At 65.2% G+C, this 57671-nt stretch carries 52 protein-coding genes and 1 pseudogene (2 of these 53 cut by a window edge); 32 read left to right on the top strand and 21 right to left on the bottom strand.

The features are described from left to right. A protein-coding gene (secA, locus tag CH294_RS25220) for a preprotein translocase subunit SecA (protein ID WP_094739346.1) crosses the window boundary here: on the top strand, positions 1–876 show its final stretch. 2031 nt of this gene lie to the left of the window's left edge; the window shows 876 of its 2907 coding nt (coding positions 2032–2907); its start codon lies beyond the left edge, outside the window; it ends in the stop codon at positions 874–876. A gap of 32 nt (positions 877–908) precedes the next feature. Here the strand turns inward: secA and CH294_RS25215 are convergent, their stop codons facing one another. Continuing rightward, positions 909–1475 carry an Rv3235 family protein gene (locus CH294_RS25215; RefSeq protein ID WP_141216540.1) on the bottom strand — a complete coding sequence of 189 codons (567 nt, stop codon included), beginning with the start codon at positions 1473–1475 and terminating at the stop codon, positions 909–911. Between the two features lie 197 nt (positions 1476–1672). Between CH294_RS25215 and CH294_RS25210 the strand changes: the two genes are divergently transcribed. The 5 genes from CH294_RS25210 (at position 1673) to CH294_RS25190 (ending at position 7673) form a co-directional block, all read left to right on the top strand. Continuing rightward, positions 1673–3118 (top strand): wax ester/triacylglycerol synthase family O-acyltransferase, encoded by a 1446-nt coding sequence (locus tag CH294_RS25210; RefSeq protein ID WP_094739306.1) that lies wholly within the window; start codon positions 1673–1675, stop codon positions 3116–3118. Between the two features lie 11 nt (positions 3119–3129). Continuing rightward, positions 3130–3654, top strand: coding sequence for a hypothetical protein (locus CH294_RS25205; protein WP_032376904.1), 525 nt, complete (start codon positions 3130–3132; stop codon positions 3652–3654). Between the two features lie 120 nt (positions 3655–3774). Next, complete coding sequence (locus CH294_RS25200) at positions 3775–4890, top strand: ferredoxin reductase (RefSeq protein ID WP_094739345.1); 1116 nt, start codon at positions 3775–3777, stop codon at positions 4888–4890. Between the two features lie 108 nt (positions 4891–4998). Further along, complete coding sequence (locus CH294_RS25195; protein ID WP_032403549.1) at positions 4999–6300, top strand: fatty acid desaturase; 1302 nt, start codon at positions 4999–5001, stop codon at positions 6298–6300. Between the two features lie 122 nt (positions 6301–6422). Beyond that, positions 6423–7673, top strand: a complete 1251-nt coding sequence (locus CH294_RS25190; protein WP_037155774.1) for a fatty acid desaturase — start codon at positions 6423–6425, stop codon at positions 7671–7673. A gap of 45 nt (positions 7674–7718) precedes the next feature. Here CH294_RS25190 and rsgA read toward each other — a convergent pair whose 3' ends face one another. The 3 genes from rsgA to ybaK are packed head-to-tail and all read right to left on the bottom strand — an operon-like array spanning position 7719 to position 10519. Further along, positions 7719–8753: a ribosome small subunit-dependent GTPase A gene (rsgA, locus tag CH294_RS25185; protein ID WP_170944864.1), complete on the bottom strand. Its 1035-nt coding sequence runs from the start codon at positions 8751–8753 to the stop codon at positions 7719–7721. Further along, entirely contained in the window at positions 8705–10021 is a 1317-nt protein-coding gene (gene aroA, locus CH294_RS25180; RefSeq protein ID WP_094739304.1) for a 3-phosphoshikimate 1-carboxyvinyltransferase, read from the bottom strand. Before aroA ends, rsgA begins: the two co-directional genes overlap by 49 nt. A 6-nt stretch (positions 10022–10027) precedes the next feature. After that, positions 10028–10519: a Cys-tRNA(Pro) deacylase gene (gene ybaK / locus CH294_RS25175; protein ID WP_094739303.1), complete on the bottom strand. Its 492-nt coding sequence runs from the start codon at positions 10517–10519 to the stop codon at positions 10028–10030. Positions 10520–10609: 90 nt separating this feature from the next. On the opposite strand from ybaK, the gene CH294_RS25170 reads away from it, so the two are divergent. From CH294_RS25170 to CH294_RS25155, 4 genes are all read left to right on the top strand, one after another. Beyond that, positions 10610–11392: a sigma-70 family RNA polymerase sigma factor gene (locus CH294_RS25170; protein WP_094610605.1), complete on the top strand. Its 783-nt coding sequence runs from the start codon at positions 10610–10612 to the stop codon at positions 11390–11392. Continuing rightward, positions 11389–11682: a mycothiol system anti-sigma-R factor gene (rsrA, locus tag CH294_RS25165; RefSeq protein WP_094739302.1), complete on the top strand. Its 294-nt coding sequence runs from the start codon at positions 11389–11391 to the stop codon at positions 11680–11682. Before CH294_RS25170 ends, rsrA begins: the two co-directional genes overlap by 4 nt. A 284-nt stretch (positions 11683–11966) precedes the next feature. After that, complete coding sequence (locus CH294_RS25160) at positions 11967–12182, top strand: biotin/lipoyl-binding carrier protein (RefSeq protein WP_008717734.1); 216 nt, start codon at positions 11967–11969, stop codon at positions 12180–12182. A 21-nt stretch (positions 12183–12203) separates the two neighbouring features. After that, positions 12204–13682, top strand: a complete 1479-nt coding sequence (locus tag CH294_RS25155; RefSeq protein ID WP_032403081.1) for a PAS domain-containing sensor histidine kinase — start codon at positions 12204–12206, stop codon at positions 13680–13682. A 108-nt stretch (positions 13683–13790) separates the two neighbouring features. Here the strand turns inward: CH294_RS25155 and CH294_RS25150 are convergent, their stop codons facing one another. Then, entirely contained in the window at positions 13791–14045 is a 255-nt protein-coding gene (locus CH294_RS25150) for a WhiB family transcriptional regulator (RefSeq protein WP_032366305.1), read from the bottom strand. A 266-nt stretch (positions 14046–14311) separates the two neighbouring features. Continuing rightward, entirely contained in the window at positions 14312–15265 is a 954-nt protein-coding gene (locus CH294_RS25145) for a diacylglycerol kinase family protein (protein ID WP_032403551.1), read from the bottom strand. A 196-nt stretch (positions 15266–15461) separates the two neighbouring features. Between CH294_RS25145 and CH294_RS25140 the strand changes: the two genes are divergently transcribed. Beyond that, positions 15462–15893, top strand: a complete 432-nt coding sequence (locus CH294_RS25140; protein ID WP_094610604.1) for a hypothetical protein — start codon at positions 15462–15464, stop codon at positions 15891–15893. Positions 15894–15902: 9 nt separating this feature from the next. Here the strand turns inward: CH294_RS25140 and CH294_RS25135 are convergent, their stop codons facing one another. Together CH294_RS25135 and CH294_RS25130 are read right to left on the bottom strand one after the other, a co-directional pair. Then, a complete protein-coding gene (locus tag CH294_RS25135; RefSeq protein ID WP_094739301.1) occupies positions 15903–16379 on the bottom strand; it encodes a GNAT family N-acetyltransferase in 477 nt (158 codons plus the stop codon). After that, positions 16376–17017 (bottom strand): acid phosphatase, encoded by a 642-nt coding sequence (locus CH294_RS25130; protein WP_094610669.1) that lies wholly within the window; start codon positions 17015–17017, stop codon positions 16376–16378. Before CH294_RS25130 ends, CH294_RS25135 begins: the two co-directional genes overlap by 4 nt. A 192-nt stretch (positions 17018–17209) precedes the next feature. Between CH294_RS25130 and CH294_RS25125 the strand changes: the two are divergent. After that, positions 17210–18677, top strand: a pseudogene (locus CH294_RS25125) (DHA2 family efflux MFS transporter permease subunit). 59 nt (positions 18678–18736) lie between these two features. Next, a complete protein-coding gene (locus CH294_RS25120; RefSeq protein ID WP_032376913.1) occupies positions 18737–19531 on the top strand; it encodes an AAA family ATPase in 795 nt (264 codons plus the stop codon). Between the two features lie 22 nt (positions 19532–19553). Here CH294_RS25120 and CH294_RS25115 read toward each other — a convergent pair whose 3' ends face one another. Both CH294_RS25115 and CH294_RS25110 read right to left on the bottom strand, forming a co-directional pair. Next, complete coding sequence (locus CH294_RS25115; RefSeq protein ID WP_094739300.1) at positions 19554–20807, bottom strand: hypothetical protein; 1254 nt, start codon at positions 20805–20807, stop codon at positions 19554–19556. A gap of 9 nt (positions 20808–20816) precedes the next feature. Then, complete coding sequence (locus CH294_RS25110) at positions 20817–22478, bottom strand: DEAD/DEAH box helicase (protein WP_094739299.1); 1662 nt, start codon at positions 22476–22478, stop codon at positions 20817–20819. Between the two features lie 303 nt (positions 22479–22781). Between CH294_RS25110 and CH294_RS25105 the strand changes: the two genes are divergently transcribed. Then, positions 22782–23501, top strand: a complete 720-nt coding sequence (locus CH294_RS25105; RefSeq protein WP_032376916.1) for a ferritin-like fold-containing protein — start codon at positions 22782–22784, stop codon at positions 23499–23501. 131 nt (positions 23502–23632) lie between these two features. Next, positions 23633–23860: a DUF3107 domain-containing protein gene (locus CH294_RS25100; protein WP_170944847.1), complete on the top strand. Its 228-nt coding sequence runs from the start codon at positions 23633–23635 to the stop codon at positions 23858–23860. Positions 23861–23937: 77 nt separating this feature from the next. On the opposite strand, the gene CH294_RS25095 is transcribed toward CH294_RS25100, so the two are convergent. Further along, positions 23938–24591, bottom strand: coding sequence for a TetR/AcrR family transcriptional regulator (locus tag CH294_RS25095; RefSeq protein WP_032378141.1), 654 nt, complete (start codon positions 24589–24591; stop codon positions 23938–23940). Positions 24592–24986: 395 nt separating this feature from the next. Here CH294_RS25095 and CH294_RS25085 point away from each other — a divergent pair, with 395 nt between their 5' ends. The 3 genes from CH294_RS25085 (at position 24987) to CH294_RS25075 (ending at position 28145) form a co-directional block, all read left to right on the top strand. Further along, positions 24987–25970: a DUF3152 domain-containing protein gene (locus CH294_RS25085; RefSeq protein WP_094610600.1), complete on the top strand. Its 984-nt coding sequence runs from the start codon at positions 24987–24989 to the stop codon at positions 25968–25970. A 93-nt stretch (positions 25971–26063) separates the two neighbouring features. After that, positions 26064–27230 (top strand): adenylyltransferase/sulfurtransferase MoeZ, encoded by a 1167-nt coding sequence (gene moeZ, locus CH294_RS25080; protein WP_094739298.1) that lies wholly within the window; start codon positions 26064–26066, stop codon positions 27228–27230. A 60-nt stretch (positions 27231–27290) separates the two neighbouring features. Beyond that, positions 27291–28145: a TIGR02569 family protein gene (locus CH294_RS25075; RefSeq protein ID WP_032403554.1), complete on the top strand. Its 855-nt coding sequence runs from the start codon at positions 27291–27293 to the stop codon at positions 28143–28145. On the opposite strand, the gene CH294_RS25070 is transcribed toward CH294_RS25075, so the two are convergent. Then, a complete protein-coding gene (locus tag CH294_RS25070; protein WP_032376920.1) occupies positions 28135–28824 on the bottom strand; it encodes an FCD domain-containing protein in 690 nt (229 codons plus the stop codon). The genes CH294_RS25075 and CH294_RS25070 overlap by 11 nt on opposite strands. Before the next feature lie 81 nt (positions 28825–28905). On the opposite strand from CH294_RS25070, the gene CH294_RS25065 reads away from it, so the two are divergent. From CH294_RS25065 to CH294_RS25040, 6 genes are all read left to right on the top strand, one after another. Then, positions 28906–30147, top strand: coding sequence for an MFS transporter (locus CH294_RS25065; protein WP_094739344.1), 1242 nt, complete (start codon positions 28906–28908; stop codon positions 30145–30147). 214 nt (positions 30148–30361) lie between these two features. Next, complete coding sequence (locus CH294_RS25060) at positions 30362–31771, top strand: nitrate/nitrite transporter (RefSeq protein WP_032403556.1); 1410 nt, start codon at positions 30362–30364, stop codon at positions 31769–31771. A gap of 61 nt (positions 31772–31832) precedes the next feature. Continuing rightward, positions 31833–34328, top strand: a complete 2496-nt coding sequence (gene nirB, locus CH294_RS25055) for a nitrite reductase large subunit NirB (protein ID WP_094739297.1) — start codon at positions 31833–31835, stop codon at positions 34326–34328. A 121-nt stretch (positions 34329–34449) separates the two neighbouring features. Further along, complete coding sequence (gene nirD, locus CH294_RS25050) at positions 34450–34827, top strand: nitrite reductase small subunit NirD (RefSeq protein ID WP_032376922.1); 378 nt, start codon at positions 34450–34452, stop codon at positions 34825–34827. Next, complete coding sequence (locus tag CH294_RS25045) at positions 34824–36035, top strand: uroporphyrinogen-III synthase (protein WP_094739296.1); 1212 nt, start codon at positions 34824–34826, stop codon at positions 36033–36035. The genes nirD and CH294_RS25045 overlap by 4 nt, the downstream gene beginning before the upstream one ends. Further along, positions 36035–36766 carry a sirohydrochlorin chelatase gene (locus CH294_RS25040; protein WP_094739295.1) on the top strand — a complete coding sequence of 244 codons (732 nt, stop codon included), beginning with the start codon at positions 36035–36037 and terminating at the stop codon, positions 36764–36766. Before CH294_RS25045 ends, CH294_RS25040 begins: the two co-directional genes overlap by 1 nt. On the opposite strand, the gene CH294_RS25035 is transcribed toward CH294_RS25040, so the two are convergent. Genes CH294_RS25035 through CH294_RS25020 form a run of 4 tightly spaced genes read right to left on the bottom strand, consistent with a single transcriptional unit; the run spans position 36723 to position 40079 of the window. After that, positions 36723–38504, bottom strand: a complete 1782-nt coding sequence (locus CH294_RS25035; RefSeq protein WP_283164523.1) for an NTP transferase domain-containing protein — start codon at positions 38502–38504, stop codon at positions 36723–36725. The genes CH294_RS25040 and CH294_RS25035 overlap by 44 nt on opposite strands. A gap of 13 nt (positions 38505–38517) precedes the next feature. After that, positions 38518–38964, bottom strand: a complete 447-nt coding sequence (locus CH294_RS25030) for a PaaI family thioesterase (RefSeq protein ID WP_230592471.1) — start codon at positions 38962–38964, stop codon at positions 38518–38520. Beyond that, a complete protein-coding gene (locus CH294_RS25025; RefSeq protein ID WP_094739294.1) occupies positions 38961–39302 on the bottom strand; it encodes an MGMT family protein in 342 nt (113 codons plus the stop codon). Before CH294_RS25025 ends, CH294_RS25030 begins: the two co-directional genes overlap by 4 nt. Next, a complete protein-coding gene (locus tag CH294_RS25020; protein WP_094739342.1) occupies positions 39303–40079 on the bottom strand; it encodes an alpha/beta fold hydrolase in 777 nt (258 codons plus the stop codon). A 108-nt stretch (positions 40080–40187) separates the two neighbouring features. Between CH294_RS25020 and CH294_RS25015 the strand changes: the two genes are divergently transcribed. Both CH294_RS25015 and CH294_RS25010 read left to right on the top strand, forming a co-directional pair. Continuing rightward, the gene (locus tag CH294_RS25015) at positions 40188–43499 is read left to right on the top strand and encodes an ATP-dependent DNA helicase (protein ID WP_094739340.1); all 3312 of its coding nucleotides are present in this window, start codon (positions 40188–40190) and stop codon (positions 43497–43499) included. Continuing rightward, positions 43496–46915: a UvrD-helicase domain-containing protein gene (locus CH294_RS25010; RefSeq protein ID WP_094739341.1), complete on the top strand. Its 3420-nt coding sequence runs from the start codon at positions 43496–43498 to the stop codon at positions 46913–46915. The genes CH294_RS25015 and CH294_RS25010 overlap by 4 nt, the downstream gene beginning before the upstream one ends. On the opposite strand, the gene CH294_RS25005 is transcribed toward CH294_RS25010, so the two are convergent. Further along, positions 46878–47264, bottom strand: coding sequence for a membrane protein (locus CH294_RS25005; RefSeq protein ID WP_032378148.1), 387 nt, complete (start codon positions 47262–47264; stop codon positions 46878–46880). The genes CH294_RS25010 and CH294_RS25005 overlap by 38 nt on opposite strands. Before the next feature lie 105 nt (positions 47265–47369). Here CH294_RS25005 and CH294_RS25000 point away from each other — a divergent pair, with 105 nt between their 5' ends. Together CH294_RS25000 and nudC are read left to right on the top strand one after the other, a co-directional pair. Next, the gene (locus CH294_RS25000; protein WP_032378149.1) at positions 47370–48437 is read left to right on the top strand and encodes a potassium channel family protein; all 1068 of its coding nucleotides are present in this window, start codon (positions 47370–47372) and stop codon (positions 48435–48437) included. A 24-nt stretch (positions 48438–48461) separates the two neighbouring features. Beyond that, positions 48462–49364: an NAD(+) diphosphatase gene (gene nudC, locus CH294_RS24995; RefSeq protein ID WP_037155730.1), complete on the top strand. Its 903-nt coding sequence runs from the start codon at positions 48462–48464 to the stop codon at positions 49362–49364. A gap of 7 nt (positions 49365–49371) precedes the next feature. Here nudC and CH294_RS24990 read toward each other — a convergent pair whose 3' ends face one another. Further along, positions 49372–49641, bottom strand: a complete 270-nt coding sequence (locus tag CH294_RS24990) for a mycoredoxin (protein ID WP_032403560.1) — start codon at positions 49639–49641, stop codon at positions 49372–49374. Positions 49642–49721: 80 nt separating this feature from the next. On the opposite strand from CH294_RS24990, the gene CH294_RS24985 reads away from it, so the two are divergent. The 3 genes from CH294_RS24985 (at position 49722) to CH294_RS24975 (ending at position 52783) form a co-directional block, all read left to right on the top strand. Then, positions 49722–51845 (top strand): ATP-dependent DNA helicase UvrD2, encoded by a 2124-nt coding sequence (locus tag CH294_RS24985; RefSeq protein WP_032403561.1) that lies wholly within the window; start codon positions 49722–49724, stop codon positions 51843–51845. A 143-nt stretch (positions 51846–51988) separates the two neighbouring features. Then, entirely contained in the window at positions 51989–52294 is a 306-nt protein-coding gene (locus tag CH294_RS24980) for a hypothetical protein (protein ID WP_094739293.1), read from the top strand. A 153-nt stretch (positions 52295–52447) separates the two neighbouring features. Continuing rightward, entirely contained in the window at positions 52448–52783 is a 336-nt protein-coding gene (locus CH294_RS24975) for a WhiB family transcriptional regulator (RefSeq protein ID WP_032403562.1), read from the top strand. Positions 52784–52817: 34 nt separating this feature from the next. Here CH294_RS24975 and CH294_RS24970 read toward each other — a convergent pair whose 3' ends face one another. The 3 genes from CH294_RS24970 to CH294_RS24960 all read right to left on the bottom strand — a co-directional run bounded on the left by CH294_RS24970 (position 52818) and on the right by CH294_RS24960 (position 56622). Further along, positions 52818–54128, bottom strand: a complete 1311-nt coding sequence (locus CH294_RS24970; RefSeq protein ID WP_094739292.1) for an AarF/UbiB family protein — start codon at positions 54126–54128, stop codon at positions 52818–52820. 71 nt (positions 54129–54199) lie between these two features. After that, on the bottom strand, positions 54200–55084 hold the full coding sequence (locus CH294_RS24965) for a hypothetical protein (RefSeq protein ID WP_094739291.1): 885 nt from the start codon (positions 55082–55084) through the stop codon (positions 54200–54202). Positions 55085–55206: 122 nt separating this feature from the next. Then, on the bottom strand, positions 55207–56622 hold the full coding sequence (locus CH294_RS24960; protein WP_094739290.1) for a zinc-dependent metalloprotease: 1416 nt from the start codon (positions 56620–56622) through the stop codon (positions 55207–55209). Between the two features lie 167 nt (positions 56623–56789). On the opposite strand from CH294_RS24960, the gene CH294_RS24955 reads away from it, so the two are divergent. Further along, positions 56790–57671: the 5' portion of a PDZ domain-containing protein gene (locus CH294_RS24955; RefSeq protein ID WP_094739289.1), read on the top strand. Its footprint extends 144 nt past the window's final position; the window shows 882 of its 1026 coding nt (coding positions 1–882); its start codon is at positions 56790–56792; its stop codon lies beyond the right edge, outside the window.

The following is a 57671-nucleotide window of genomic DNA, read 5'->3' as shown; positions in this document are numbered from 1 at the left end:
ACCGACGTGATCACCGCTTACGTCGACGGTGCCACCGCTGAGGGGTACGTGGAGGACTGGGATCTCGAGCAGCTGTGGACCGCGCTCAAGACCCTCTACCCGGTAGGCGTGGACCACAAGGTTCTGGCCGGGGAGAACGAGGACGGCGAGAAGGGCGACCTCAGCCGCGACGAACTACGTGAGGCGCTGCTCGAGGACGCGCGCGCGGCTTACGCCAACCGTGAAGCCGAGATCGACGGTATCGCCGGCGAGAACGGGATGCGCGAGCTGGAGCGGCGAGTGCTGCTGTCCGTGCTCGACCGCAAGTGGCGTGAGCACCTCTACGAGATGGATTACCTGAAAGAGGGCATCGGCCTGCGTGCGATGGCGCAGCGCGACCCGCTGGTCGAGTACCAGCGCGAGGGCTACGACATGTTCCAGGGCATGCTCGACGGTCTGAAAGAGGAGTCGGTCGGCTTTTTGTTCAACCTGCAGGTCGAGGCGACGCCGGCTCCGACAGGACCTGCTGCCTCGGCAGGCCTTGCCGTGGCTCCGGGACTGGCCTCGCCGGTGGGCTCAGGCCGCCCGGCACCGACACCCGCCGCAGCACCCGCACCGACGGCTCCGGCACCCACTGCTCCTACACCCACTGCTCCTGCGCCTGCCACTCCTGCAGTGCCCTCGGCTCTGCGGGCGAAGGGTCTCGACGAGCAGGAAGAGCAGAGATTGACCTTCTCCGGTCCGGCCGAGGGTGGCGGCACCGATGTCCGCCGATCGGGTGCGTCGGCCGGCGGCAGTGACTCCACCGTCGATGGCACTCGCCGTGAGCGTCGCGAAGCGGCGAGGGCGCAGAGCAAGGCCCCCAAGAAGACTGCTCGCTCCAAGCGCAAGAGGTAGGGGATCACGGTCGCCTCACCGCGAGGCGACTCTCACCCCACTCGCAACGACGTGACCGTCCACCCGGGACGGCGTGGATCGACTGCCAGTTCGATCCGGCCCGCGAAGGCGAACATTCGCGGGCCGCGGGTGTACGAGCCGAATATCTCCGCGGAGACATCGGACTGATACACGACGTGGACTCGGTGCACGGCGGCGAATCCGAGCCGTCGCCCCGGCGGTGGGTTGCGCACGATGGTTCGTACCAGGTCGATCATCGGTGTGGTGAACAACACCGAGAGTTGATCGGCACTCCGTCGGCGGTCGATCACTTCGATCAGCATGCGCATCGCGCGGTCGGCCGACGACCGCGCGTCGGCGGGTACGACCGGCCGGCCGACCGGCTCGGTGCGTCGTCGAGAACGGTTGCTGCGCACCGACGTTCGATGTACCACCGGCCTCGGCTCGGTGGCCGCCACCGGATCCCACGTGTGCACGGTCGTGGACGAGAGCGGCGGCTCGAAGGGAGCGGCACGCGAGAGGAAGCAATGCGGCTCGGCGTGTGGTCGGGGGCTGGTCCCCTGAATACGCGGGGTGTCCGGCGGTTCGTTCGTTTCCATGACGCTCACACCGACATTGACGGTCCACGGCGGCGTTCGGTTCCCCGACGAAGCAGGTCGATTCCGCCGACACGAGTCCTCGACCGACCCCACGACCGGCGCTCGTCCGCCACGTACTCTAGGTTCGAGCCACACCGCGCGCCCGACCTACTCGAACGGGTGCGAACTCCACGCAAGGACGGAGACTGGAACACGCGATGGCGACCAGGCTGACAGCGCAGGATGCGTCGTTCTACTTTCTCGAGGCCAGTAGCAGTCATATGCACCTCGGCTCGCTCGCGATCTTTCGAACCCCTCGCAGCGGGTTCAGTTACGAGCGTCTGCTGTCGTTGGTCGAACAGCGATTGGCGCTGGTTCCCCGGTATCGCCAGAAAGTTCGCGAAGTCGCCTTCGGTCTGGCCAGACCGGTATGGGTCGACGACGCGGATTTCGACATCACCTACCACATCCGGCGCTCGGCGCTTCCGAAGCCGGGTTCGGATGATCAGTTGCACGATCTGATCGCACGGCTGACCTCGCGACCCCTCGACCGCACTCGGCCTTTGTGGGAGATGTACCTGGTCGAGGGACTGTCGAAGAACCGTTTTGCCATCTTCACCAAGTCCCACTCGGCGCTCGTCGACGGCGAGCACGCACTCGACATCGGTCAGGTGATCCTCGACGCGAGCAAGAATCCGCCGCCGGTTGCCGAGGAACTGTGGATGCCCGCTCGCGAGCCCAAGGATTCTGCTCTCGTCATCGACGCGCTGACCGAGTTGGTCGTGCGGCCGGGGGAGAGTATCGAGGCTCTGCGTGGCGCAGTGAACGGCATGGCCGGTGTCGCGGGTGACGCGGTGCGTGCTGCCGGCAAGGTTGCGGCCTTGCTGCGCACCGCGACCCAGAGCGCTCCGTCGAGTCCGCTCAATGCTCCGATTTCGCGAAACCGCAGATTCGCGGTGGCCAAGACCGAGCTGTCGGACTATCGCAAAATCCATAATCGCTTCGGTTGTTCGATCAACGACGTGGTGCTCGCGGTCGTCACCGGCGCGCTGCGAAACTGGTTGCTTTCGCGCGGCGAACCCGTGACCGCGTCGTCGACGGTCCGGGCCATGGTGCCGATGTCGGTGTACGTCTCCTCCGATCGCGTCGGTTTCGGCGATGTGGGCGACAGGCCTGCCGAGCCGGCCGAGGACGATCGCAGCGAGATCTCGTCCTTCCTCGTCGACCTGCCCGTCGGTGAGTCGAATGCGGTGGTTCGGCTCTCGCACATCGCACACGCCACCGAGGCACATGCAAATCAGAGCCGGGGCGTGACCGCGCAGACGCTGATGCGCATCACCGGATTTGCGCCTGCGAGTCTGCACGCCATGGGCGCGCGGGCAGGCAGCCGACTGTCTCAGCGGGTGTTCAATCTGATCGTGACCAACGCTCCCGGACCGCAGTTTCCGCTCTACGTCGGTGGCGCACGCATGCTCGAGATGTATCCGGTCTCGCCGTTGTTCGAGAACCAGGCGATGAGTATCGGCTTGACGTCGTACGACGGTTTCGTGTTCTTCGGGCTCAATGCCGATCGAGGTGCCATGCCCGACGTGGACGTGGTGACGGCGTTGCTGCACGAGGCGCTGGAAGAATTGGTCGACGCGAGTAACGAATCGAGAGTGTGAGGTCTTCTGCAATGCGTGTCTACGTTCCAGCGACGCTGGAGTTCTTGAAAGTGTTGTCGGCGGACGGTGAATTCAGCCCGGTCTCGCGGACGGCGTTCGCGGTGACGCCGACTCTGCGTGAGGCATATTCCTCCGGCGACGACGAGGAGCTGGCCGAGGTGGCGATGGGGGAGGCTGCCAGAGCCTCGCTGCGCTTGATCGCAGCGGCCGTCGACGACGAAGCCGACTCCGGCACGGTCGCCGAGGGTGTTGTGTATCGACGAGCGGTGATCGCAGCCGATGTGGACGACCCCACCCTGCGACCCGATCTCGACGATGCCGTCGTTCGGTTGAAAGAGCCCCTGCGGATGGATCAGGTCGCGTCGGTGCACGTCGATCTCGAGGGGGCCGAATCGGCAGTCGCAAAGGCTGCGGCGGCAGTCGATGCTGCCGACATGGGTGACGCCGACGCGGAGTTCGTGCTCGGAGACGCCGAGGATCACACGTTGGCGTGGTACGCCCCGCAGGAGTTGTCGTTTCTCCTCGAACTGCTGTGAGTACGCTGTGATCGTCCCCGCACCGTCGTGGCAAAGGTGACCCTGACCCCGAACCTACGGTAGCGTAACCTCGATGGCCGGATGCGGCTCGGAGTCTCGATCGAGGGGATGGAACACCCGATGGATCTGAAGAAATGGCTGGAAGCTCCTGCGGCCGGCGTCTCGGCACCCAGGCGTCCCAGACTGAACATGGTGCGCGGTGCATTCACCCGCATCACCACTCCCTTGTTGCCGGACGACTACCTGCATCTGGCGAACCCACTGTGGTCGGCGCGTGAGTTGCGAGGCCGCATCGTGCGAGTGGAGCAGGAGACCGCGACCGCGGTGACGCTGGTGATCAGGCCTGGTTGGGGCTTCAATTTCGATTACCAGCCGGGTCAGTACATCGGAATCGGTTTGCACCTCGGCGGACGGTGGCACTGGCGGTCGTACTCGCTGACCTCGCCGCCGAACTGGGAAGACAAACTGATCTCCATCACGGTCAAGGCGATGCCCGAGGGCTTCCTGTCCTCGCACCTCGTCGGCGGCGTGCCGCAGGGAACAATCGTTCGTCTGGCCGCGCCGAAGGGAAATTTCGCGCTGCCGGTTCCGCCGCCGAACAAGATCCTGTTCGTCACTGCGGGCAGTGGAATCACTCCGATCATCTCGATGCTGCGGGCACTGGATCGACACAGGGACATGCCCGACACGGTGCACATCCACTCGGCTCCCACCGAGGACGAGGTCATGTTCGCCGCCGAGCTCTCCGCGTTGGAGAAATCTCATCCCAACTTCACCTCCCATGTGCAGCTGACGCGATCCGACGGCAAGTTCGCGCTGGCCTCGCTGGACGAGCTGTACCCCGATTGGCGGACGCGCGACACCTGGGCCTGTGGCCCCGCGGCTCTCCTCGAAGAGATCGAGAAGACCTGGAAGCGCGAGGGCATCGAGGACAGGCTTCACCTCGAGAGGTTCGAGATCTCCCGAGCCGACACTTCCGGTGCCGGCGGCACCGTGACGTTCTCCAAATCCGACAGGAACATTGCTGTCGACGGGGCTACGAGCCTTCTCGAAGCCGGCGAGAGTCTGGGAGTTCAGATGCCGTTCGGCTGCCGGATGGGTATCTGCCAGACGTGTGTGGTCCCGTTGACCGCAGGGCACGTCATCGACCTTCGTTCCGGCAAGGAGCACAGCGAGGGCGATCGTGTGCAAACGTGCATTTCCGCTGCTGCGGGCGACTGCACATTGGAACTGTAGGTCTGTTTTTCGCACACTGCCTTCTCAGGCTGTTCGGTTACGCTTACGTAGGTTGCCCATGCCGAACCACGATATTTCGGGCACTGCACTCAACTGTTGGAGGACCCGGTGGCCATCACCGATATCAAAGAATTCGCGCACCTGAGCGAAGAAGACATGGAAGCGTTCGGTCGCGAACTGGATGCGATCCGTCGCGACGTCGAAGACAGCCGCGGCGAGCGCGATGCCGCCTACATTCGCCGAACGATCAGACTGCAGCGACTACTGGAACTCGGTGGGCGCGCGGTGTTGCTCGGTAGCAAGTATCGACCGGCATGGCTTGCCGGGACCGCGATGCTCAGCGTCGCCAAGATCATCGAGAACATGGAACTCGGTCACAACGTCATGCACGGCCAGTGGGACTGGATGAACGATCCGGAGATCCACTCCACCTCGTGGGAGTGGGATCAGACCGGACCGTCTGAGCAGTGGAAACGCGCCCACAACTACTCGCACCACACGTACACCAACATCGTCGGCATGGACGACGACATCGGCTTCGGCATCCTGCGCATGACCCGCGACGAGCCGTGGAAGCCGATCAATCTCATTCAGCCGCTCGCCAACATCGTGCTGGCCACCACCTTCGAGTGGGGCATCGCACTGCACGATTACGACGCTCAGAAGCAGTTGGACGGCGAGGGCGAGAAAGGTCTGTTGAAGTCTCCGGCGAGCCGCGCGTTCGCGCGCAAGATCGCCAAGCAGGTCGGTAAGGATTTCGTCCTGTTTCCCGCACTGTCCGGCCCGGCGTGGAAGTCCACGCTGACCGCCAACGCCACCGCCAATCTGGTCCGGAATCTGTGGGCGTACGCGGTTATCTTCTGTGGCCACTTCCCGGACGGTGCGGAGAAGTTCACGATCGGCCAGTTCGAGACCGAGACGCGCCCAGAGTGGTACCTGCGTCAGATGCTGGGAAGCGCCAACTTCGAGGCCGGTCCCGTCATGGCCTTCATGAGCGGCAACCTCTGCTACCAGATCGAGCACCACATGTTCCCGGACCTGCCGAGCAACCGGTACTCGGAGATCGCGGAGAAGGTGCACGCTCTGTGCGAGAAGTACGATTTGCCTTACACCACAGGGTCGCTCGGCAAGCAGTACCTGCTTGCGCTGCGGACCATCCACAAGCTGTCACTGCCCGACTCGTGGTTGCGAGCCACGTCCGACAACGCTCCCGAGACGTCGTCCGAGCGGCGTTGGCGGGTCGGCGATTCGCCCGCAGTTCATGCGCTCCGAATCGATCCGCTCACCGGGCAGCGTCGCGGCCTGCGTTCGGCCATGCAAGAGGCACGCGTGAGCTTGCGCAACGCCAAGAAGGAAGCCAAGCGTCAGGCCAAGGCTCTTCGCCGTTCGGGTGACCGCGTTTCATTGTGAATCGTCACACAGATTTCCGCCCGTAACCTACGGAACCGTAAGTTACGGTACGGTAGGGACGGAATTGCACATAGCGCATACATGCGTGCTGTGTGTTCACGACTGCCAGGAGGTTGTTTGCCATGGCGATTACGGACGTCAAAGAATACGCGCATCTGACCGATGCCGACATCGAAACGTTGGGCCACGAACTCGACGCGATTCGGCGGGACATCGAGGCGTCTCGCGGCGAACGCGACGCCCGGTACGTCAAGAACACGATCCGCTTGCAGCGCTCCCTCGATATCGGCGGTAGGGCTGTGCTGTTCGCCAGCCGCCGTCGTCCGGCGTGGCTGGTCGGAACTGCCATGCTCGGGGTCGCCAAGATCATCGAGAACATGGAACTCGGTCACAACGTCATGCACGGACAGTGGGACTGGATGAACGATCCGGAGATCCACTCCACCTCGTGGGAGTGGGACAACACGGGTCCGTCGGCGCACTGGAAGCAGACGCACAACTACATCCACCACAAGTACACCAACGTGTTGGGTATGGACGACGACGTGGGCTACGGCCTGCTCCGGGTCACCCGCGATCAGCGGTGGAAGCCCTTCAATATCGGCAACCCCGTCTACAATCTGCTGCTGCAGTTGTTCTTCGAGTACGGAGTGGCGCTTCAGCACCTCGAACTGGGCAAGGTGGCCAAGGGCCGAGTCCCGCGCGAGGAATTCGAGCAGAAGCGGCGCGAAGTACTGGAGAAGGTCGGCAAGCAGATCGGCAAGGACTACGTCCTCCATCCGTTGCTCACCGGTCCCGCCTGGAAGAGCACGTTGACGGCGAACATCGTCGCCAACATGATGCGCAACGTGTGGACCAACACCGTCATTTTCTGCGGCCACTTCCCGGACGGTGCGGAGAAGTTCACCAAGTCCGACATGGAAGGCGAGACTCAGGGGCAGTGGTACCTGCGTCAGATGCTCGGCAGCGCGAATTTCAATGCCGGTCCCGTCATGGAGTTCATGAGCGGCAACCTGTGCTACCAGATCGAGCACCACCTGTTCCCCGACCTCCCCAGCAACCGACTGCGGGAGATCAAGGTCCGGGTTCTCGAGCTCGCCGAGAAGTACGACCTGCCGTACACTACCGGTTCGATCGTGCACCAGTACTTCCTGTCGTGGCGCACCATCGCGAAGCTGTCGCTGCCCAACAAGTACTTGAAGGCAACGAGCGACGATGCTCCCGAGACCGCGTCGGAGCGCAAGTGGGCCGATGCTCCCGCCGGCCTGTTCACCGTCGACCCGGAGACCGGCAAGCGTCGCGGTCTGCGCACTGCAATCGCGGAAACCAAGAAGCGCAAGGGAATTCGCAAACTGGTCGGCAAGGCAGCCTGACCGCCGCCGATTGGGTAGCGAAGCCTGGTAGACACCTTCGGGTGTCTACCAGGCTTCGTTCGTTCGAACGGCTTCGAGAAGTAGACGAACGGCAGCGACGCGTCGTGCCGCGTCCCCGGTGAGGGAGTCGAGGGCACATTCGGGGTCGGCCGGAGGGCCGAGGTGGGTGCACCCACGCGGGCAGTCTTCGATCGTGTCGGCCAGATCGGAGAACGCAGCGACGACGTTCTCGGGGGAGATGTGCGCGAGTCCGAACGACCGGATACCCGGCGTATCGACCACCCAGCCGCCGCCCGGCAGCGGTAGCGCCACCGACTGCGTCGAGGTGTGACGGCCTTTTCCGACGCCCGAGACCACCCCGGTGGCCCGATAGGCATCGGGCACCAATCTGTTGACAAGAGTGGATTTTCCGACGCCCGAGTGGCCGATGAGGGCGGTCACGTCGTTAGTCAGCATCGCGGTCAGTTCAGTGAGGTCCTCGGACTGACCTGCCAACGCCACGGGAACGTCGAGATCGGCGAATGCCGCGGTGAATTCCTCGGGGGCGGCCAGGTCGCTCTTAGTCAGGCACAGCACGGGTTCGAGGCCACCGACGTACGCGGCGACCAGAGCTCGTTCGACGAAACCGGTGCGCGGCGGCGGGTCTGCGAGTGCCGCCACGATGAGCAACCTGTCTGCATTGGCCACCACGACGCGCTCGAACGGGTCGGTGTCGTCCGCGGTGCGCCGCAGGACCGTGCGGCGCTCGGCCACGCGCACGATACGAGCCAGGGTGTCGACCTTGCCCGACAGGTCTCCCACTATGTCGACTTCGTCGCCCACCACGATCGGGGTCCGGCCCAGCTCGCGGGCGCGCATCGTCACGACCGGTCGGGTCGGGTCGCCGCCGAGCACACAGCCCCATCGGCCTCGGTCGACCGAGACGACCATTCCTGCTTCGGCGTCGTTGTGTTCGGGTCGCGTCTTGGTTCGGGGGCGAGAACTCTTACCCGGTCGAATGCGGACGTCGGATTCGTCGTATCGACGGGCGGTCAGGAGCCGACCTCGCTCGATGTGGTGGTGGACAGCATTGCGTCCCAGAGCTTCTCGAAGCCCGGAAGGGTCTTGGCGGTGGTGCCGATGTCGTCGACCTCGACGCCGGGGACACGCAATCCGACGATGGCGCCGGCCGTGGCCATCCGGTGGTCGGCGTAGGCGCGCCAGCTGCCGCCGTGCAGCGGTACCGGATCGATCCTGATGCCGTCGTCGGTTTCCACTGCACGCCCACCGAGCCGGACGATTTCGGTGGTGAGCGCCGCGAGTCGGTCGGTCTCGTGACCGCGCAGGTGGGCGATGCCGCGGAGAATCGACGGTCCCTCGGCGAGGGCTGCGAGCGCCGCGACCGTCGGTGTCAGCTCGCCGACGTCATGGAGATCGAAGTCTATGCCGCGCAACGTATCCGGACCCTCCACCGTCAGGGTGCCCGCAGTCAGGTCGACCCGAGCGCCCATCAGCGCGAGGATCTCGCGGATCGCGTCACCGGGCTGGGTGGTCGACTGTGGCCAATTCGGAACGCGCACTCTGCCTCTCGTGACGGCTGCGGCGGCCAGGAACGGGGTGGCGTTGGACAGATCCGGCTCGATGATCCACTCGATCGGTGTGATCGGACCCGGGTACACACGCCAGGTGTTCGCGTCGCCACCGGTTTCGGGAGTGTCCACGCGCACTCCGGCTCGCCTCAGCATCTCCACGGTCATGTCGATGTGCGGCATGGACGGAACAGGCTTACCGATGTGGTGGATCTCGATTCCATCGTCGAACGACGCCGCCGACAGCATCAGACCGGAGACGAACTGCGAGGATCCCGAGGCGTCGATCTCGACGGTCCCGCCGCGCAGCGAGCCCGTACCGTGCATCGTGAACGGAAGCGCGCTGCCTTCGATCTCGGCACCCACGGCGCGCAGTGCATCGAGGATCGTGTCGAGAGGGCGGATGCGTGCTTGCTCGTCGCCGTCGAACGATACTTCGCCGTCGGCGAGTGCAGCGAGAGGCGGCACGAAGCGCATGACGGTACCTGCCAGCCCGCACTCCACCGATCCGCCGTGCAGCGGTGCCGGAGTGACTCGCAGTGTCGTCCTGTCGTCGTCTGCGGCGGTGATGTCGATCCCCAGAGTCGTCAGAGCGTCGATCATGAGGTCGGTGTCACGGCTGCGGAGGGCACCGACGATCGTCGACGGGCCGGATGCGAGGGCGGCGATGATCAGTGCGCGATTGGTGATGGATTTCGATCCGGGCAGTGTGACTGTCGCATCGACGGGTGCGGCCGCGGCGGGTGCTGTCCAATTGCTCACGCGTCCATCTTCGCTCATTCGCGATCAGCGCGCGGCGATGGGAGCGGTTGTGGCGCGGGTGAGCCGGACGAGGTCGGCCGGGGCGAGTTCGATTTCCAGGCCACGGCGGCCTGCACTGCACAGAATCGTCTCGAACTTCAGAGCGGAGTCGTCGATGGCTGTGGGGAGGGACTTGCGTTGGCCGAGAGGTGAAATTCCACCGAAGACGTAGCCGGAGGAACGTTCGGCGGCAGCCCTGTCGGCCATTGCGATCTTTCTGGTGGCCAGAGCGGTCGCCGCGGACTTGATCGAGAGCATCGTCGTGACGGGAACGATCGCTACGGCCAGCGACCGGTCCGCCCGTTCGACGATCAGGGTCTTGAAGACTTGTTCCGGTCGAACCCCGAGTCGGTCGACGAGCACCCGAGCCGCCTCCTCGCCGTAGGACTGCGCCTGCGGATCGTGCTCGTAGGAATGCACGGTGTGCGCCACCTTGTGTGCCGTGAGCAGCGCAAGAGCGGGGGTCGACGCAGCCATCCGCTGAACTCTAGTTCCAGCGCGGGAACATGGCGGTGCCAACCCGTGTTGTGTAACCACAGATACGGATGCAGGCGGAAGGAAAGACGAATGGCAGTGCTGACCGCGGGACGTCCCCTCGTGTTGAAGGGGGTGATCTCTTCGCAGAAGTCGACTTCGGGCGCGGTAGCCTGGGCGGTGGAAGCTATCGAAGGGATCAGCGTGACAGAAGCCAGCAATCCCGTCGCTCCAGTAGACGACGAGAAGGCGATCGCGGAGCAGAGGGCAGCCGAAACCGGTGTGCAGTTGACCGAGCGCTTCGAGCGCGACGCGCTGCCGATGCTCGATCAGCTCTACGGCGCGGCATTGCGGATGACGCGCAACCCCGCCGACGCCGAGGACCTGGTTCAGGAGACGTTCGTGAAGGCCTACTCGGCTTTCCGGTCGTTTCGTGAGGGTACAAATCTGAAGGCCTGGCTGTACCGGATTCTCACGAACACCTACATCAACTCCTACCGCAAGAAGCAGCGTCAGCCCGCTCAGTACCCCACCGACGAGATCAGCGACTGGCAGCTCGCTGCGACCGCCGAGCACACGTCGACAGGCCTGCGCTCCGCCGAGGTGGAGGCGCTGGACGCGTTGCCGGACGACGACATCAAAGCGGCGTTGCAGTCCCTTCCCGAAGAGTTTCGAATGGCCGTCTACTACGCCGATGTCGAGGGCTTTCCGTACAAGGAGATCGCCGAGATCATGGGAACGCCCATCGGAACGGTGATGTCGCGTCTGCATCGCGGACGCAAACAACTCCGAGGACTGCTGGCCGACGTGGCACGCGAGCGTGGATTCAACCGGGACGGCGCAGTCGACCGGCACGAGCAGGAGGTAGTCCAATGACGGGCACCGGTAACACCGACGGAGACGAGCAGTTCGAGCGACTCGACTGCTCGGCAGTCATCGCGGACGTGTGGATCATGCTCGACAACGAGTGCGACGAGGCCAGCCGAACGCGCCTGCAGAAGCACATAGACGAGTGTGGGTCGTGCTTCGAGGCCTACGGAATCGAAGAGAAGGTCAAGCGACTGATCTCGCGCAAGTGCGGAGGTGACCAGGCACCGGCCGGTCTCCGTGAACGGCTCAGTATCGAGATCCGCCGGACCGTGCTCACTCGGCAGGTCGACTCCTAGTAGCCGAAGACGGGTCGAACGACGACTCACCGAACGACGAGGGGCCGAGAAGCATCTGCTTCTCGGCCCCTCGCGGCTTGTGGCAAACCGTCAGCTGTTCGGACGTTTGCCGTGGTTGGCCTTGTTGCCCTTACGAGCACGCTTCTTACGTCCACGCTTTCCCATGATGGGCTCCTCTCGTTTGTTCAGTACAGTCTCCCACGTGTGATTGGCTTACTGTGACGGGCCTGGTCTCCGGTGGGTGTCCAGCGCGGTTCGTGGTGATGTGAGAGAGGGGTTCGCCGATGTCCGAGGACGTTCGCGCGGAGATGGTGTCCACAGTGTTTCAGGTGGTCGTGGCTCGAGGTGACGCGGTCGAGGTGGGTGACACCCTGGTCATCCTGGAGTCGATGAAGATGGAAATTCCGGTGCTGGCCGAGACGGCGGGCACGGTCACGTCCGTGGATGTGGCCGTCGGCGACGTCATTCAACAGGGCGACCTCATCGCCGTCGTGTCCTGAGCCACGGCCGACCGATATCTCGTGTCGACCCTCAGTGACCTCTTGGCCGAGCACACCGACCTCCCGGGCGTTGCGGTCGACCACCTGCAACGTGTCGTGGGGGAGTGGCAGCTGTTGGCCGACCTCTCGTTCGCGGACGTGTTGTTGTGGGTCGGTACCGACGACGTGTCCACCGGAACCGCCGACGTGCTGTGTGTTGCCCAGTGTCGGCCGACCACTGCGCCGACGGTGTTCACACACGACATCGTGGGCACCACGATTTCCGAGTCCGAGCATCCGGATGTGATGGTCGCTCTGCAGCAACGTGAGATCGTCCAGGGCGGCGTCCTGACGCGAAGCGAGAGCATTCCGGTGCGCTGCGGAGAGCACGTGATCGCGGTGCTCACGCGTGACACCAACCCGGCTCAGCTTCGACCGCCCAGTGCGCTCGAGGTGGCCTACCGTGAATGCGCCGACGATCTGTGTCTGATGATCAGCGAAGGAACGTTTCCCACACCGGAGGAGCGCACCGACGTGAACTCGTCTCCCCGAGCAGGCGACGGCTTCATTCGCGTGGACACCGAGGGCCGGGTGGACTACGCGAGCCCCAATGCGCTGTCGGCCTACCACCGGATGGGACTGACGACGGAACTGTCCGGCCGAGATCTCGCGTCGGTCACTCGATCGCTGGTCACCGATCCGTTCGACTCACAAGAGGTTGCCGACCACATTCGGTCGTCCCTCAGCGGCAACGTGGGCCATCGAATGGAGGTCGATGCCCGCGGGGCCACCGTCCTCGTGCGCACCCTCGCGCTTCAGCCCCGTGGGCGGTCGGCAGGTGCTGCGGTGCTCGTCCGTGATGTCACCGAGGTGAAACGACGCGATCGCGCCCTGCTCAGCAAGGACGCGACCATCCGGGAGATCCATCATCGGGTGAAGAACAACCTGCAGACCGTCGCGGCCCTGCTCCGGCTGCAGTCCCGTCGCCTGGAGAACGAGGAAGCACGTACAGCGCTGGCGGAATCGGTCCGTCGGGTGACGTCCATTGCCGTGGTGCACGAAATGTTGTCGATGTCGGTGGACGAGGAGGTCGACCTCGACGAGATCGTCGACCGCTTGGTGCCGATCATGCTCGACATCGCGACGGTGAATCCGCGGGTCCGGGTGGCACGAGAAGGCAAGCTCGGAGTCTTCTCGGCAGAGCGAGCAACACCGCTGGTGATGGTGCTGACCGAATTGGTACAGAACGCGATGGAGCACGGTTTCGACGCCGGATCTGCCGGAGTGGTGAGAATCAGCGCCGATCGCTCCGCGAAATGGTTGGACGTCGTCATCCATGACGATGGGCGCGGGTTACCGAGCGGGTTCTCCCTCGAACGCTCGGACGGTCTCGGACTGCAGATCGTGCGCACTCTGGTCTCGGTCGAGCTGAACGGTTCGCTCGGCCTGCATCCGGCATCGGGTGGCGGAACCGACGCGATGCTGCGAGTCCCTCTGGGGCGCCGCGCACCGCGTGCCTGACGCCTCGTCGGTGAACATTGCGTTACGCGGTCGGTGGCCCGTGGCATGGAAAAGGCCCGGTATCCGCTTGCGCGGGTACCGGGCCCTCCGAGTTGCTGCGTATACGTCCTAGACGGAGCTGCGTGCGCGCGTACGTGCGTTGCGTCGCTTGAGTGCACGGCGCTCGTCTTCACTCATTGCGCCCCATACTCCTGCGTCCTGGCCGGATTCGAGTGCCCAGGACAGGCATTCAGCGGTGACGGGGCACCGAGTACAGACGACTTTGGCATCGGCGATCTGCGCGAGCGCCGGGCCACTGTTTCCCACCGGGAAAAATAGTTCCGGATCTTCATCGCGACAAATTGCCTTGTGGCGCCAGTCCATCCTCTGCTCCTTACCGGGCGCCGAAGCGCCGTTTCGTTTCTCTTCTGTTCACGAGTGGGTAACCAATGTTTCCGCACTGTTGCTTGTGAATGCTTTCACGAACTCAGGTGAAGTCAAGGGATACGCGCGTGACCGTGGTCAAGCTCACTCTGTTAGGCTCGCTTTAGCCTTCTGCGCTCCTTTGTACCCCGAGCTGCCGGATTTCGCTCGTCTTTTCGCAGGAAACTGCCCTTCTGACATCCCTGTGCGCGAGGAACGGCCTCGTATCACCTGGTCGGAGCGACGACTTCCAACGCATCGGGAGTGGCGAAGAACTCGGCTTCGGTACGTTCGCCCAAGTAGTCCCCATCCATTTGCAACCCCACCGGCTCGGTGGAAGAAATGCGGACACTGGGGACGTCGTCGATTCGAATCAGCTTGCGCGACTTGGGTTCCGCGCCCTTGGCCAACAACTGTCGCGACACCCGAAGCGTAGGGAACAGGGCAGTCGAACGCATCCCGAACACACCGAGACCCGAATCGAAACCCGTGCCGGGATTGGTGTGCACAGGCCGCTCGTTCAGATAGGTCCACGGACTCGAATTCGACACGAACGCGTAGTGCACCCCTTCGAAGGGATCCTGACCGGGAACCTCCACCGTCAACCGGGCCGGCCGACGCTTGTGCTTGAAGAATTCCTGCACAGCCGACCGCAGATACCGCGTCGCGGACACCGGCTTGCCGTCCTTGCGACCGGCATCGATCGCCCGGCACACATCGGCATCCAAACCCATACCCGCATTGAACGTGAACCAGCGATTGTCACAGTGGCCCAAGCCGATCGTTCGCCGAGCTCGCGCATCGAGCAGGCCGATCAACTGATTGGTCGCCGCCACCGGATCTGCCGCGATACCGAGTGATCGCGCGAACACGTTTGCACTGCCGCCGGGAACGACGGCGATCGGCGGAATGGCGCCGATCGTCACCGCCTGCATCGACGTCGGTAACGGCACCCCGAGCAAACCGTTGATCACCTCGTTGACCGTCCCGTCACCACCATGAACGATCACCAGACCCATGCCGTCCTCACGGGCACTGCGCGCGAGTTCCGACGCATGGTCACGATGAGTCGTCTGCGCAACAGTGACTCGAACACGACTCGACAACGCATGGGCCAGCAGATCCCGAGCCGCAGCCGTCGTAGAAGTCGCATTGGGGTTGACGATCAACAGCGCACGCACGAGATCCAACACTATCGGGGCCGTTCCACAGGCTCCACTTGCCTGGTTCCTGGGTCGTTCCGCAGGCTCCACTTGCCTGGTTCCTGGGTCGTTCCGCAGGCTCCACTTGCCTGGTTCCTGGGTCGTTCCGCAGGCTCCACTCCCGCCTCGAGTGGGTCGTTCCGCAGGCTCCACTCCCGGGTCCTAGGCTGGTCGCGTGCCCACCCCAACACCCGAGAACATCGCTCCTCCGGCCACCTTCCGATCCGCCGGGGTCCTCGTCGCAGCACAGGGCGCGGCCTCGTTGATTGCCGCGTTCGTTCTACTCGTTCGGGCGGTCTCCGGCGAAGGAGACAACGCTGTCGCCAATGGCTACGGCACCGCCGGGTGGTTCGGAGTCCTCGGTGTCGGAGTCGGGGCTGCGGGCGTCGCACTCATCCTCGGCAAACGCTGGGGCAGGGCCATTGCCACCGTCGTGCAGCTGCTGCTGCTGCCCGTCGTCTGGTCGCTGTTGACCGGGTCGCACCAGACCGTCTACGGCGTCGTTCTCGGCATCGTGGTGATCGGTGTGCTCGTTCTGCTGTTCAGCCCGCCCTCGTCGCGGTGGATGGCAGCCGAATACAGCGACGTCGACGACGAGCTCGGCTGAACCGAACCGTCACCGCGCCGTCGCAGCCAACTCGGCCAACTCATCCTCGGTCAACCGGAACGTGGTCCACTCGTCCTGCGGCTGCGCACCCAACGATCGGTAGAAGCCGATCGACGGGGTGTTCCAGTCCAGAACCGACCACGTCAACCGCGTGTAGTCGTGGGCGACGCACTCGGCGGCCAACGCGGCGAGCAACCCTCGTCCGAAGCCTCCTCCGCGCGCGGCGGGCTGCACGTAGAGGTCCTCTAGATAGATACCGTTGACGCCGTCCCACGTGGAGAAGTTCAGGAACCAGAGTGCGCACCCCACCACGACCCCCTCCTGCTCGGCGACGTGTGCGAACACCGATGGCTGGGCACCGAACAGCGCACGACGAAGGTGCTCGTCTCGAACGGTGCACAGTGACGACGACTTCTCGTACGCAGCGAGCTCGTGGACCAAACCGGTGATGGCGGGAACATCGGCCTCGGTGGCGCGGCGGATCATCGACTGTCTTCCTTTCGAGCGGACGCTGCGGTCAGAATCGAGGGGTGCACGTTGTGCGCGACGAGCTGGCGGAACGAATGCTCGAACCCGAGTAGCGAATACGCGGCAGGCGAGAGCGCGAACCGCTTGCCCTCGGTGATCGGAGCCTCGGTCCAGCCGGCGATGAGTGCGCGGGAGAAGTGGCCGTGACCGACCAATACGACGTCACGGTCGGTGAGCAGCGGTAGGACGACCGAGAGGACCAGCTCCACCCGCACCGCGATGTCACCGATCGACTCACCACCGGGGCACGGATGCGTCCACACGGTCCAGTGCGGAACCGTCTCGTGGATCTGCGTCGACGTGATGCCCTCGTAGTCTCCATAGTCCCACTCCGACAACGCATCCCACGTTCGGTCGACATGTAGGCCTGCCAGGTCGGCGGTTCTACGGGCGCGCTCCCGCGGACTCGAGATCACCAGCGGATCGCGCAACTTCAGCAGCTGCAACAGTGAGCCGGCGTCGACAGCCTGTTGCTCGCCGACGCTCGTGAGAGGGACGTCGGTGCTTCCGGTGTGTTTGCCCGCCAGGGCCCATTCGGTCTCCCCGTGCCGTAGGAGGACAACTCTGCCGGCCTCGACGCCGCCGTGTGTGGTCATGAAGACGATCATGCCTGTAACCGCGATGTGGCCTTTGTCATAGTCGCTCGGGATATGTGTCCGAAAATTCCATTGAGCACAGACCTACCGGCCGGTTACTCTCACTTGAATCTTCGCCGTCGTGCGACTCGGCTCCGAGCCCTGCGTGGCCTCGGGACGCCTCGTAGCTTTCGATCACCGATCTGGAGAACCATGACCGACCTGAGCAAGCCCGAGGCGACCGACGCACCGCAGAAGCTCGACGGAGCGCTGTTGAAAATTGCCGGCGTCGTCGTACTCGGCGCGATCATGTCCATCCTCGACGTCACCGTCGTCAGCGTTGCTCTCCGGACATTCACCGACGTGTTCGATACGACGTACGCCAACGCCGCGTGGACGATGACCGGCTACACGCTCGCGTTGGCAACCGTCATACCCCTGACCGGGTGGGCCGCCGATCGTTTCGGAACCAAACGCCTCTACATCACCGGCGCTCGTGCTGTTCGTACTCGGTTCGGTGCTGTGCAGCTTCGCCTGGGACATCACCTCGCTCATCGTGTTCCGAGTGTTGCAAGGGCTCGGGGGCGGCATGCTGATGCCGCTGGGCATGACGATCATGACCCGCGCTGCCGGTCCCGAGCGCATCGGCCGAGTGATGGCCGTGCTGGGTGTTCCCATGCTCATCGGCCCCATCGCAGGCCCCATTCTCGGCGGCTGGCTGATCGAGGCAGCAAGCTGGCACTGGATCTTCCTGATCAACCTGCCGATCGGCATCGTTGCGCTTGTTGCCGCTGTGGCCATCTTCCCCAAGGACAACCCGACTCCGTCCGAATCCTTCGACTTCCGCGGCATGCTGATGCTCTCGCCCGGTCTGGCACTGTTTCTCTACGGCGCGTCCTCGGTCGTCGAAACCGAAACCGTCCTTGCCGTGAAGGTGCTGGCTCCGGTTCTCGTCGGCCTGGTGTTGATCGTCCTGTTCGTCTTCCACGCGCTCCGTGTGGAGCACCCGCTGATCGACTTGCGACTGTTCAAAAACCGATCGCTGTCCGTAGCGGTCATCACCACGACGCTGTTCATGGTGGCCTTCATGGGCGCGGGCCTGCTGTTCCCCAGTTACTTCCTGCTGCGCGGCGAATCGACTCTGTCCGCGGGGCTCCTGCTCGCCCCGCAGGGCATCGGCGCGATGATCGCGATGCCGATCGCGGGGGTGATCGCCGACAAGACCGGCCCCGGCAGAATCGTGCTCGTGGGCATGGTGCTCATCACCGCGGGTATGGCGGTGTTCACGCAGGTGGGCACCAGCACGTCCTACACGCTGCTGATCGGTGCCCTGTTCGTGATGGGCCTCGGCCTCGGATCGACGATGATGCCGATCATGACGGCGGCCCTGCAGACACTGACCGACGAAACCGTCGCTCGCGGCTCAACTTTGATGAACATCGTTCAGCAGGCCGCCGGCTCGATCGGTACCGCCTTGATGTCGGTGGTGCTGACCGCTCAGCAGAAGCCCGCGCTGACCGCCACCAATCAGGCCGATGCGTTCGACATCTCGGCCAGAGCCTTCGGTACCACCTTCATGGTTGCCTTGGTTCTCATCGTCGCCACGTTCGTTCCCGCGTTCTTCCTGCCTCGAACCAAGCACGCGAGCGAGGGGGCGGCGGCACCGATCGTCCTGCACTGACGCGGCCGAGAGGTGCCGAACTCTCGCTCATCCGCAGAATGTAGGCAAGGATCAAAGCCGTGACGACAATTCTTGCGGTAGCGAATCAGAAGGGCGGCGTGGCCAAGACCACCACGGTGGCCTCGCTCGCAGCAGCGCTGCACGCGCTCGACCGACGCGTCCTGGTGGTCGACCTCGACCCGCAGGGTTGCCTGACGTTCTCTCTGGGGCACAACCCCGACAAGCTCGATTCCTCCGTACACGAGGTGTTGACCGGGGACGCCAAGGTGGAGGACGTGCTGATCGAAACAGCGGAAGGAATCGTCCTGTTGCCGGCCACGATCGATCTCGCCGGTGCCGAAGCCCTCCTCCTGATGCGGGCGGGTCGCGAATTCGCACTCAAGCGCGCGCTCGCTCCCATACTCGACGACTTCGATGTCGTCGTCATCGATTGCCCGCCGTCACTGGGGGTACTGACCCTCAACGGGCTCACCGCTGCGCAGTCGGTGTTGGTACCTCTGCAGTGCGAAACCCTCGCCCATCGGGGAGTGGGGCAGCTGTTGCGAACGGTGTCCGAGGTGCAGCAGATCACCAACCCCGACCTGACACTGCTCGGTGCGCTCCCCACCTTGTTCGATGCTCGAACCACCCACAGCAGGGACGTGCTCGGCGATGTCTCCGACCGATATTCGCTCCCGGTCCTCGCGCCGCCGATCCCGCGGACCGTTCGCTTCGCCGAGGCCAGCGCATCGGGCGCGACGGTACTGTCGGGGCGAAAGAACAAGGGCGCGCAGGCGTATCGAGAACTTGCCGAGAACCTGCTGGCGCACTGGAACGACGGAGCCGAGCTGAAGACTTACGATCCGGCTGTGTAGCACCGGGCGAACGACGGCCTGATCAGCCCAGAGCGACCACGTCGTCACCGCGCTGCTCGACGATCACATCGCCGATGACCGACGTCTGCACCGGACCGATGTAGTCGCCTCGGTCCACGGGTATCTCGTCGATCGACGCGCCGGTGGTGAGATCGACCACCGCGATACCGTCGGGCACGGGGACGAGAAGCCGGCCGGCCATGACGGCTCCGCTTCCGAGGGCTCCGGGGATGGACCACACGGGGGACAAGCCGGTGGAATCGAGCGCCTGCACCCCGGTACCGGTGAACCAGGTGAACACCGAGCCCGCCTTCGTCGCAGGCGAATTCGGTGAGTCCTGCTCGGGGGACAGGGTGGAAGCGAGGTCGAATTCGGATATCCGCGAAGCCGTGTTGTCGTAGAGTCCGATCCGATCGGGCGCGCCGTTCTCGGCTGGAAGGTACAGCGCGACAACGCTTCCGGTGACGGCAATGACGCGTCCGGCAGTAGGGGCGTCGGGCCCGGGAACGAGTTCGGGCACCACCGTCGACCCGTACTCCTCGGGTTCACTCGCGTCCTTGGGAGCAGGGTTGATCAGAGACAAGCGCGCGGCAGCCTCGCCCGGGCACTGCTCCAGCACGGCTGTCCGCGAGTTCGTCGACGCCGAGGACAGCAGGGTGCACCCGGTTCTCGGCTGACTACCAGGATTGACCGGAGCATCCACGCGACCGTACTCGAGGGTGCGCACCATGTCCGATCGCCACAACTCCATGCGGGTGTCGCCCCTCGACGTCACATAAGTGCCGTCGGACGACAGGCGAACCGCATCGTCGGCGTCGGACGTGCGTTGTGCCTTGCGCTGCCCGGTGGATCCGTCGAGTTCGGTCACCTGGGAGCAACCGCGATCGTCGCGGTAGACCGCGACTGCCGTGTTCCATGCTGCGACCACCGAGCACAGCGGGAGATCGCGTGTGTAGGACCAGGACTGCTCTCCCGACCGCGGATCACGGCCGAGGACGGAGCCGCCATCGGCAGTGACCACCGTGGATCCGGCGACGACGGGAGCCGGGGTACGCGCGGGATCCGTTGCTGCGCTCGGCGCACGCCACAATTCGGTGAGAGCTGTAGGCACCGACGCTGCCGGCTCGGGCTGAGGCAGCGGCTCCGCAGCGGAAATCGACGTGGTACCGCGGGCATCGCCGGTCAACCAGGCGATGCTCGCGGCCACGACCACCACAACTGCGATGAGGGCGGCGACGACGAGGTCGGTTCTCGTCCGACGTTCTGGAGCCAACACGAAGGGAGACTACTCCGTAGCGCTCGCAGTCGACGGTCCGGCATCGGCAGAGGATCCACTGGAGCGACGGCGCCTGCGGCGGCGTGGGGCAGTCTTCGTGGCCGTGTCGGCGGACGCCGTATCGGTCGTATCCGACTGTTCGCCAACCGAAGTCGCGGCAGATGGGGAATCGTTCGACGCCGCGGCGGAGCCTGCGGTCTCGCCACCCTGCCCTGCACGAGTGCGACGGCGACTGCGCGAGCGGCGGGGCTTGGTCGCTGCCGACGATGCGTCCGCGGCAGGCGCTGCCGCGTCGGTCTCGCTGTCTTCCTCCGCCTTCTCCGGGGCGCGCGAGGGCGCCTTGCGCACAGTGCCGGTGGCGTCCGTGGCGATACCGAGGTCGGTGAACAGGTGCGGCGAGCTCGAATAGGTCTCGACCGGATCCGGCATACCGAGATCGAGCGCCTTGTCGATCAGCTGCCAGCGGGGGATGTCGTCCCAGTCGACCAGGGTGACTGCGATGCCGGTGCGTCCGGCGCGGCCGGTGCGACCGATGCGGTGCACATAGGTCTTCTCGTCCTCGGGGCACTGGTAGTTGATGACGTGGGTGACGTCGTCGATGTCGATACCGCGTGCTGCGACATCGGTGGCCACCAGAACGTCGATCTTCCCGGTGCGGAACGCCTTGAGAGCCTTCTCGCGTTGGACCTGACCGAGGTCACCGTGCACGGCACCGACCGAGTAGCCACGCTCGGCCAGCTCGTCGGCGACCTTCTGAGCGGTGCGCTTGGTGCGAGTGAACACCATCGTCGCGCCGCGGCCCTCGGCCTTGAGGACCTTGGCCACCATCTCGACCTTGTCGAGTGCGTGCGCCCGGTACACGTGCTGGGCGGTGCGGTCGTGGACGGCGGAGGACTCCGCTTCTTCGGCCCGGATGTGCGTCGGTTGCGTCAGGAAGGTGCGCGCCAGCGTGATGATCGGGCCGGGCATCGTGGCTGAGAACAGCATCGTCTGACGCTTGTCGGGCACCATGCCGAGGATGCGTTCGATGTCGGGAAGGAACCCGAGGTCGAGCATCTCGTCGGCTTCGTCGAGAACGAGTACGCCGACCTTGCCCAGAATCAGGTGGTTCTGCTTGGCGAGGTCGAGCAGACGGCCGGGAGTTCCGACGACGACGTCGACCCCGTTCTGTAGCGCGCTGATCTGAGCCTCGTACGGGCGGCCACCGTAGATGGAGAGCACCTTGACGGGTCCGTTGGCACCGCTGAGGTACTTGGAGGCGTTCTCGAGATCGGAGCTGACCTGGACGCACAGTTCACGGGTCGGCACGATGATCAGGGCACGCGGAGTGCCGTCGAGCGGGGTGGTGCCGGAGTTGTCCGTGGCGAGCCGGTGCAGAAGTGGAACACCGAAGCCGAACGTCTTGCCCATGCCGGTACGTGCCTGACCGATGAGGTCGTCGCCCGCGATGGCGAGCGGCAGCGTCAGCTCCTGGATGGCGAAGGTGCGCTCGATTCCCATCTCGGAGAGAGCGCGAACGATGGCCGCGTCGACGTTCAGTTCCGCGAACGTGGGAGGTACGTGGGTGTCGTCGAGTTGCGCCGACAACGTCGTGTCGCCGGTCTCGGATTCTTGGTCGATGACTATCTTGCTCAGGGGACTGGCCTTCCTCGTGTTCGAACGCGCGCACAAGGAAGGGCACAGGCCTATTGCCGGCCGAAGTCGATGCCCTCAATCCGATGTGATGTCGCCGTCAGCCTCAGCGCGGCCACGGACTGCGATGTCCGCTGCGGCGAAGCTGTCGAGGCGACCCGGATCAGGTGCGCGCACATTATCGATGACCATCACATGTTCTTCGGTCCGTTCCATCGGTCCGCGAGCGACGATCGAGCACCATGGTAGCTTGCCGAGCCGAATTCACCATGGTCGGCCGGTCACGGCGGGTACGACGCGCGCCGCGGCGGGGCGTCGCGCACGGGACTACGATTGCCACCCATGGGAGCCCACTCGCCGGAGTCGTCGTCGTCCATAGATGCATCCACCACGCTCGTCGAGCCGGCAGAGCCGGCCATCGCGCACGATCACCCGGGAGTTCCAGACTTGTTCGCGGTACTCGCCTACGGCGAGATCTCGGCCTTCTATCGGCTGGCCGAGGATGCGCGAATGGCGCCGTCGATGGAGGGCCGCGTGGCCCTGGCCAGCATGGCGGCGGCGGAGATGAGCCACTTCGAGACGCTGGAGCGAGCGTTGTCCGTTCGGGGTCTCGACGTATATGCCTCGATGGCTCCGTTCGTGCGTGCTCTGGACGAATACCACGCATCGACCACTCCGTCGACGTGGTTGGAGTCCCTGGTCAAGGCCTACGTGGGCGACGGGATCGCAGCGGACTTCTACCGGCAGATCGCGCACAGCCTCGATCCCGACGTCGCGGAGATCGTGCGAGACGTGCTGGCCGAGACCGGGCATTCGGAGTTCGTCGTCCACGAAGTGTCCGAGCGGGTTCGGGCGAGCTCGCAGGACAAGGCGCGGCTGATGCTGTGGGGTCGCCGCCTGCTCGGCGAAGCCATCACCCAAGCGCAGTTCGTGCTCGCGCAACGAGAGTCGCTGACCGATCTCGTCATCACCGCCTCGGGCGACTTGAACGGAGTGGTCGCACTGTTCGATCGGATGCAGGAACAGCACTCGGAGCGGATGTCCTCGCTCGGCCTGGACTGACCCGTCCGACGCCGGTGTTCGCCGACAACACACGGCGGTGTTCGCTGACAGCACAGGGCGTCGGACGTCTGGGCCGACCCCGCTGCACTAGCCTGGCGTGAGCAGAGTTGTCGAGAGTTCGGAGGTTGACCGTGGAGGTCAAGATCGGTGTTTCGGAGAGTTCCCGTGAGCTCGTCGTGAACAGCACGCAGTCCCCGGCCGAGGTCGAAGCGCTCGTGTCGACCGCCTTCGCCGGTAAGGATGGAGTGCTGTCGTTGGAGGACGAGAAGGGACGCAAGTTCTTGATCCAGGCCGCCAAGGTGTCGTACGTCGAGATCGGTCCGTCCGATGCTCGGAAGGTCGGATTCGCGACCTCCTGACACGGCCGGGAAACGCACCACACGCCCCTCACTCGACGTCGAGTGAGGGGCGTGTGGCGTTGAACGGGAAGAGGTTCCTACGGGGCTTGCAGCGGAACGTGCGACAGACCGCCCCAGGCCAGCGACACGGTGGTGTCCACCGCGTCTTCCTTGGATATGGGCCGGTCGGCTTCCAGCCAGTATCGGGCGGTGAACTGGCTCGCTCCGACCAGACCGACGGCGAGCACGCGGGCCCGATACGGGTCGAGTCCCGAGTCGTGCGCGACCAGATCGAACACGGCGTCGACGCACGCCTCGGTCGCCTGCTCGACTCGTGAGTTGACCTGGGGATCGCCCATCAGATCGGACTCGAACACCAGGCGGAAGCCCTGAGTGTCGGTGTCGACGAAGTCGTAGAACGCCAGTACCGCGGCGCGCACGCGCTGTCGGTTGTCGGTGGTCGAGCGAAGGGCCTGGCGAACGCCCGCGATCAACGTGTCGACGTAGCTCTGCAGCACCGCCAGATACAGCTCGAGCTTCCCGGGGAAGTGCTGGTAGAGGACCGGTTTGCTGACGCCTGCGCATTCGGCGATCTCGTCCATTCCGGACGCGTGATAGCCGCGGGTCACGAATATTTCGCTCGCAGCGGCGAGCAGCTGCGCCCGACGGGCATCGCGTGGCAGCCGTGCGCTGCGTCGATTGCCGGTGGTGGCCGGCCGGTCCGAGGACCTCCGGTCGTCGAGATCTGTCATCAATTCCGTTCCCATCCGCGTCGACAACTGCGCTCGTCTTGGTTCGACAGCGAGCGATCCGTCGTGAACTTCCGGCGGGTAGCCATCGGTTCGGATCACTCGTAGCGCAGATCACGGGCAACGATACTCGTGGCGTCCGGCACGGTCGGGATCCTGGGGGACCAGGAACGAATTGCTCGAAGCCGGATCACGTCGAACGGTTTGTTTGTAGGATGTTTCCGTACCGAGAACCCGATAGTTCCGGTCTCGTTGTCGGCGTGCCGAGCAGCGGGCGGTGAGGATTGTGAGATCGTGATCGAGTGACTGACCGAGGCGGGCCGCGTATCCGCGGTGGTGTGCAGTCGGGCGGCGTCGACGACGAGTACGACGATCGGTCGGACGAGTTTCCACGCACGGTGGGTAGTCGCGGTTCTCATCAACCATTGCGCGCGCAGTGGGATCCGACGCAGCGCGAGGTCAAGCAACGCAATCGTCGACCCGACCGCGATGTCCGCAAGCAGAGCAAGATCGGAAAGTTCGCCTCGACGTACGGCTGGCGGGCATACGCGGTTCCAGTTCTGATCGTGGTCACTGCGCTCGTGGTATTCGATGCCGTGCGCACCGGCGACCCGGTCACCGGCACCGCGGCGCAGTCCACCAACGCCGATCCCGGTTTCGGCGCTCTGAGCTCCGATACGACCTCGGGCACCGGAATCATCGGTGTACCGCCACAGGCGGACGGTAATTTCGCGTCGTCGATCTCCTCGGGTGAACTGCCGGATGGGGGCCCCTTCGCGGTCCAGGGTGCCGGCACGTGGCACACCGTGGCCGGTTCCACCGAGCAGGTGGGACAGGGGACCGAGCGGGTGTTCACGTACACGGTCGAGGTGGAGGACGGTGTCGACACGGTCGGATTCGGCGGCGACGAGTCGTTCGGCCGTCTGGTGGACCAGACACTCGCCAATCCCAAGAGCTGGACGAACGACCCGCGTTTCGCGTTTCGGCGAATCGACCAGGGGGACCCCGACTTCAGGATCTCGCTGACGTCGCAGATGTCCATCCGGCAGGCGTGCGGCTACGACATTCAGCTCGAAGTCTCCTGCTACAACCCGGGCATCGAGCGAGTCGTCCTGAACGAGCCGAGGTGGGTCCGCGGGGCGATCTCGTTCCAAGGAGACATCGGCTCGTACCGCCAGTATCAGATCAACCACGAGGTGGGCCACGCAATCGGCTACCAGCAGCACCAGCCGTGCGAGGCCGACGGCGGCCTGGCACCGGTGATGATGCAACAGACGTTCGGCACGTCCAACGACGACATCGCACGACTGGATCCGGAGGGCGTAGTCCCCATGGACGGCAAGACATGTCGATTCAATCCGTGGCCGTACCCGCGAGCGTGACCGGCTGGGTTTCGGACCAGCTGGGGGATTAGATTCGAACGTGGCGATCGGGGTCACCGGCCGCCGTGTCGAGTCGAGGAGCGTCGCTGCATCGTGGTCCACCTACCTCCGCTGGTCGAACCCGCGGGCGAACTGACGCCCGAGGACGTAGCGCGATACAGCCGTCATCTGATCATTCCCAGCGTGGGAACGGACGGCCAGAAGCGCCTGCGCAACGCCCGTGTACTCGTCGTCGGTGCCGGGGGGTTGGGTTCACCTGCACTGCTCTATCTCGCAGCCGCAGGTGTCGGGACCTTGGGAATCGTGGAATTCGACGATGTCGAACTGTCCAATCTGCAACGGCAGATCATCCACGGTCGTTCCGATGTGGGCCGGGCGAAAGCCGACAGTGCCAGAGATTCGATTCTCGAACTCAACGACGGCGTCGAGGTGACGTTGCACAAGGTTCGACTGGATTCCTCGAACGCGCTCGAACTCTTCGCACACTACGATCTCGTTCTCGACGGCACCGACAATTTTGCAACCCGGTACCTCGTCAACGATGCAGCTGCCCTGGTCGGCATTCCGTACGTGTGGGGTTCGATCTATCGATTCGAGGGCCAGGTTTCGGTGTTCTGGGATGCAGCACCCGGGGGAGTGGGCATCAACTATCGCGACCTGTACCCCGAGGCTCCGCCGCCGGGAATGGTGCCGTCGTGTGCCGAAGGTGGCGTGCTGGGAGTGTTGTGCGCTTCGATCGGTTCGGTCATGGTGACCGAGGCCATCAAGTTGATCACCGGCATCGGCGAGACGCTGTTGGGCAGATTGATGATCTACGACGCACTGGCGATGAGCTATCGAACGGTGCGGTTGACCCGCGATCCGCATCGGACCCCGATCACCGAGTTGATCGACTACGAGGCATTCTGTGGAGTTGTTCCGGCAGTCGAATCCGTCGGCGAGGAAGTTACCCCGGTTCAGCTCCGGGCAATGATGGAGTCCGGGCGCGAGGTTGCTCTGATCGATGTGCGTGAGCCGGTCGAGTGGGACATCGTTCGCATCGACGGCGCACGCCTGATTCCCAAGGATCGGATCCTCTCCGGTGCGGCCATGGCCGAGTTGCCGCAGCACGTGCCGATCGTGCTGTACTGCAAAACCGGCATCAGGTCCGCGGAAGTGCTCAGCGCGGTCGTCGGTGCCGGTTTTGCCGACGCGTCCCATCTGCAGGGCGGAATAGTGGAGTGGGCCAAGCAAATAGACCCTGGTTTGCCCATCTACTGAAGCGGTGCGTGTGTGCGCGTCGTCCGCAGTGACGCACCGATCGGCGGTAGCGTGGCGACCGTGAGCTCTGTCGAACCCCCTCAGCACGTGATCTCTACGTTCGGGCTGCGCGATGTCGAGCCGGCACCCCTCGGCGCGGACTGGGACGGAGGGTGGCGTCTGGGTGACGTCGTGCTGTCTCCGGTGGCCGACCACGCCCGCGCGGCCTGGTCGGCCAAGGTACGCGAGACGTTGACGGTGGATGGAGTTCGACTCGCTCGCCCGGTGCGCTCCACCGACGGTCGGTACGTCGTGTCGGGCTGGCGCGCAGACACGTTCGTGGCCGGCGAACCCGAGCCCCGGCACGACGAGGTGGTCTCGTTGTCGTTGCGTCTGCACTCGGCGACGGCGCAACTGGAGCGTCCCCGATTCTTGGTTCAGCCGCCCGTTGCACCGTGGGCAGATGTGGACGTGTTCGTCGCAGCCGACAGAGCGGCGTGGGAGGCCGTCCCCCTCCGATCGGCGCGCGGAGCAGGCGCACCCGAGCCGTCCTCCAGTGACGGAAAAAGCAGTCTCGAGTTGGTCAAACAGCTTGCGACGCTGCGTAAACCCGTCGAGTCACCGGATCAACTGGTACACGGCGACCTGTTCGGAACGGTGCTGTTCTCGGGCAGCGACGCACCCGGAATCAGCGACATCACGCCGTATTGGCGTCCCGCGCCGTGGGCCGCCGGAGTAGCGGTGGTGGATGCCCTGTCCTGGGGTGACGCCGACGACGGTCTGGTGGGTCGCTGGGACGATCTACCCGAGTGGCCACAGATGTTGCTGCGCGCGTTGATGTTTCGTCTCGCTGTTCACGCGCTCCATCCGCGTTCGACTTCCGAGGCCTTTCCGGGTCTCGCACGAACAGCAGACCTGGTGCGCCTCATTCTGTAGATTCCGTTGCGCGAGCGAGTGGTTCGGACAGTTCGTGGAACAGTGATCGAGCTGCATCCGACGCGCGATCGGCGTCTCCGTCGATGACGGCATGGACGAGTGCGGTGTGCTCGGCGACGTAGTCGTCGTCGTGTTCGATGGCATGGTGGCGCATGGCGTCATGGATCACCGGCAGCAGTGAGTCGTAGAACTCCAGATAGATCGCGTTATGGCTGGCTGCGACGATGGCGCGGTGCAGGCGCGCGTCGATCCGGACGGCGTCCGCCAGTGGGGTCTCGTTCGACCACGCCGCGTTGCGATCCTTCAGCGCGCCCAGCATGACTCGGATGTCCTCGTCGTCGCGTCGGTCGGCGGCGAGCGCAGCTGCAGTGACCTCCAGGGTCTGGCGGAGTTCGGTGACGTCGCGGTGCCGGGCGTCCGAGAAGTACTTGCCAAGGGTGCCGCCGAGGTCGGAGCAGGTCATGACGAAGGTGCCCGAACCCTGCCTGCGCTCGACCATGCCGGCGTGCACGAGAGCTTGGACCGCTTCGCGAACAGTGTTGCGACCGGTCCCGGTGATTTCACACAATTCCGGCTCGGTGGGGATGCGGGTGCCCACCGGCCATCTCTGCGACGTGATCTCGTCACGCAACTGTGCGGTGACCTGGGTTATCAGGCTCGATCGCTGGACCTGCCGCACGTGGGCTCCTCGGACTGTGAACGTTTCGCCGTCGATAGTAATGCTTTGCACCCGATGATCCGGTCATCCTATGATTACGCGGTGAGTGCGCCTACCGTTCCCGATACCCGCCTCCGCAGTACCTCGCTCGTGCGCGGTCGAATTCTCGTCTTCTCTGCGATCGTGCTGTCTGCGCTGACACTGCGCGCCGCCGTGACCTCGATCAGCCCGCTGTTCGGCAGGATCGGCACCGACCTCCAGTTCGGCTCCACGGTGATCGGCCTCGTCGGTATGTTGCCGCCGGCGATGTTCGCCGTGTTCGGTCTGGCGACGCCGTTTCTCGCCAAGCGCACCGGACTCGAGCGAGCTGCACTGCTCGCCATGACTCTCACCACCATCGGTATGGCCACTCGGGCGTTCGCACCGAACACCGCGTCGTTGCTCGCGTTGTCCGCAATAGCCCTCGCAGGCATGGGTATCGGAAACGTCGTCATCCCGCCGTTGGTCAAGCGGTACTTCTCCGACCGCCTGGCGGTGGTGAGCACCATCTACATCTGTGCCTTGCAGGTCAGCACCATGGTCCCGCCTCTACTGGCCGTTCCCGTCGCCGACGCCCACGGTTGGCGCGTGTCCATCGGTATCTGGGCCGTCGTCGGAGTGGCCGCCGCCGTGCCGTGGCTCGGTGTGGTGGTGGCCCGTCGCGGCCATGACGAGAAGGACATCTCGGCCGAGGCCGGATCCTCGGCGGTGCACGCGCCGCCGAGCGGCCGAATTCATCGATCGTCGCTGGCGTGGGGAATGGTGATGATGTTCGCGATGACGTCGCTGATCACCTACGCGATGCTGACGTGGCTGCCGACGCTCCTGATCGACGCAGGCATCAGCGAAGCCTTGGCCGGTGCATCCGTTGCCGCGTTCGGTGCAATGGGATTGATCACCTCGCTGGCCGCTCCGACTCTCTGCGCGCGCGTGAAGAATCCGTACGGCATCGTGGTCGTCGCGGCCGCGTGCTACCTCGGTGGCTTCGCAGGACTGCACTGGTCTCCGGCTGCCGGAACCGTGGTGTGGGTGTGCCTCGTCGGGCTCGGCACCATGACCTTCCCGATGTCGCTGACGCTGATCAACCTCAGGACGCGCACCCCGGTCGGATCGTCCTCGCTGTCGGGGTTCACCCAGGGGCTGGGTTATGTGGTGTCCTCGACCGGTCCGATCCTGTTCGGGCAGCTGCACACGCTGTCCGGTGGATGGGGACTGCCGCTCGTGCTGCTGACCGGGTGCGTAGCGGTTCTGCTCGTCGGAGGATTCCTGTGCTGTCGACCGAGGATGCTCGAAGACACCTGGTGACGTTCGGCGAACGTCGACGCTTCAGCTCACGTCGGTGCTCGACGGCGCGTGAGACCAAGTTAATCAACGAGTCATCGCGCGCAGCGCCGCGGCAACATGGCTTTCCTATGTTCGGTTCACACACCGATCAGGAGGCCACAACGTGACCAGCCTTTCTCGCAGCGCTTCGGCAGACGCCGGCTCAGCCACCACCACGACGGTTCCGCCCGGAACAGTGCCCGTTTCCGTGAACCATCACATTGCGCACTGGAATTCCGAGGACGTCGAGGCCTGGGAGGCCGGTGGCAAGCAGATCGCCAAGCGCAATTTGATCTGGTCGGTGGTCGCCGAGCACGTCGGATTCTCGATCTGGTCGATCTGGTCGGTGATGGTGCTGTTCATGCCGTTGTCGGTCTACGGCATCGACGCGGCGGGCAAATTCTTCCTCGTCGCCGTCCCCACTCTCGTCGGCGCAATCCTTCGGATCCCGTACACCTTCGCCACGGCCAAGTTCGGTGGGCGGAACTGGACCATCTTCAGCGCCTTGGTGCTGCTGATCCCGACCGTACTGACGATGTACTTCATGCTGAATCCGGCGTCGTACACCACGTACATCATCGTGGCGGCGTTCGCCGGCGTGGGCGGTGGCAACTTCGCATCCTCCATGACGAACATCAATGCGTTCTATCCCCAGCGCGAAAAAGGTTGGGCGCTCGGCCTGAATGCAGGCGGTGGCAACATCGGCGTGCCCGTCATCCAGCTCATCGGGTTGCTCGTCATCGCCACCATCGGCAACACCGCGCCCGAGATCGTCTGCGCCGTGTATCTCGTGTTCATCGCGATCGCCGCCGTCGGTGCCGCGTTGTACATGGACAATCTCGACAACCAGAAGACCAACGGCCGCTCCATGATCGACGTGCTGAAGTTCTCCGATGCGTGGTGGATCGCCTTCCTCTACATCGGTACCTTCGGCTCGTTCATCGGCTTCAGTTTCGCGTTCGGTCAGGTGCTGCAGATCAACTTCCTCGCCGGACTCACCGACGGGGCCCCTGCAACCCCCGCGCTGCAGGCGCAGGCTTCGCTGCACGCTGCTCAGATCGCGTTCCTCGGTCCATTGCTGGGATCGCTGTCGCGGCCCTTCGGAGGCAAGCTCGCAGACAAGATCGGCGGCGGCAAGATCACCCTGTACACGTTCGTGGCCATGACCTTCTCGACAGGAATTCTGGTAGCGGCCAGCACTTGGGACGACTCGACGCCCGGAGCGGCCAGCGGCACGGTCATGGTGCTCTTCGTCATCGGATTCATTGCACTCTTCTTGCTCTCGGGTCTGGGCAACGGATCGGTCTACAAGATGATCCCCGCGATCTTCGCCGCGAAGTCGGTTCAGCTTCAGGGCATGACGGTCGACGAGCAGCAGCACTGGTCGCGCAAGATGTCCGGCGCTCTCATCGGTATCGCCGGTGCGATCGGCGCGCTGGGCGGCGTCGGAATCAATCTGGTTCTGCGAGCGTCGTACTCGGGCACTGCGAAGTCCGCGACCACCGCGTTCTGGGTGTTCCTCGGCTTCTACATCGTGTGCGCGATCGTCACCTGGGCGATCTACCTGCGCAAGACCAGCTCTGCCGACGCTTCGGTAGCCGTCTGACGCGCTCTGGTTGAACGGACGAAAAGCTCTGCACGACAACGCAAATTCGGAAGGACCCGCAATGAAGAACGCGGTAGTGGTAGGTCATGGAATGGTCGGGCACCGGTTCGTCGAAGCGTTGCGCGCGCGCGACGAGGCGGCAGAGTGGAAGGTCACGGTCCTCTGCGAGGAAGCGTTGCCGGCGTACGACCGAGTGGGCCTGTCGTCCTACGTCGGTGCCTGGGACCACAAGGAACTGGCGCTGGCGGGTAACGACTACCCCGGTGACCTTCTCGTCGAGATGCGCACCGGAGTGCGTGCCGATCGCATCGACCGTGATCACCGGACCGTCGAGACCTCCGCGGGCGACACGGTGGAGTACGACGCGCTCGTGCTCGCCACCGGATCCTATCCGTTCGTGCCGCCGATCCCCGGGCACGATCTACCTGGCTGCTTCGTCTACCGGACCCTCGACGACCTGGACAAGATCCGGGCCCGAGCGGACGCAGCGGGCCCCGGTGCCGTGGGGGTCGTCGTCGGCGGAGGTCTACTCGGTCTCGAAGCGGCCAATGCACTGCAGAAGATGGGCATGACCCCGCACGTCATCGAGTTCGCTCCACGATTGATGCCGCTGCAGGTCGACGAGGGCGGAGGCGCGCTGTTGGCTCGTCTCGTCACCGAGCTCGGGCTGAACGTCCATGTGGGAGTCGGTACATCGTCGATCTCCGAGAACGACAGCGCCGGCCTGACGGTCGAGCTGAGCGACGGCAGCACGATCGACGCCGCTCTGTTGGTGTTCTCCGCCGGTGTGCGTCCCCAGGATCGGCTGGCCCGCGAGAGTGGCCTCGAGGTCGGCGAGCGCGGCGGCATCATGGTCGACATCGGTTGCACTACATCCGATCCCGCCGTATTCGCGATCGGCGAGTGTGCCGCGGTCGAGGGCCGGTGCTACGGCCTCGTTGCCCCCGGGTACTCGACGGCAGAGGTGGTGGCCGACCGATTGCTCGGCGGCGCAGCGCAATTCCCTGGTGCCGACATGTCCACCAAACTCAAGCTCATGGGCGTCGATGTCGCGAGCTTCGGCGACGCGATGGCGGCCACTCCGGGTGCTCTCGAGGTGGTGTTCAGCGATGCGCCCAAGGGAACGTACGCCAAGCTCGTCGTGACCGACGACGCGAAGACCCTCCTCGGCGGCATCCTCGTCGGCGACGCCTCCGCGTATTCGCTGCTGCGGCCGCTCGTCGGACGAGAATTGCCCGGCGACCCCGGAGCCCTGATCTCACCGGCAGCCGAACAGGTCGGTATCGGTGCGCTGCCCGACGACGCCGAGATCTGCTCCTGCAACGGCGTGAGCAAGGGTGCCATCTGCTCGGCCATCGCCGACGGAGCGTGCGATCTGGCGGCCGTGAAGAGTTGCACCACCGCGGGCACCACCTGCGGCGGATGTCTGCCGTCCATCAAGTCGTTGCTGGCCGCATCCGGGGTGGTGCTCTCGAAGTCCTTGTGCGAGCACTTCTCTCAATCCAGGGCCGAGCTGTTCGAGATCGTTCGGGCAACGAACACACGCACCTTCTCGTCGCTGATCGCCAAGTACGGCAGCGGAACCGGCTGCGACATCTGCAAGCCCGTCGTCGCGTCGATCCTCGCATCGACGTCTTCGGATCACATTCTGGACGGCGAGCAGGCCTCGCTGCAGGACACCAACGATCACTTCCTGGCCAATATCCAGAAGAACGGCACGTACTCGGTGGTGCCGCGGATGCCCGGCGGCGAATGCACCCCCGAGCAGCTGATCGTCATCGGCGAGGTCGCTCGCGATTTCGGGCTCTACACCAAGGTGACGGGCGGACAGCGCATCGATATGTTCGGTGCCCGCGTCGAGCAGTTGCCTGCTATCTGGAAGCGCCTCGTCGACGCAGGCATGGAATCGGGCCAGGCATACGGGAAGTCGCTGCGCACGGTCAAGAGCTGCGTCGGTTCCAGTTGGTGCCGGTACGGTGTCCAGGATTCGGTGGGGATGGCCGTCGACCTGGAGAACCGCTATCGAGGGCTGAGGTCCCCGCACAAGATCAAGTTCGGGGTATCGGGCTGTGCGCGTGAATGCGCCGAGGCTCGTGGAAAGGACGTCGGAATCATCGCTACCGAGGGCGGTTGGAACCTCTACGTCGGCGGAAACGGCGGCCAGTCACCCAAGCACGCCCAATTGCTGGCCTCGAATCTGGACGACACCACGTTGGTCAGCTACATCGATCGGTACCTCATGTTCTACGTGCGCACCGCAGACCGACTGCAGCGCACCGCGCCGTGGCTCGAATCGCTCGACGGGGGACTCGATCATCTCAAAGCCGTCGTATGCGACGACAGCCTCGGTATCGGCGCAGAACTCGAAGCCGACATGGAGCGCCACGTCGCCGGCTACAAGGACGAATGGGCGGGCGTGCTCGAAGACGACGAGAAGCTCGGTCGTTTCGTCTCGTTCGTCAACGCACCGGCCGAGGCCGATCCCACCATTGCGTTCGACGACTCCGGAGCACGCAAGATCCCCGTGCTGATGGGAATGCCGCGCGTCGGTGCCTAGGACCGACCCCGGCCTGACATACGCCAGGTCACGAAACTGAGTGCATGTGCACAGGTGAGTAATCGCGACTTAACGGCCCAGAAACACTGACAACGTGGAATAGCTGACCAGGAGGTACGCCATGACTGTCATCGACTCACGTACAGCGGTACCGAACGACATTGCTCGTAGTTGGACCCCGGCCTGCACGCTGGACACGCTGATTCCGGGGCGCGGGGTAGCGGTGCTCCTGCGCGGAGGCACGCAGGCGGCGTTGTTTCTGCTCGACGACGGACGACTGTTCGCGGTGGGCAACATCGATCCGTACGGACGCGCAGCGGTGATGTCGCGCGGCCTCGTGGGTGACCGCGGTGGCGAGCCCACGGTCGCATCACCGTTGCTCAAGCAGGTCTTCTCCTTGGTCGACGGGCGCTGCCTCGACGATGCGGAGGTCGGTCTCGGATCCTTCGAGGTCTCCTGCGTCGAGGGTGTCGTGCTCGTCCGCGGTGGCTCTACGTGAGCGAAATCGCCGGGGCAGGAACGCCTCTGGCCGGTTTCACCGTCGGGATCACGGCGTCGCGTCGGGCCGAGGAATTCGCGACTCTGCTCGAGCGGCGGGGAGCAACCGTGATGCATGCCCCCGCGATCCGCATCATCCCGCTCGCGGACGATGCCGAGCTGGAACGCGTGACCGCGGCGATCATCGCGCATCCACCCGAAATTACCGTCGCCACAACAGGCATCGGATTCCGAGGCTGGGTCGAGGCCGCAGACGGATGGGGGCGGGCAGAAGAACTCGGGTCTGCGCTCGGGGCGTCCCGGTTGCTGGCCCGCGGTCCCAAAGCAACGGGTGCGATCAGGGCCGCCGATCTCCGCGAGGAATGGTCGCCCGCCTCCGAATCCTCCGCGGAGGTACTCGAGCATCTACTCGCCGAAGGGGTCGAGGGCAAACGTATCGCCGTGCAACTGCACGGCGCGACGACCGAATGGGAGCCGATCCCGGACTTCTGCGAGGTACTGCGCTGTGCCGGAGCCGAAGTGGTTCCGGTGCCGGTGTATCGCTGGACGGCCCCCGACGACCAGGGTCCGATGGACCGCATGATCGAAGCCGTCGTCGTCGGCGATCTCGACGCACTCAGCTTCACCTCCGCGCCTGCGGTGGCCTCGATGCTGATGCGCGCCGACGAGAACGGGGTGCTCGAACCCCTGTTGCAATCGATGCGTACGCGGGTGCTTCCGGTGTGCGTCGGGCCGGTGACGGCAGCACCCCTCGAACAACTGAACGTGGCCACTACGCAGCCGGCGAGAGCGCGTTTGGGCGCTTTGGCGCGGCATATCGCCGAGGAATTGCCGAGGCGGACCGGTCGTCTTCATGCAGGCGGACACGTGGTGAGTGTGCGCGGCCGGTGCGTCGTGGTCGACGGTGAAGTGCGACCGGTGTCGCCGGCCGGAATGGCGTTGATGAAGACACTCGCTCGCAATCCTGGACGCGTGGTCTCCCGGGAGGACTTGCTTGCGTCCTTGCCCGGTGGTGGAGGTGACACCCACGCGGTGGAAACAGCGATGACCAGGCTCCGGTCCTCTCTCGGCGCGCCGAAGGCGATCCAGACCGTGGTCAAGCGTGGGTATCGGATCGCACTCGATCACGTCGAAACCGAATCGGACTGCGATTCCGAGGAGCCTGCCGTGCACGCGCATGTGGCCGTCGTCGAAGGAGGGAAGTACTGATGACTCCGACTCCGGTGTTGGTGGCACACGGCACCCGAAACCCCCGTGGTGTCGAGATGATCGCCGCACTTGCCGATGCCGTGTCGACGCAGATCGGTGCCACTCGCGTGGCATTCGTCGACGTACTCGGACCGTCCCCGGCCGAAGTGCTGCGCGACACCCCCGGGTCGGCGGTCGTGGTTCCGGCATTCCTGGCGTCGGGCTATCACGTCCACACCGACGTACCGCGAGAAATTGCCGAAAGCGCTCATAGCTCGGTCGCGGTCACCCGTGCTCTGGGACCGGACCCCGTACTCGCGGAGGTCATGCTCGATCGGCTACGCGACACCGGTTGGCGCACAGGCGATTCGATCGTGCTCGCCGCCGCAGGGTCGTCCGACCCCCGAGCGCTGGCAGAACACGTTCGAGCAGCAGCGATGCTGGCCGACGTCGCGGGGGTCCCGGTACGCATCGGGTACGTCGCCACCGCTGTCCCCACCGTGTCCGAGGCGGTGTCGGCTCTGCGAGAGGAGGGACATACTCGAATCTTCGTTGCATCGTATCTGTTGGCGCGCGGGCTCTTTCACAATCGATTGGCCGATGCAGGTGCAGACGGCGTCGGTGAGCCGCTGGGGGTCCATCCAGCAATCGTGGATCTGGTGGTGGCCCGCTACTTCGAGGGCGTCCGATCGCTGGAGAGCGGATCGCTCAGTACGGCAACGGAAGGATGGTCACCGGTTCGTCGGCGCTGATCTCGGCCGGAACCAGTGCGAGCGCATCCCGGCCGACCAGGTGAGCCAGATGTGCAGTGCGTACCTCGGTATCTGCCCGCCAACGCGTGCCGTCGACGGTGACGGGGACGAGGCGAGGGACTGCAGATCGAACGTCCGCGGCATTGGACAACAGACCCATTCGTGGTGGACGCACCCTTCTGCCGGTCAATGCGTCGACGATCGCCGGAGCCGTCAGCAGTGCCGTTCCGACGGCCGCCAGGGGGTTGCCGGGTAATCCGAGTACCACTGTGCCGTCGGGCAGCGCCGCAGTGATCTGGGAACCACCGGGTCGGACACGCATCCGGCCGACGATGGGCTTCGCGTCGAGTGTCGCCAGGGTCGAGCGCAGTTGATCGGCGGCACCGCCTCCGGTGGCTCCGACCACGACGACGACGTCCAGGTCCTGCGTGCGAGTCAGGACGTCTCGAAATTCCGTCGCCGAGTCGTCGAGCAGTGTCACATCGACGACCGCGATGCCGCAGTGCGACAGGTACTCCGGCAACACCGATCCGAGAACGTCTCGGGTCTCGCCGGGGGCCAGCGGTCCACTCGATCGAATCTCGTTGCCGCTGATCACTATTCGACCACGAACTGGACCGCGCACCGTCACGTCGAACACTTCCGCGCTGGCGGCGAGAGACCGTACCGCCGCATCGATCGGAGTTCCCGCGGCGACCAGCTCGGTGCCCGGCAGCCAGTCCTCGCCGCGCCGACGTGTGTCGTCGGACTCGGCTGCGGTCGACGGTCGACGCACCGACCCGTCCGGATCGTGTGTCACGTGCTCGTCGCGCACCACCGACGTCGCTCCGGGCGGAAGCGCAGCACCGGTCGCGATGCGCACCGCTGTTCCGGCGGTGAGTCCGGCGATGTCGACACTTCCTGCGTACGCGATGTCGGGCCGCAGCGTCCACGGCCCGGAGCCGCAGACGGCGTAACCGTCCATCGCGGAGATGTCGACTGCCGGCAACGCGGTCTGGGACACGAGGGGTTCCGCGAGGACGGTTCCGGCACTGTCCTGCAGCGGAATTCGACGGACAGGTAGGGGAGTGAGGCTGCTTCGAATGCGCTCCAATGCGTCGGCGACCTCGAGCGTCTGCGACGGCTGCGCGGCGAGGCGAGCGGCCAGAAGGTCGGCAGGGGTGTCGCAGTCCTCGATATCGGGAAGTGCGATGACCTGATGATCGATCGGAACGATCCGGCGCATCGGTGCACCTTCTACCGAATCCAGCTGTGCCACAGCGGAACGCAGCGCGGCGTGCTGCCACACTCCCAGCAGGAACTGTGTGCGCCCCGCGCTGTCGCGAGCGAATACTGCATGTGCTGAGGAGTGTGCGATGGAATCGATCAGGGATCCTATCGCGGCGGAGTCGAGACGTGGAATGTCCGCCGCGACGACGGCCACCAGATCTGCAGTGTGCTCCGAGTCTGCACTGTCATCGAGGGATCGGAGTCCCGCGGCGAGGGCCGAAACGGGCCCACCGCCGGCAGGCGACTCACGGGTCTGGACAACGTGGTCCGCCACCCCGGCGCGTGGTGGACCCACCAGAACCGTTCTGCGGCAGTTCGATAAGGCGTCCACCGCGATGTCGACCATTCGACGGCCGCCGACGGTCAAGGCCGGCTTGTCGACCTCCTGCGGCGACGTCGAGTGCTCGGGATCGGCCATCCTCGATCCGCGACCGCCGGCGAGGACGATCGCATCGCAGACCGGCGTCACGGTGCGAGCGCTGTCATGTCGGCAGAGGCACGTTCTGTAGCCGAACCTGCCCGCGTGCAATGATCTTTCCGCTGTCGGAGGCGGTGATCGTGACCAGCCACAATTGCTGAACACGGCCCTGCTGCAACGGTTCTGCGAGAACGTCGACGCGTCCGCCCTTGCTCGCGCGGAGAAAGTCGGTGCCGTTGTGCACTCCGACCGCGAACTCACCGCGATCCTTCACCGCCTCACTTGCACCGATGCTCGCGGCGCTCTCGACAGCGGTCGTGTAGACCCCGCCGTGTACGACGCCCCACGGGGTGAGGTGCTCGTCCGTCAAATCGATGTGACCCGCCACCCGGGTGCCCGAGACCTCGTCGACGACAAGTCCGGCAGAGGCGACGAAGGTGCTCGCCTTCGACAGGGCGAACTTCGCCGTGGGGCGTGGATCGAATTGCCCGAGCCCGTCTCTGATGTTCATCCTCCGAGGTTAGTGGTCGACTCGAGCGGCGATGGGAGCGCCCCGAAGTCGAATCGAATCGACTTCAGCGGCACTCTGCCGTCGTGGACTGCCACTCCTTCGCTGCGCAGCGTCTCGAGCTGCCGGGTGGCGAGGTGCGGGGCGGGCCTGCCACTGGCTCCGAGGACGCGATGCCACGGGAGGTCGGCGGAGTCGGTGCGCATGATCCATCCCACGATGCGTGGACTCGACAGGTCGGCCGCGGCCGCGATGTCTCCGTACGTGGCGACGAATCCCGAGGGAATGGACGCGACCAATGCGCGCACTCGCTCGACCTGGTCTTCGGTGATCGGGGCCATCTAGAGCACGGATCGCACCAGCTCGGCCACCTCGACCGGCTTGGCCTGGCCGACCATGTGATCGCAGTCCAGTTCGACGGTGCGCAGGTTCTCACCGAGTTTCTCTCGCAGTGCAGCAAGGAACTCGTCGGTGACATAGGGAGGTTCGACGCGCATGGCCCGAACCACGATGGTCGGGACGCTATCGGCGGGTACCACGATCGGACGAGCGAGCTCGCCCCACGTCGCAACGATCGCCGGAATCGACATGCGCCACGCCACCTTTCCGCCGTCGGCGGGAACCAGGTGGTCGGCGACCTCGCGGTCGAGCAACTCGGTGGGTACGTCCGCCCACGCCCCGTGGATCTTCTCCGATCGCGCCTCGTCGGCGTCGGTGTAATCGGGTGACTTCGCGGTGGCCTCGGCCACCTCGAGCAGCTCCTCCGGTGGCAGAGCGATCGCGGGATCGAGCAGCACCAGCGCCCGCACCGCGTTCGGGAATCTCTGCGCGAGATGGACGGCCAACGCGCCGCCGTACGAATGTCCGAGCACCACTACCGGGCCGCGCGCGTGGGCGTCCAGTACGGCTTTGAGAGCCGTGACCTGCGCGTCGATGTCCCAGGGCGGCGTGGCCGGGGAATAGCCGTGGCCGATCAGATCAGGAGCCAGTATTCGAGCTTCGGGCAGGTGATTCTCCGCGAGATCCCACCAGCGGGCACCATGACCGGTCACACCGTGAACGGCGAGGATTTCAGGACCGTCTGCGGGTCCGAACGTATGCAGATTCAACTCGGGCACGTCGACCACTATGCCGCATGGCGTGCCGCCGCGGATTCTGCCGGTCCGGTGCGGGCGCCTCGATACTGAGGCGAGAGTTGTCGGTGGTCCGTGATTGCATCTGTACTCATGAGCACGGACGGCAGGCACGGCGCGACGGTCACCCTCGTCCGTGCACCCAAGGTGGCTCGGCCCGCCCGCACGTGGGTCGGCGCGGCTGCTCAGCTGTTGTCGTCACGACCGGATTCGGCGGCGGAGGCGGCGCACGGCGCACCCCGGTGGAATCCGTGGCAGATACTCGGTGGCCCCGGAACGGGTAAGACATCGCTCGTCGCCGACTACGCAGTCTCGCGCATCGTCTCCGGGGACCCGGAATCGGTTCTGGTGCTGACACAGTCCAAACGGGCGGCAACCGCGGTGCGCGAGGTGATCACCTCCGGCCTCTTCAGTGGAGACCACGCGCTGAGAGCGACACGTGAGCCGTTGGTACGGACGGTGCACTCCTATGCCTTCGCGGTGCTCAGGCTCCAGGCGTCTCTCTACGGCAACCCGCCACCGCGGCTGCTGACCGGTGCCGAACAGGACGCCGTGGTGCGCGAGATGCTGCGCGGCGACCTCGAGGACGGTGCCGCGGAATGGCCGGATCGGTTGCGTCCGGCGCTCGGCACCTCGGGGTTCGTGACGGCGGTGCGGGACATGATGCTCAGGTCCGCCGAACGCGGAATCGGGCCGGAAGACCTCGTCAAACTCGGTCGCAAGCACGGCAAACCCGAGTGGGTTGCGGTCGGGCGGTTCGCCGCTCGGTACGAGCAAGCCATGTTGCTGCGCGGAGCAGTGGGCGTCGAAGCTGCGGGAGCCACGGCACCTGGTCTGGATGCCGCCGAGCTCATCGGTGCCGCGCTGATGGCGTTCGCCACCGACCCGGAACTGCTTCGCAGTGAACGTGCCCGCATCCGCCACCTCGTCGTCGACGATGCTCAGCACCTCGATCCGCAAGCAGCACAATTGGTTCGGCTGATCGGTACCGACATCGAATCGACCGTCGTCGCGGGGGACCCCGATCAGTCCGTGTTCACTTTTCGTGGTGCCGATCCCACATTCGTGGCCGACCTGGTCGAGGTGAATTCGCCACGGCGAGTGGTGCTGACGCGCAATCACCGGTCCGTGCCGGAGGTTGCCGAGTTGACCGACATCGTGGCGAGGCGTCTGCCCGGGCTGGGTCGGCACCGGTGTCCCGAGCCGGTGGCCGTTGCCCGATTCGGCAACCCTGCGGGGCGGGTGCATGTCGCGTCCTCGCCGGCCAAGGAAGCCGCGATCATCGCCGACGCCATGCGGCGAGCCCATCTGATCGACGGTATGCCGTGGTCCGAGATGGCCATCGTGGTGCGGTCGGTGCCGAGGACCGTTGCACCGTTGCGCCGGGCACTGCACGCAGCAGGTGTTCCGATGGTCACGCCCACTTCCGAGCTTCCGCTGCATCGCCAGCACGGGGCGGTGGGTCTACTACTGGTACTGCGTGCGATCTCAGATCCGACCTTCGACGGTGAAGATGCACTGGCATTGCTGTCCGGGCCGATCGGCGGAGCCGATCCGGTTGGTCTTCGTCGACTGCGTAGGGGCATGAGAAGACTCGAGCTCGCGTCGGGCGGTGAACGCGACTCGGCCGAACTTCTCAGGGGCGTCCTCACCGACGATTCTCGTGGAAAGAGCGGTTGGATCGGCGGACTGTCGGATGTGGAGTCCGCGCCACTGCGCAAAGCCCTCGGCGTGATCCGAAAGGCGAGGGCGGTTGCCCGGACGGGTCGCGGTGTCGAGGACGTGTTGTGGGCAGCCTGGCAGGCATCGGGTCTCGAACGTCGGTGGGCCGGCGCGTCCGCGTGGGGTGGCTCGGCCGGTGCCCAGGCGGACCGTGACCTCGATGCAGTGGTTGCGTTGTTCGATGCGGCGGCAGCCTATGTCGACAGACTGCCGCGGGCACAGATCGGCGGGTTTCTCGATTACATTGCGCAGCAGGAGATTCCGACTCTGAACTCGCATCGCGCCACGGTTCGGGCCGACGCCGTCACCCTGCTCAGTGCGCACTCTGCTGCGGGTCGGGAATGGGAGCTCGTTGCGGTGGCCGGGGTTCAGGAAGGTCTGTGGCCGGGGCTCCGAGCGCGCGGAAGCCTCCTCGGAACCGACACACTGGTCGACCTCGTGTCCGGAACGTTCGACGCCGGAGCAGCACTCGACGGGCGTTTGTCGAAATCGGCACCCCTTCTCGCCGAGGAGCGCACGCTGTTTCTGGTGGCGTGCAGCCGCGCTCGATCGACTCTGCTCGTCACTGCCGTCGATTCCAGTACCGGCGATGCCGACCTCGTTCGTTCCCGCTTCGTCGACGAACTGCGCGGGGTGGACGTCGACGGCGAGTCCCTCCTTCCGCTCGAAGCACCCGAGTCCGCACATCGGGTGTTGGCGCTGCCGATGCTGGTTGCCGAGCTGCGCAGTGTCGTGTGCGATCCAGTCGTTGCCGAACACGATCCGGACAAGCGAGCCCGAGCTGCTCGCCATCTGGCAACTCTCGCCGACGCCGGTGTCCGAGGCGCGCATCCGGACGAGTGGTTCGGCGTGGCGGGGCTCAGCACCGACGCGCCGTTGTGGCAGCTCGGCGACGGTCCGGTGCCGTTGTCGCCGTCGACGGTGGAACAACTCACCACCTGTCCGCTGCGGTGGATGCTCGAGCGTCACGGCGGCAACGACGGCACCAACACCCATGCGGTCACCGGCACTCTCGTGCACACTCTCGTCCAGGCAGTGGCCGGTCGGATGCCACCGGAGCAACTTCGTCGTGCTCTCGAAACAGCATGGGATGCAGTTGATCTCGGTTCGCAGTGGTACTCGCGGCATGAGCTGGATCGAACCGGGGCCATGCTGGAGACATTCGAGAGTTGGCTGCACGGCAGTCGAGGCGAGCTCACCGAGGCCGGAGTGGAAGTACAGGTCGACGGCGTCCTCGAAGCGCGGTCCGAGAACGAGCCGGCGGTCGCGTTGCGTGGACGTATCGATCGACTCGAACACGACCCGGACGGTCGGCCGGTGATCATCGACGTCAAGACGGCGAAGACCGTCATGTCGAAGGAGGACGCACGTAACCACCATCAGCTGGCCACCTACCAAGTTGCAGCTGCAGCCGGTGCGATCGAGGGCGAGCCCGCGAGCGAACCCGGCGGAGCCCGGCTGGTGTTCGTTGCCAAACCGCACAACAAGGACGGGGCGACTCAGCGCGTACAGGAAGTTCCGACACCGGAGAAACTCGAGGAGTGGCGGGACACCGTGCACCAGGCAGCGTCGGCCACGCAGGGGCCGACATTCGAGGCGCGCGTGAACGACGGCTGCAGGCACTGCCCGGTCAAGTCCAGTTGCCCGGCACACGAGACCGGCAGGCAGGTGACCGAGCAGTGACGACACCGACGAAGAAACGGACCGGTTCGGTGCGGGTGTCGCCGGTCGAGCTCGCCCGGGCACTGGGCCAGAAGCATCCGCCGACCGACGAGCAGGCTGCGGTGATCGCGGCCCCGCCCGGCCCGATGCTCGTGGTGGCAGGAGCGGGGGCGGGCAAGACCGAGACGATGGCCGCCCGTGTGGTGTGGATGGTGGCCAACGGTTTCGTCGACCCGGACCAGGTGCTCGGCCTGACCTTCACGCGAAAGGCTGCGCAGCAGTTGACGTCTCGGATCAGGGCGCGGCTGGCTCGGCTGGCCGGATCCGATCTGGTGCGCGCACTCGATCCCAGTCTGGCACTGCGTGAACGGATTCTCGGTGCCGAGCCCGAAGTGAGCACGTATCACTCCTACGCAGGCCGACTGCTCACCGAGCACGGATTGCTGCTGCCGATCGAACCGTCCGCGACACTGCTCTCGGAAACCGAACTGTGGCAGCTGGCGCACCGCGTCGTCAGCACCTGGGACGGCGATCTGGACACCGACCGAAACCCCACGTCGGTGACCGAGGCGGTGCTGGCGCTCTCGGGCCAGTTGGCCGAGCATCTCGTCGATCCCGATGAGCTGCGCCAGGCACACGTGGAGTTGGAGAAGCTGGTGCACACGCTCGGGCCCGGCCCGCGACAACGCGGCGGCCCCACCAAAGAGTTGCTGAACATCCTCGACGCGCAGCATCAACGAATCGGGTTGTTGCCGTTGGTGGAACGGCTGGGCCAGACTCTGCGCCGAGAGGGCGCTCTGGATTTCGGCTCGCAGATGTCGATGGCGGCGCGGGTCGCGGCCGAGCATGCGGAGGTGGGAACAGCCGAACGGCAACGTTTTCGGCTGGTACTGCTCGACGAATACCAGGACACCGGGCACGCTCAACGCGTCCTGCTGTCGTCACTGTTCGGATCGGGCGGCGACCCCACGTTGGCGCTGACGGCGGTCGGCGATCCGATGCAATCGATCTACGGCTGGCGCGGTGCCTCGGCAGCGAACCTGCCACGGTTCGCCACCGACTTTCCGCAGGCCGACGGTGGTCCAGCCCCTCGACTGGAACTACTCACCAGTTGGCGAAATCCGCCCGAGGCGCTGACTCTGGCGAACCTGATCACCGATCCACTGCGCCGCGTCGGTGTTCCGGTGCCGACTCTGCGGGCCCGTCCCGGAGCTGTTCCCGGAGACGTCCGAATTGCCGTCACCGAGACCGTTCTGGGCGAACGCGAGTGGATTGCCGACCGGATTGCGGGGGAGTACTGCTCGGCCCTCGAGCAGGATCGGCCGCCGCCCACCGCTGCAGTTCTGGTGCGACGCAACGCCGATGCCGAACCCATCGCAGAGGTACTGCGCAGCCGTGGGTTACCCGTGGAGGTCGTCGGGCTCGGCGGATTGCTGCACGTTCCCGAGGTGGCAGACATCATCGCGATGCTGCGACTGGTCGCCGACCCGACTGCCGGCAGTTCCGCGATGCGCATCCTCACCGGTTCTCGGTGGCAGATCGGCCCGACGGATCTGCGGGCACTCTCCCAGCGCGCCCGAGAACTCGAGATCCGCAGCGGGTACGGCACCGCGGGTCGGGTCGACGACCCCGAGACGTTGGACGCCGCACTCGGCAGCGCACTTCCCGGCGAGCAGTCCGAGCAGGCGGGACTGGCAGACGCGATTGCCGATCCTGGTTCGGACGACCGTTACTCGGAGGTCGGCTACCGGCGGATCGTCGCCCTCGCGGGTGAACTACACCTGCTGCGCGATCGAATCGGGCAACCGCTGGCGGAGTTGGTCGGCGACATCGAGCGGATCATGAACATCGGCGTCGAAGCGCAAGCCCGCACGCCGATCGGGACCGACGGGGCAGTCGGCCGCGAACATCTGGATGCATTCGCCCACGTGGTGGCCGACTACGCCGATAATCCCACCGCCACGGTGACCGGATTCCTGTCGTTCCTCGCTGCTGCGGAGACGGTCGAGGACGGCCTCGCACCAGGCGAGGTCGACGTCGCCCCACATCGAGTTCAGGTGCTCACTGTCCACTCTGCGAAGGGCCTCGAATGGGAGGTCGTGGCCGTGCCGCACGTAGCGAAAGGCGTGTTCCCGTCCTCGAACGCGTCCTCGACATGGCTCGGAGCCATGGCCGAACTACCGCCGTCGCTGCGCGGTGATCGCGCGCTGGACGGCGAGGGCTCCGAGGGCGTTCCGGTTCTCGAGCTCGACCAGCTGTACAACCGGAAGGACCTGGAGGATGCAGTAAAGAACCACAAGGATGCGCTCGCCCGGCGCCGGCTCGCGGAGGACCGGCGGCTGTTCTACGTGGCGCTGACCCGAACCGAACGGGTGCTGTTGGTGTCCGCGCACCACTGGGACCAGACGTCGACGAAGTCGCGTGGGCCATCGGAGTTTCTCGACGAATTGCACAGGCAGGTCAGCGGATCCGATGACGCCGCGGCTGTGATCGAGCAGTGGGCCCCGGCTCCGGAGGACGGAGTGCAGAACCCACTCGGGGCTGTGCCGCACACGGCGTCCTGGCCGCGAGACCCGCTCGGATCCAGACGTGGTGCGGTCGAGAGCGGTGCGCGGGAGGTGCTACGCGCACTGGCAGATGGCGATGCGGCGCAGCGCAATTCGAGTGAGAAAACGGACGACTCAACCCTGACCGACCCGGAGAACTGGGCTGCCGATGTCGAGACCCTGCTGGCGGAGCGGGCAGCAAGGTCGGTCGCGGGAGTCGACGTGGCATTACCGGGCAACCTGTCGGTGACGCAGTTGGTGGACCTGGCCGCAGATCCCGATGGCCTGGCATCGCGACTGCGCAGGCCGTTGCCGTTTCCTCCGAACCCATTGGCGCGCAGAGGAACTGCGTTTCATGCCTGGGTCGAGCGGCGGTTCGGTGCAACCCGGTTGCTCGACCTCGACGAGTTGCCGGGCTCGGCCGATACCGGTGCGTCGGCCGACGTCGACCTGGAAACGTTGCAGCAGGCGTTCCTGGACTCGGAATGGTCGCTGCGCAGCCCCGTCGAGGTGGAGGTCCCGTTCGAGACGTCCGTGGCGGGCACGGTGCTGCGCGGTCGAATCGACGCCGTGTTCGCGGACCCCGACGGCGGCTGGACCGTCGTCGACTGGAAAACCGGTGCAGAGCCGACGGCGTCGGAACAGCAGGCAGTGGCGATGCAACTCGCGGCCTACCGATTGGCGTGGGCCGAGCTGATGTCGATCGGGCAGGCCGAACCGGTTTCGCTGGACCGCGTTCGCGCGGCGTTCCACTATGTCCGTAGCGGCCACACCATCTCGCCCGAGAACCTCCCGGACGCAGCAGCTTTGGCCGAACTTCTGGAGGGTCCGGCCGTGTCGACGCCGATCGACGCTACTGCGCGTTCCGACGAGCCTTCAGAGCCTCGGTGACCAGCGGGATCTGCAGCGGCAGACGGGCGATCATGGCTGCTTTGAGCGCCGGTGAAGTCTTGGAGCTCTGCACGTACTTCCATGCGAGGTTGATGTTGGCGGGGAAGACGGCAACGAACAGAGCGGCCGCGAGTGCGCCGCCGAGTCGGCGGGTGCGAGGCGTGGCAAGTGTTGCGGCCACCGCGAGCTCGGCGACTCCCGATACCTGGGTGTACGTGCGAGCCGAACCCGGCAGTGCCGTCGGAACCTGCGCGTCGAAGAACGTCGGGGTGACGAAATGGAGAATGCCGGCTCCGGTGAGCAGTCCGGCGAGGCGCAGTGCGGCTGCCTGACTTGGTCGCTGTGTCATGCACTTACCGTGCCACATCCCGAGTCGTCGGCACAGATTCGTTGTGTGGGGTTACGCTGCGTGCCGTGAATGATCTCGACTTCTGCGCACACTTCGGTGGGCGACGTGGCAGGTAGGTTGCGTGCGCGCCTGAGCGACAGTGGCGCGCTGACCGACAAGCCCGACTTCGCGCTCGTCGGAGTGCTCCGAGTCCCGGAGCTGGAATCGAGTCCGTGGAGCGCGATCTACAAGCGGGTGCTGATGGCGCTCGGCATCCTGTTTCTCGCTGCGTTCGTCGTGTACCTCGACCGTGACGGTTACAGCGACAACCAGAACGGCGAGCTGTCCTTCCTGGACGCGTTCTACTACGCGACGGTATCGCTGTCGACAACGGGATACGGTGACATCGCGCCGATGAGCCCGTCGGCGCGGCTGGTCAATATTCTTGTCATCACACCACTTCGGGTCCTGTTCCTCATTCTGCTGGTCGGAACGACGCTGTCGGTTCTCACCGAGCGGTCCAGGCAAGCATTCAAAATTCAGCGATGGAGACGCAGCGTGCGCAATCACACCGTGGTCATCGGTTTCGGCACCAAGGGCCGAACCGCAGTCGACGCGATGCTCGGAGACGGCGTACCGGCGTCCGACATCGTCGTTGTCGACACCGATCAGACGGTGCTCGATGCCGCGTCGGCTCTGGGCTTGGTCACCGTTCACGGCTCGGCGACCAAGTCCGACGTGCTCAGACTCACCGGGGCCCAGCATGCGTCGGCCATCATCGTGGCGACCAACCGAGACGACACCGCCGTGCTGGTGACTCTGACCGCCCGCGAGATCGCTCCCAAGGCCAAGATCGTCGCGGCCATCAGGGAAGCGGAGAACACCCACCTGCTGCGTCAGTCCGGTGCAGATTCGGTGGTCGTTTCCTCCGAGACCGCGGGCCGCTTGCTCGGCATCGCCACCTCCACACCGTCCGTGGTGGAGATGATCGAGGACTTGTTGACGCCGGAGGCGGGCTTCGCGATCGCCGAGCGCGAAGTCGAGCGCGACGAGGTGGGCGGCTCGCCGCGGCACCTCACCGACATCGTGCTCGGAGTCGTGCGGGGCGGCAAACTCTTCCGGGTCGGCACCCCGGAAGTCGATGCCGTCGAGGCGTCCGATCGCCTGCTGTACATCCGTCGTGTGGGTGAGTAACGAAGTCCGAGTAGGGTTCCGAGCGTGCCGAAATTCCACCTCGCTCACCCACCTCGCCTCTCCCGGTCACCGCTGAACAGGGCCGAGGAATTACGCCGAGACACCGCCGCACTCGCAGCAGGCTGGTCGACCGGCCGACTACTGAACGTGGACGGCAGAGGCAGATTCGGCGTTGACGAGGACGGCTTGATCCTCACTCCCGCCGTCGATGTTGCACCGGAACCCACCGCTGATGCGGTCTTTCTCGGAATCCACGGGGACCGGCACGTATGGACCAGGCGGGTGGAGGTCCTGGAGGGCACGCTCGGCGACCTGCGTACCGACGGTGATCGCCTGGACAGCACTGCACTGTCGATGGTGACCGGTGCGCTGGCGATCCTCAATTGGCATGCGAGCGCGCAGTTCAGCTCGCTCGACGGCGCTCCGTCGGTTCCGTCGAATGCGGGGTGGTCTCGCACCAGTACGTCCACCGGCCACGAGGAATTTCCCCGCACCGATCCCGCAGTGATCTGTCTGGTCCACGACGGCGGCGACAGAGTGCTGCTGGCACGCGCACCGGCCTGGCCCGAGCGGCGATTCTCGGTTCTGGCGGGTTTCGTCGAGGCCGGCGAATCCCTGGAAACGTGTGTGGCACGGGAGATCAAGGAAGAAGTGGGCCTCGACGTCTCCGACATCGACTACCTGGGTAGCCAGCCGTGGCCGTTCCCGCGGTCGGTGATGATCGGGTTCTCGGCTGTCGCCGACCCGGAGCAGCCGTTGCTTTTCCAGGACGGCGAGATCGCCGAAGCCCACTGGTTCGATCGAGCCGAGGTTGTCGCGGCGCTGGAGCTGGGCGACTGGGGATCGGACTCGACCTCCCGATTGCTGCTCCCCGGTTCGATCTCGATCGCGCGCGGAATGCTCGAAGCGTGGGCGGCCACGGTCTGACGCTCGATCAGAGCGACAGCGCGCGCTTGACTTCGGCCAGACCGGGATTGGTTGCAGTCGAGCCGTCGGCGAAGAGGACGGTCGGCACCACATGGTTGCCGTTGTTGACGCTTCCGACGAAGTCGGCGGCTTCCGGGTTCTGCTCGATGTCGATCTCGGCGTATGTGATTCCCGCCTCGTCGAGCTGGGTCTTGAGTCGGCGGCAGTAACCGCACCACGTGGTGGAGTAGACGGTGAGTGCGGCTGGGGTCTGCGGAGTGTTCTCGGTAGTGGTCACGACAAGAGTCAACAGGAGCACCGACCCCATTGTTCCGGCAGGTTCAGGCCCGGGCGGAACTGTCGGTGCGCACTGACACAATGGACCACATGGCTGACGACGCGATGACCACCGGACTGGATCCGGAGCAATCCGCGGCCGTACTGGCTCCTCGTGGCCCGGTGTGCGTTCTCGCCGGTGCAGGCACGGGCAAGACCCGCACGATCACTCGACGCATCGCGCACCTCGTCTCGGCGGGGCATGTGTCCTCGGGGCAGGTACTGGCGGTGACGTTCACCGCTCGCGCTGCCGGCGAGATGCGCGGCCGCCTGCGCGAGCTCGGGGTCGGGGGAGACGGACCTCCCGTGCAGGCCCGTACGTTCCACGCCGCGGCGATGCGGCAGCTCAAATACTTCTGGCCGCAGGTCGTCGGAGACACCGGCTGGCAGCTACTCGATCGCAAGTTCGCCGTTGTTTCGCAGGCGGCCAATCGCGCCGGAGTGTCGACCTCGACCGACGCGATCCGCGATCTCGCAGGTGAGATCGAGTGGGCCAAAGGATCGTTGATCGCGCCCGAGGATTATCCGCGTATCGCGGCCAGCAATCGCCGCGACGTGCCGATGGATGCCGCCAAGGTCGCGGCCGTCTACGCCGGGTACGAGGAGCTCAAGTCCCGAGGCGGGGACGGAATGTTGCTCGATTTCGACGACCTCCTCCTGCACACGGCCGCAGCTCTGGAAGAGCACTCGTCGGTGGCGGACGAATTCCGCGAGCGGTACCGCTGCTTCGTCGTCGACGAATATCAGGACGTGACACCACTGCAGCAACGGGTGCTCGACGCCTGGGTGGGCGACCGCGACGATCTCACCGTCGTCGGCGACGCGAACCAGACGATCTATTCGTTCACCGGCGCGTCTCCTCGATATCTGCTGGACTTCTCTCGCAAGTACCCCGAGGCCACCGTGGTTCGGCTCGAACGTGACTACCGGTCGACGCCGGAGGTGGTGTCGCTGGCGAATCGTGTCATTGGAGCCGCTCGCGGGCGTATCGCCGGCACCCGTCTGCAATTGATCGGTCAGCGGGAGTCAGGGCCCGAGCCGGAGTTCTTCGAGTACGACGACGAGCCGGCGGAGGCCGACGGCGTGGCGCGGGCGGTCAAGAGGTTGATCTCCAAGGGGGTCGAGCCGGCCGAGATCGCGATTCTGTACCGCATCAACGCTCAGTCCGAGGCACACGAGCAGGCGTTGACCGAAATGAAGATTCCGTATCAGGTGCGCGGCGGGGAGGGCTTCTTCACCAGACCCGAGGTGCGGCAGGGCGTCAACGCCCTGCGGCAGGCGGCCGGTCGGGACGATCTACCCGACGGCGCGCAGTCCGGCGACGGTCTGACGGCTCTGGTGCGGGCTGTACTCGCACCGCTGGGCCTGACGGCAACCGAGCCGACCGGTGCGCAGGCCCGCGAGAAATGGGCCTCGTTGGGCGGCCTGGTGCAACTCACCGAAGAACTTCTCGTGCACGAGCCGGACCTGACCCTCGAGAAATTGCTGGGGGAGCTCGCTGCACGTGCCGAAGCGCGGCATCCTCCGACGGTGCAGGGTGTGACGCTGGCGTCCTTGCACGCAGCGAAGGGGCTGGAGTGGGACGCGGTGTTCATCGTCGGCCTCGCCGACGGAACTCTGCCGATCTCGCACGCGATCGGTAACGACCCCAGCGCCAACAACGAGGCCGCGATCGAGGAGGAGCGCAGACTGCTCTACGTCGGTGTTACACGCGCCCGGGTCCACCTGCATCTGTCCTGGGCGCTCGCCCGCAACGAGGGTGGGCGCAAGTCCCGCCGGCGGTCCAGGTTTCTCATCGGTCTCGTGCCCGAGGATTCGCCCGCCTCGCGTATCGCGGCCCCCGCTGCCAAGAAGTCCGGACCCAAGTGCCGGTTGTGCGGAAAGCCGTTGATCGGGACGTCTGCGACCATGCTCGGTCGATGCGAGAGCTGCCCGTCGAACGTCGACATCGCCCTGCTGGACGCCCTGAAGTCATGGCGACTGGACAAATCCCGTGAATTGAAAGTGCCGGCATACGTGGTGTTCAGCGATAACACGCTCACTGCCATCGCCGAGCAGCAGCCGCAGGACGAGCGGGGACTCGTCGCCATCCCCGGAATCGGAGCCAAGAAGTTGGAGCGGTTCGGCGAAGACGTACTCGCAGTCGTGCGCGCAACGGACAGCTGACCGGGCGGGTAGAAATCGCCGAGAAACTGCTGGTCAAAAATAACTTGTGCAGATATCGGCAGGGGGCTTAGTCTGTTTCACGTGCCGCGGGAGATCGCGCACTGTCCAATCCGCCAACGAGACCAGAACAGGAGCTGAAAGAAATGATCAACACATTCCACGCCGCCGTTGCCGATGCAACCGTCGCGTTCAGCCCTGTCCTCGGCACGGCAGCTTTCGGAGTTGCCCCCCTCGGCACTCATGCCGCCGCCGCAGGCTCTGTTGCGCAGACGTGGATTCGTTCCTCCGCTTTCGGCCCCATCGACGAGTCCGCCTACGCGGCCTCAGGGTCGAATTCCGCCCAGGTTGCCCTGGCACCAGGAGCGAAAGCCGTTGCTCAGGCAGCCCGACGTCACCGCGCACCAGGCGCGTCCGTGCTCGACAGCAGACACCGACTTCACGGTAGGTAGACGCTTCGAAAGCCCACCAGGCCACGGACCCGCACAACGCGGACCGTGGCCTTTGTCGTTCAGGTAGTACCTCTATCCGAACGTGAGGCCGACATGGTTCGCATCACCCCTCGAACCGACAACGACGCCGCACGAAAAGTAGAGGAGACCGACGTGTCAACCGCCACGATCCGGACGACATGCCGAACAGAGTCCGAAAGTGCCTACGCTGCAAGGTGTTCCACCGAGCTGGGCTCGACCGAATTGGCCGAGCTGCAGCTGTCCGTACCCTGCCGAGCGGCGAACCCCGACATGTGGTTCGCCGACACCCCTGCCGAACTCGAGCAGGCAAAGGCGCTGTGCGCTCAATGCCCCATCAGGCGTACCTGCCTGGATGCGGCATTGGACCGTGCCGAGCCCTGGGGCGTATGGGGCGGGGAGATCCTCGATCAAGGAGTGGTCATCGCCCGCAAGCGTCCTCGCGGACGACCACGTAAGAACGCAGCATGATCTCCGGAACGGATGCCCGGCGTCACCGAATCGTTCAGTCGGTGAAGCCGGGCATCCACTCGGTGAGGATTGCCATGTACGGCGCGTAGGCGTCGAGCTGAGCGCAGATTCCCACCAGTCCACCGAGAACGCGGAAGATCATCACGTATTCGGCAGGCATGTTCAATGCTCGAACAGTGCGAAACTGAGCACTGTTGAAATCTGCGGCAGTACCCGCGGCCTTCTGCAGCCACGCGCGGGTGAAGTGGAACGACTCGGTATGGATCGGGTCGGTGAAGGGACGCAGGTAGTCCGCGATTTCTTTCTCTGTCACCGTTCGGCCCGGCACCACGAAACCGCTCTCGGTGAACAACACCACGAGTTCGTCGAATTTCTCGTCGCGCGCGAGGGAGACCATCCGGCCGAGAACCTGTGGAAGACCGTCGGGCATCGGAGCGCACGCACCGAAATCGATGACGCCCATGCGCCCGTCCTCGAGCATCATGAAGTTTCCTGGATGCGGGTCGGCGTGCAGCAACTTCGCCCGAGCGGGTGACACGAACGCGAACAGAGCAAGTAGCTCGCCTGCCCGGTTACGTTCCTCGGCCGTTCCGTTTGCAATGACGTCGGCCAACGGTCGACCCATCATCCATTCGCTGACAACGACTTTGGGCGCACTGGCAACAATTTTGGGTATCGCGAATTGCGGATCGCCCGCGAACTCCTTGCTGAACACCCGCTGATTCGAGGCCTCGATACGGTAGTCGAGCTCGTCCTCGGTGCGGGCAGTGAGCTCCTCGAGTACCGGCTTGACGTCGGTGCCCGCGAGCACAGTGCTGAACAGGTTCGCGAAACGCGACAGAGTCTTGAGGTCGGAACGCAAGGCATCGTCCGCACCCGGGTACTGAATTTTTACTGCGACGTCCCGTCCGTCCGACCACGTGGCCCGGTGCACCTGGCCGATGCTCGCCGAGGCGATCGCAGTGTCGTCGAAATCGAGAAAGCGTGATCGCCACGCCGTTCCGAGTTGTTGATCCAACACTCTGTGGACTGTCTTTGCCGGCATGGGCGGACCCTGCGCCTGGAGCTTGGTCAGCGCTTCCCGGTACGGCTCGGAATACTCCTCGGGAACGGCGGCTTCCATCACCGAGAGCATCTGCCCCAGCTTCATGGCACCGCCCTTGAGCTCCCCGAGAACGGAGAAGAGCTGTTCTGCAGCTTTGGCGGCCATGTCCGCATCGATCTCGTCGCGATTTCCGCCGGCAAGCTTCTTGCCGAAGCCCACAGCGGCACGGCCCGCCATTCCCAGTGGAATGCTGGCCAGTTTTGCAGTACGAGTCGATCCACGGCGCGGTATGTCAGACACAACTCCATCATGGCTGAACCTTCCGACAATTGCTCGGACCGGCCCGTATCGGCCGAGGTGACCGCGTCTGGTCAATGCCAGCAATCACAGTGCGGATGCTTGGACCACAGTCTTTTGTGCACCGTGGTTGCACGTGCTGCGAGATCCAGCTCCATCGTGCAGTCGGCGGTCTCGGGCATCGACGCGTCGGAACGGCCGATGAGGGGTTCGAGCTGAGCGAACGCAAACGCGGCCGTGGCCAGCACCGTCGCGCTGCTGGCCTGGCCGACAGTGCCGAGCAGCTGAGCCGACAGATGCGGCCACTCGGGATCGAGGTCGCAGCGAGTCAGATCTGCGCAGCGCAGGCAACTCGTTCGGCCGGGCAGTACGAAGGGGCCGACCACACCCTTCCCGTCCCGCAGCCGCACCTGAAGATGTGGGATGCGGATACGCACCAGATCGGTCACCAACCGAGGCTCGGCGACCAGATCGTCGGCGAGTACGACGATGTCGTAGTTCCACGAATTCACCGCCGACTGTGGGTAACGCGTGGGCGTCAGGCTCGACCGGCTCACCTCGGCGGCGGTCCTACTCAGGCCCGAGGCCAATGCGTCCGACAGCGGACCCCGCCCGACGAGGTGGATGGTCCGTACCGTCCCCGGCCGGTCCGGCGTACTGTGCTGCGACCCGGCGGGCCCGCTCGTGCCGTGCATCAGCAACCCGGACTCTTCCAACTCGCCCAGCATCGCCGATGTTCGATTGGCGGACAGCCCCAATGTCATTGCATGACAGACGATATGAGGCCTCGAACGGCCTGCGGCGAGGAGCCGGAGCAGCTCGAGTATCGAACCCGGCTCGGCACCGGGAGGCGGAGTGACGACAACGCTGGTCTCGGGGCTCCAGCCCAGTTGAACGGTGCCGTCCCGTCGAGGCAGTATTGCCACCGCAGGATCGAGTCGAACGGTCGGTGTGATCATGGAACACACTCTGACAGCGAACACTCCCGTGAACGCCCGCCCGAGGCACGTTATCCACAGGGTGGCTGTGCCTCCGAGCAGGCGTTCGACAGAGAAGTGGAACTCGTCCGAAATCTACTGGGTCAGCTTGTGGATGAACCCTTTTCGGGATCACCGTCGGCGCTCTCGTCGCCCTTGCTCTCGTCGTCCTTGCCCGCGGCCTGTTCGGCTTCCGCGCGTTCTTTGGCCTCCATCGCCTCGAGCTGTGCGATCGGGTCGTCGAAGTTCGAGGTTCCACCACCGACGACGCGGTCGATGAACGCCGCAGGGTTGTCCAGGTCCGAGGAGTCGGGCAGCAGGTCGGGGTGGGCCCACACTCCGTCGCGTCCCTCGATGTCGGCTGCGGCGAGGAGTTGGCGCCACAGCTCGGCTGCCTCGCGAACCTTGCGTGGTCGCAGTTCGAGGCCGACCAACGTGGCGAAGGTCTGCTCGGCCGGGCCACCCGACGCCCGACGTCGGCGGATGGTCTCGCCGAGTGCCACAGCCCCGGGCAGCCGGTCGCCCAGCGCAGCCGCGACCACGGTCTCGACCCATCCTTCGACCAGGGCCAGAAGTGTCTCCAGACGCTCGAGCGCATGCTTCTGCTCCGGCGTCGCCTGTGGCTCGAAGGCACCCTGCTGCAGGATTGCTTCGATTTTCGACGGATCGGTCAGCGCGGACGGGTCGAGGCCCGCTGCTGCCTCCTCGATAGCCGAGAAGTCCATCCGGATCCCGCGCGCGTATTCCTCGACTGTGGCCAGAACCCGTTGCCGCAACCACGGAATGTGGCTGTATAGCCGCTGGTGTGCAGCCTCCCTCGCCGCGAGGAACACCAGAACCTCACGCTCGGGCTGCTCGAGACCCTCACTGAACGACGCGATGGCCGACGGCAACAACGCCGCCTTGCCCGACGGTCCGAGCGGTAGGCCGATGTCGGTCGAGGTGAGTACTTCCTTCGAGAGTTGCCCGAGGGCCTGACCGAGCTGCGAGCCGAAGGCCATTCCGCCCATCTGCGTCAGCATGCCCATCATGGGCCCGGCCATCTGCTGGGCCTCGGCGGGGAGGCCGGATGTCCACATACCCGAAATCTGCTCGGCGACCGGGTCGCACAGTCGCTTCCACGTGTCGATCGTGTTGTCGAGCCAGTCGACCGGCGTCCATGCAACGGTCTTCGTAGCACCGGCAGGCAGTGTCGTCGCCCCGTCCAGCCAGAGCTCGGCCAGGTGCGCGGCGTCGGTGATCGCCTCTCGCTCGCCCGCCGACACCGGGCTGAAATCACCCATCTGCTGACGAGCCAGCTGCTTGGCCAAGTCGTAGTTCACCGGTCCGGAACCGGCCCCACCGGCACCGGCAGCGCCCATGCCGCTGAGCATCTGACCGAACTGGGTGAGCATCTGGCCCAGCTGGGCAGGGTCGAAGCCCTCTGCACCGAAGCCGAAACCGGCGGGGTTGCCCGAACCGTCCGGATCCTTCTTCTTGTCCGGGTCGTCGTCGGAAGCACCGAAACCAAAATTGCTCATGTCTCAACGGTACAAGCCATGTGCACGGGGAGCGCGAAAGATCGTCACGCTGACGGCGAACAGAAGAAGCTCGACGCTGCGCGCAGAACGAACTCGGCGCTGCGCGCAACGGGCTCCGGCAGGGGCGGTATCCACAGCGCCGCGCGTTCGGATCTAGTGTCTACCGAGTGAACCGAAGGATCGCCACTCTTGTCGCTGCGCTGGTACCGGTGGTGGTGCTGGGCGTCACCGGATCGGTTGTCACCGTTCCGTTCGCCGCCCTCGGCCCCGGCCCCACATACAACACCCTCGGTGATGTCGACGGAGTGCCCGTGGTGCAGATCGACGGAACCGACGTCGATCCGACGGCAGGGCATCTGAACATGACGACCGTGGCCGTGCGTGACCAGCTGAATCTGTTCGAGGCCATCGGCTTCTGGGCGAGCGGTCGTCAGGGCCTCGTGCCGCGCGAAGAGGTCTATCCGCCGGACAAGTCGAAGGAAGAAGTGCAGGAGGGCAACCAAGCGGATTTCGAGGAGTCCGAGTCCAGCGCCGAACTTGCCGCCCTGCACCACCTGGATCTGCCTGTGTCGCTGGCTGTGGCGAGTGTGGCCGAGGATGGACCCGCCGCCGGGGTGCTGAACGTGGGGGACACGCTCGTCTCGGTCGGCGGCAGCCCGGTGGCCACCGCGGCGGCAGTGCGTGAGGCCGTCAGCGCCCGAGCGCCGGGCGATTCGCTGGACATCGAGTACGTGCGAGGAAGTACGACGCAGACGAGTGCGGTGGTACTGGGCGCGCGGCCCGACGACGCATCCAAGGGCTACCTCGGCGTCACTCCCGAAGAGCAGCCCGGGGTCCCGTTCGAGGTCAAGTTCAACCTCGCCGACGTCGGCGGACCCTCGGCCGGACTGATGTTCAGCCTCGCCGTGGTGGACAAACTCAGTCCCGGCGAATTGAGCAACGGAGAGTTCGTCGCAGGCACCGGAACCATCGATGCCGACGGAACGGTCGGCCCGATCGGCCGCATTCCGTACAAGCTGATCGCCGCCCGTGAAGCGGGAGCCACCACG

Source organism: Rhodococcus sp. 14-2483-1-1 (assembly GCF_002259335.1).
In the GTDB taxonomy this organism is placed as follows: domain Bacteria; phylum Actinomycetota; class Actinomycetes; order Mycobacteriales; family Mycobacteriaceae; genus Rhodococcoides.
Note: the sequence above shows the minus strand (reverse complement) of the source record. Positions and strands in the feature narration are given on the sequence as shown.

Coding starts and splice junctions, on each gene's coding strand:
- CH294_RS25215 (WP_141216540.1), bottom strand. CDS start 1,475: ATGGAAACGAACGAACCGCCGGACACCCCGCGTATTCAGGGGACCAGC.
- CH294_RS25210 (WP_094739306.1), top strand. CDS start 1,673: ATGGCGACCAGGCTGACAGCGCAGGATGCGTCGTTCTACTTTCTCGAG.
- CH294_RS25205 (WP_032376904.1), top strand. CDS start 3,130: ATGCGTGTCTACGTTCCAGCGACGCTGGAGTTCTTGAAAGTGTTGTCG.
- CH294_RS25200 (WP_094739345.1), top strand. CDS start 3,775: ATGGATCTGAAGAAATGGCTGGAAGCTCCTGCGGCCGGCGTCTCGGCA.
- CH294_RS25190 (WP_037155774.1), top strand. CDS start 6,423: ATGGCGATTACGGACGTCAAAGAATACGCGCATCTGACCGATGCCGAC.
- aroA (WP_094739304.1), bottom strand. CDS start 10,021: ATGAGCGAAGATGGACGCGTGAGCAATTGGACAGCACCCGCCGCGGCC.
- ybaK (WP_094739303.1), bottom strand. CDS start 10,519: ATGGCTGCGTCGACCCCCGCTCTTGCGCTGCTCACGGCACACAAGGTG.
- CH294_RS25170 (WP_094610605.1), top strand. CDS start 10,610: ATGGCAGTGCTGACCGCGGGACGTCCCCTCGTGTTGAAGGGGGTGATC.
- rsrA (WP_094739302.1), top strand. CDS start 11,389: ATGACGGGCACCGGTAACACCGACGGAGACGAGCAGTTCGAGCGACTC.
- CH294_RS25160 (WP_008717734.1), top strand. CDS start 11,967: ATGTCCGAGGACGTTCGCGCGGAGATGGTGTCCACAGTGTTTCAGGTG.
- CH294_RS25150 (WP_032366305.1), bottom strand. CDS start 14,045: ATGGACTGGCGCCACAAGGCAATTTGTCGCGATGAAGATCCGGAACTA.
- CH294_RS25135 (WP_094739301.1), bottom strand. CDS start 16,379: ATGATCCGCCGCGCCACCGAGGCCGATGTTCCCGCCATCACCGGTTTG.
- CH294_RS25130 (WP_094610669.1), bottom strand. CDS start 17,017: ATGACCACACACGGCGGCGTCGAGGCCGGCAGAGTTGTCCTCCTACGG.
- CH294_RS25105 (WP_032376916.1), top strand. CDS start 22,782: ATGGGAGCCCACTCGCCGGAGTCGTCGTCGTCCATAGATGCATCCACC.
- CH294_RS25095 (WP_032378141.1), bottom strand. CDS start 24,591: ATGACAGATCTCGACGACCGGAGGTCCTCGGACCGGCCGGCCACCACC.
- nirB (WP_094739297.1), top strand. CDS start 31,833: ATGAAGAACGCGGTAGTGGTAGGTCATGGAATGGTCGGGCACCGGTTC.
- nirD (WP_032376922.1), top strand. CDS start 34,450: ATGACTGTCATCGACTCACGTACAGCGGTACCGAACGACATTGCTCGT.
- CH294_RS25040 (WP_094739295.1), top strand. CDS start 36,035: ATGACTCCGACTCCGGTGTTGGTGGCACACGGCACCCGAAACCCCCGT.
- CH294_RS25030 (WP_230592471.1), bottom strand. CDS start 38,964: ATGAACATCAGAGACGGGCTCGGGCAATTCGATCCACGCCCCACGGCG.
- CH294_RS25025 (WP_094739294.1), bottom strand. CDS start 39,302: ATGGCCCCGATCACCGAAGACCAGGTCGAGCGAGTGCGCGCATTGGTC.
- CH294_RS25015 (WP_094739340.1), top strand. CDS start 40,188: ATGAGCACGGACGGCAGGCACGGCGCGACGGTCACCCTCGTCCGTGCA.
- CH294_RS25005 (WP_032378148.1), bottom strand. CDS start 47,264: ATGACACAGCGACCAAGTCAGGCAGCCGCACTGCGCCTCGCCGGACTG.
- CH294_RS24985 (WP_032403561.1), top strand. CDS start 49,722: ATGGACCACATGGCTGACGACGCGATGACCACCGGACTGGATCCGGAG.
- CH294_RS24980 (WP_094739293.1), top strand. CDS start 51,989: ATGATCAACACATTCCACGCCGCCGTTGCCGATGCAACCGTCGCGTTC.
- CH294_RS24965 (WP_094739291.1), bottom strand. CDS start 55,084: ATGATCACACCGACCGTTCGACTCGATCCTGCGGTGGCAATACTGCCT.
- CH294_RS24960 (WP_094739290.1), bottom strand. CDS start 56,622: ATGAGCAATTTTGGTTTCGGTGCTTCCGACGACGACCCGGACAAGAAG.